Source organism: Photobacterium angustum (genome assembly GCF_002954615.1).
Lineage (GTDB): Bacteria > Pseudomonadota > Gammaproteobacteria > Enterobacterales > Vibrionaceae > Photobacterium > Photobacterium angustum_A.
Window position 1 is genome coordinate 2,076,172 of record NZ_MSCJ01000001.1, and the last position, 57,671, is coordinate 2,133,842.

Below are 57,671 nucleotides of genomic sequence, written 5' to 3' on the forward strand. Positions count from 1 at the left end.
CAAACCCAGATAGAATAATCACAGGCATTGCTGCGTAACCGAGTATATGCCAAATCACTGACTCTAATGTACTCATCTTATCTCCTTAGGTTTATTGCCAACCTTCAATATTTTTCATATCAGGCAGTTTATGTGCAATACCCTTGTGGCAATCAACACACGTTTTATCCCCTGATGCTAACGCCGTCGAATGTTGCTTAACGCTACGTTGCCCCTGCTCGGAAAAGTCCATATATTCAAATTCATGACAGTTACGACACTCTTGAGAATTATTATTCTTCATCCGCATCCACTCACGTTCAGCAAGATGGGCACGGCGAGCTTGGAATTTTTCTGTTGTATCAATCGTTCCCATTAAGTGAGCCACAATTTCTTTTGATGCCTGCACTTTACGTACAATCTTATCTGTCCAATTATGGGGGACGTGACAATCAGAACAAATAGCACGAACACCAGAGCGATTTGAAAAGTGAATAGTTTCACGGATCTCCTCAACAATCGGCGCGTGGCATCCAGCACAAAACTCTTCAGTATTGGTTTTTTCCATACCAGTGTTAAATGCTCCCCAGAAAAGTAACCCACCAATAAAGCCCATGAAGAGAACTAAACCGACTGCCACTTTGCTGGGTGTTTTTAAGCGTATCCAAAACGTTTTTAATAGCTTCATATATCGTCCTTAGCCTTTAACTACCCTATCGCAATGCATTTACACGTTTAAAATCACTCTCAACCAATGGCTTTGCATCAGCTTGAGGGACGTGACATTGCTGGCAGAAGTAGCGGCTTGGTGATACATCAGAAAGCACTTGCCCTTCTTGCGGTGAAATATAATGCGTCACACTAATTTTAGTTGCGCCCATTTCTTTGGCATTTTTCCAACTGTGACATGCTAAACATTTGTTTGCATTGAGTGATACTTCATAATTTCTGATTGTATGAGGAATTAATGGCGGCTGATAAACATAGTCGCTATCAATCACACCTTGATCTTTAGGATAGTGCTTCATTGGATCAGCTGGACGCGTTGTTTCTAATTCTGCCATACCACGTAAAGATTCAACGCCGCCGATGCCGCCTGGGTTATTAAACTCAGCCACAACATTCGCCGTTTCCTTTTGAGGCTCTTCGCTTTGAACTGTACCTGCAATGAAGGCACTAATTGCAAGCATTGCGATAAGTATTCTTTTCATAAATTTCTCCGCCAACGGGCTAATGCTAAATAGTGACGAGCTGACTTTTCAGCTCATCATTAGCAGGCTTATACCTTGCTGATTTTAACTGGACATTTTTTGAAATCTGTTTGCTTTGACAGTGGATCAGTTGCATCAAGAATCAACTTATTCACTAAAATTCGTGCATCAAAAAATGGCACAAAAACCAAACCTTGTGGCGGGCGGTTACGACCTCGCGTTTCTACTCGACAGCGTACTTCACCTCGGCGATTCGAGATTGCAACTTCATCACCACGACGTAAACCGCGTGTTTTAGCATCTTCTGGGTGGATATAGCACAGCGCATCTGGCACCGCTTTATATAACTCAGGAACACGACGAGTCATGGTGCCTGTATGCCAATGTTCTAATACTCGACCTGTACATAGCCACATATCAAATTCAGCATCAGGAGATTCAGGTGGTGCTTCATAAGGTGCAGAAATAATCCATGCTTTACCATCTGGTTTACCATAAAAATCCCAACCCGAGCCTTTTTTCGCGTAAGGATCTGAACCTTCTTTAAAGCGCCATTGCGTTTCTTTACCATCAACAACCGGCCAGCGTAGACCGCGAACTTGGTGGTATGTATCGTAAGGGGCTAAATCATGGCCATGGCCACGACCGAATGCCGCATATTCTTCAAACAAGCCTTTTTGAACATAGAAGCCTTGCGCTTTTGCATCATCATTAAGCTCTTGCGCTTCACTTAATGGAAATTTATCTACCTGTCCATTGCGGAATAAAATGTCATACATGGTTTTCCCACGATATTCTGGCATTTTATTAACCAACTCTTCTCCCCACACTTCTTCAATAGTAAAGCGCTTAGAGAATTCCATGATTTGCCATAAGTCAGACTTAGCATCGCCCGATGCTTGTACCTGTTGGTACCACGCCTGTGTACGGCGCTCTGCATTACCATATGCCCCTTCTTTTTCTACCCACATTGCTGTAGGTAAAATAAGATCGGATGCTTGTGCGGTAACGGTTGGATAAGGATCAGAGCAGACAATGAAGTTTTCTGGATTACGGTAACCCGGTAATCGCTCTTCATTAATATTAGGGCCGGCTTGCATGTTGTTATTACACATCACCCAGTAGGCATTTATTTTGCCATCTTTGAGCATGCGATCTTGCACTACAGCATGATAACCAGGCTTTGGTGGAATCGTTCCTTCAGGTAACTTCCAGATTTTTTCAGCAATGGCTCGGTGCTTAGGATTCGCAACCACCATATCAGCAGGTAAACGGTGAGAGAATGTCCCCACTTCACGTGCTGTACCACAAGCTGAAGGTTGACCCGTTAATGAAAATGGACTATTTCCTGGGGTTGAAATTTTACCGGTTAATAAGTGCAGGTTATAGACCAAGCTGTTCATCCATACACCACGGGTATGCTGATTCATCCCCATCGTCCATAGTGACATCACCTTAGTTTTAGGATCAGCATAAAACTTCGCCAGCTCAATTAACTTTTCAGGTTTAACGCCTGACATTTCAGATGCTTTTTCAAGCGTATACTCAGCAACAGAAGCTTTGTATTCCTCAAAATTCATTGGGAAAATATCACCTGAATTCGGGTGAGCAGCTTGCTGTTGTAGTGGATTATCGTCACGTAGACCATAACCAATATCGGTTTGTGCACGTTTGAAATGAGTATGTTTATTTACAAAATCCCAATTCACCGCGTCATTTTCAATAATGTAGTTGGCAATAAAGTTAGCGATGGCTAAATCAGTCTGGGGCTTAAAGATCATGCCATTATCAGCGAGTTCAAAAGAGCGATGATAATAAGTAGACAGTACATTGACTTTAACATGTGGATTGCTTAAACGACGGTCAGTAATACGAGTCCATAAAATTGGATGCATTTCTGCCATATTAGAGCCCCAAAGGACAAATGCATCAGCATGTTCAAAATCATCATAACAGCCCATTGGCTCATCAATACCAAAGGTACGCATAAAGCCACCAACTGCTGACGCCATACAATGTCGAGCATTAGGATCAATATTGTTAGAACGAAAGCCTGCTTTCATCATTTTTGATGCCGCATAACCTTCCATCACCGTCCATTGACCTGAACCAAACATACCTATGCCTGATGGACCATGTTTCTTTAAGGATAATTTCCACTTTTCAGCCATGATATCAAAAGCTTGATCCCAAGAGATTGGAGTGAATTCGCCTTCTTTATCATATTTTCCATCTTTCATACGTAGCATCGGCGTTTGTAAACGATCTTTGCCGTACATGATTTTTGATAGGAAGTAACCTTTAATACAGTTAAGTCCTTTATTTACTGGCGCTTTAGGATCGCCTTGAGTGGCAACAACTCGACCGTTTTGGGTACCCACCAAAACAGAACAGCCTGTACCACAAAAACGACACGGCGCTTTATCCCATTTAATTTTTGTTTCATCAGAACTTACAATTAAGTTAGTTGCTGACGCGGGTAAGGTAATACCTGCAACAGCCGCAGCTGAAGCGGCAGCATTTGCTTTAACAAATGCGCGTCTTGTCATTTTCATGAGTTGCCCTCTGGTTGCGTCTCAAAGTGCTCTATTTGGTGATACACCAAAAAAGTAATTAACACATTTTCTAAATTATTGATTTTATCTATGGTATCGGTCACGTAGCCTTGGTTCTGCGTCTCAAGTACTACAATGATTTTCCCTTCTTCACTATCGCCCGGTATTTCGGTATTTGGCATTGCTAAGATCTGTTCTTTTATTTCTTGTAAGTACTCAGGTTTTACATGAACCACGAGACTTGATATATGTACTTCTTGTAAAGACATACAGACCCTCTTTGATGTGTACTACTGTGCATTGTTCTCTACACGATTAATTGTTATTGCTGATACAGGGCACCCAGATAAACAGGCACCACAGCCAGTACAGTCTTTTTCTGTAATAGTTGGCATCGCGATTTTTCCAACCTGTAATTGAAATTTTATCGCTTGGGACTCACACATATCGCCACAGCTTCTGCACTCAATATTTTTATATGCCATACAACTTTCATTAATCGTTGCAATGATGGCCCATGGCTGTTCTGTTTCGGCAAGAAATAGCGATTCGGGACAAGTCTCTGCGCACTGATAACAAAATGTGCATTCACCTTCACCTTGGCTGAAATCCACTTGAGGAAAACCACCATCACCTTTCACTATGATGTTTGTCTCACAACGCTCGATACAACGTTCACAACGAGAGCAAAGATCGGTAAAAGTATCTGCATGACTAAGCCAAGGTAAGCGTGGGATGTTTGATGGTGTTTTGCGTGTGAATAATGAACGTCTTAAACGATCAACCATCATTACCTCTATCGTTGTACTGTTTATGTCACATGACTGATAAAATATTCACCAAATCACTAAAACAGCACCTATTAATAAACTATTCATCTTTTTATACATTAATTCTAAATAATGAAATAATTGCTTAAATACCCCCTTAGGGGTAATTGATAGGGTTATTTGTTCTAGATCAATAAATCTAGCCGATAAAGCTCACATTATTCGTGTGATTGTCTACATCTAAAATTAAGCTATTAATATTTTCAGGGTAAGTAACAGAAAGGATTGCTGTGAATAGGAAAAAAACGACACATTCTGTAACAGCGACGATAGCGCGCTCTTTAGTGTTAATTTTAATCATTTCGATAATAACAACGGCACTTGCATTAATGACATTGGTTTCGAGTCAAAATGATGCTGAAGCTATTAATATTGCAGGTTCTTTACGCATGCAAAGCTATCGATTAGCTTTTGATGTTGAAACTGAATCACCTCTTTTATCTACACATATTGAACAATTTGAACACTCACTCTATTCCGCGCCAATGAAAGAGCTCTCTTATTGGTTTACCTCTACAGAGATCCAACAGCACTACAACCACATCGTTCTGCGCTGGGAAGAGCTTCACCCTATACTTAAGGCCGACAACAACACTATTTTTATTCAGCATGTTGCTCCTTTTATGAACCGTATTGACACTTTTGTGGCTGAGCTACAGTATTCATCAGAATTAAAAATACAACGCCTCGCTGTTATTGGCGCGGTAGGTCTTAGCTTAATTTTCTTGATTGTGCTCTATACCATTCGTTATACACGCCAACAAATTGTTGCTCCTTTAAATGATCTTGTTGATGCTTGTAAGCAAGTAAAACGTAAAAATTTTCGATTAAATTTATTAAACAATAGCAATAATGAGCTGGGTATTCTTGCTCATACGTTCAGTCGAATGTCATCAGATCTTGAACAGCTTTATCAAGGATTAGAACGCAGTGTAAATGAAAAAACCCACCGCTTGCGTCATGCAAACGAATCACTCCAAGTGCTTTATAATTGTTCACAACAACTTTCTGTTAGTCATTTAACCCGAGAACAATTTACAAACATGCTTGAAACCATGATTGCTATTGATGGTTTAATTGGTGCAAAACTGATCATTGCAGAACCAAATAGCAGCACATCAGAGATTCAAGTGGGTCAACAAGCAGGTCAACATTGGCAATATAACGAATTGTATATCGATGGTGAGTTAATGGGACAACTTTGGTGGCAGTACACTTTACCTTGTCCTGATAAGGCGTTAATTAATAATATATCTCAAATCCTTGCTCGCGCTATCTATTACAACCGTGCCCAAAAACAAGCGGAATATTTATTACTAATGGAAGAGCGCGCGACCATTGCCCGTGAGTTACATGATTCATTGGCACAATCGCTCTCCTATTTGAAAATTCAATTAGCCTTATTGAAAAGAGAACTCAATCAAAGCGATCAAAACGAAAATATCCATCAAACAGTCCATGATATTGAAGAAGGGTTAAGTAACGCTTATACCCAACTGCGCGAATTACTTAGTACATTTCGATTGACAATTAAAGATGCCAATTTTGGTGAAGCCTTAAATCAAATGTTAGAACCATTAGAAGAGCAAACCGACGCACTCTTAATTATAGATAATCAAATATCATCAATGGCGTTAGATGCCCATAACCAAGTTCACTTGTTACAAATTATTCGAGAGGCAGTATTAAATGCGATTAAACATGCAGACGCCGATGAAATTACCGTAAACTGTCAACAAACCGATCAGCATATTCATGTCACGATCATCGATGATGGTAAAGGATTCGACCTTAACAAGAGTAAACGTGATCATTACGGTTTAAGTATTATGCAAGAGCGCGCATCACGGCTACAGGGTCAATTAAAAATACAATCGGGAATCAATCAAGGTAGCGTTATCGGCCTACTATTCCCATTACAGAAAGGATAAAACTATGACATGCTGGAAAGTCATGATTGTTGATGATCACCCTCTAATGCGTCGAGGAATAGGCCAACTATTAAGTATTGAATCAGACTTCCAATTAGTGGGTGAAGCCAGTAATGGTAATGATGCTATCGCACTCGCCCATGAAAAATCACCAGATTTGATCTTACTCGATTTAAATATGAAGGGGTTGTCCGGTCTTGATACGCTAATAGCGATGCGTGATGAAGGGATACTTGCCTGTATTGTTATATTAACCGTCTCTGATAGTCGAAGCGATATTAAAACAGTACTCAATGCTGGCGCTGACGGTTATTTACTCAAAGATACTGAACCTGACGAGTTAATTGAACAGCTAAAATCTGCATTATGTGGCGGGAAAGCCTACAGTGATATCGTAAAAGAATGTCTTGAATCACCCAATACCCCGACTAATATTTTGTCACAATTAACAGACCGAGAGACGCAAATCTTACAAGAAGTGGCAAAAGGTCAACGTAATCGACAAATAGCCGAGCAGCTCTTTATCTCAGAGGCAACGGTTAAAGTACATATGAAAAGTTTACTCAAAAAGCTACAAGTAAAATCCCGTACGGCTGCCACTATTTTATACCTTGAAGCCCAAGGCCAATAAAATCCTATTAAAAACGCATAACACGTGACGTATTATGCGTTTTAATTTTTAGGATAACGCCGCTAATAAGTAGGGTTCTTTTTCTTTGATCCATTCCAAATCAAATGGCCCCCAATCACTCAGCGTATAGTAACCATCATTATGACGGCGACCATCTTGAATGAAAGCAAGCTCAATACCGATGCTAGGTAGCGCTTTTAATACATCTTGAATAGTGCGACGCGGCCAACCTGTTTGCTCAACCAAACGCGGGACATTAGGTCTCTCTGTATGTTCTACTAACAATGCTAAATAAAGTCGACGGGCAAAAACCGGATTCAGTTCCATTGAGGCCTCCATAAAATATTCCACATATTATTAAGCAGTGGAAAATATTTATGTTGAGATTGATCAAGCCAGCTTTATCTTTACTTCTATTAAATATAAAAAATAAAAAAGTATTATTGTTTTTGTTAACAATACCGTTTTCAATCCCTTACAATCACCTCACAAACAACAACACTTGCGGTCATTGCGTAATCTCGTTATAAAAGACTATCCATTAAAATAGAATCAAGTCAGATCTTTTATGAGTACTACAGCCTACGGCATCAAAAACTGCGACACTATCAAGAAAATGAAAAAGTGGTTAGAAGCAGAAAATATCGAATACACTTTCCATGATTACCGTGTTGATGGCTTAGATCGCGCTCAACTCGAAACGTTTGAAACAGCACTAGGCTGGGAAGCCATGCTTAATAAACGTGGAACGACTTACCGTCAACTGACTGATGAGCAAAAAAATAGCTTAAACCGCGACAATGCCTTAGCCCTAATGTTAGAGCAACCAGCAATGATCAAGCGCCCGCTATTAGTACACAATGATGCGTACTACTTAGGTTTTAAACCTGCTCAATACCAAGAAATTTTCCATCAACAATAACAAGGATACAAGGATGTCTGATAGCCCAGTTATTGCGCTTGCTAAAGATTTAATGAGTCGCCCATCAGTTACACCTGAAGATGCAGGCTGCCAAGATGTAATGATCGCTCGTCTTGAGCAATTAGGTTTTACTATCGAAACCATGGTATTTGAAGATACCACCAACCTTTGGGCTCGCCGTGGTACTCAAGCACCACTGTTTGTTTTTGCCGGTCACACCGATGTGGTGCCTTCAGGCCCTGTTGAACAATGGCATACACCGCCGTTTGAACCAACGATTATCGATGGCTACCTTCACGGCCGTGGCGCTGCTGATATGAAAGGCTCTCTAGCATGTATGATTGTTGCCATTGAGCGCTTCATCGCAGAAAACCCAGATCACAAAGGCTCAATTGCCCTGCTCATCACTTCAGATGAAGAAGGGCCATTTATCAACGGTACAACCCGTGTAGTTGATACTCTTGAAGCCCGTAACGAAAAAATCGATATGTGTATTGTCGGTGAGCCTTCAAGTACTCATCACGTTGGAGACGTTGTAAAAAACGGACGTCGTGGCTCAATTACCGGTGATTTAACCGTAAAAGGTATTCAAGGACACGTTGCCTATCCACACCTTGCCAATAATCCCATTCACAAAGCATTACCAGCCCTCGCTGAACTTGCTGCCACCACATGGGATAACGGCAATGCGTATTTTCCACCAACCAGTTTCCAGATCCCGAATGTTGCAGCAGGCACGGGCGCATCAAATGTGATCCCTGGAGAGTTTGAAGTGCAATTTAACTTCCGCTTTAGTACCGAATTAACGGATGTAGAAATAAAGCGTCGTGTGCATTCAGTATTAGATGCTCATGGTTTAGATTACGACTTGAAATGGACATTAAGCGGTCATCCATTCCTTACCGATAAAGGTACGCTAGTCGAAGCGGTTGTTGCCGCGATTGAAGAAGTAAACCACCAGCAACCTGAACTCCTCACTACCGGAGGTACATCGGATGGTCGATTTATCGCTCGTACCGGTGCGCAAGTGGTTGAGTTAGGCCCTGTAAATGCCACTATTCACAAAGTGAATGAGTGTGTAAAAGTCGCAGATCTTGAAAAGCTAACCGACATGTACCAAAAAGTATTAGAAAAAGCACTGTAATAACAAACGCATTCAATACTCAAAGCAGCTAACGTATTTCACCTAAGAAGTGAAATATCTGGCTGCTTTTTTATTGCCATTAATGACTAATATATAAGCTAAGTGGTCGATAAAAGTGTTATTCTAAAAATACTCTTTATCACTAAATTAGTGAGGCTAATATGGAATGGCTTTTTAACCCTTGGGTGATCTCTTTTATTATTGTTGCCGTCATCGCTAGCAACATTGCAGCGCTAAAATATACCGCTTATATGAAGATTGGGATGCAGAAAAAGAACAAACTGTTTGACGACAAACACCCTCTCAGTAAACAAGAAGATCCTGTATCTCAAGATAAAGAAGACAACAAAGAATAAAAAAGCAAAAATTATAGACATAAAAAAGCTGCCAATTAGTGACTACTAGCAGGCAGCTTTTTATATTTTATTTAACGATTAAGCGCGGCTTAAGTAATCAGCAACACCCACCCACTTATAACTCGTTAGCTCTTCTAACCCCATTGGGCCGCGAGCATGCAGTTTCTGAGTCGATACAGCCACTTCAGCACCTAAACCAAATTGTGCACCGTCAGTAAAACGCGTAGACGCATTCACATAAACAGCCGCAGAGCCTGCCGCATTAACAAAACGTTCTGCCGACTGCAGGTTATTGGTTAAGATTGAATCTGAATGGCTCGCATTGTGCTTACGCATATGGAAAATGGCTTCATCCACATCGTTTACCACTTTAATACCTAAAGTGTAACTTAACCATTCAGTATCAAAGTCACCTTCTACTATCTTACGCAGTGAAGCCGCTTTACCTTCAAGTAGATTATAGGCTGCTTCATCAGCAACCAACTCGACCTTGGCTTTATTCATACGCTCAACTAAACGCGATAAGAAGGCTTCTGCTACTTTTTCATTTACCAATAAGGTATCTAACGCATTACAGGCTGATGGACGCTGTACTTTGGCGTTTTCAACCACATCTAAAGAACGAGTAAGATCGGCACTTTCATCAACATAAATATGGCTAATACCAAAACCGCCGATGATCACAGGGATCGTGCTGTTTTCTTTACACATTTTATGTAAACCTGCACCACCACGAGGAATGATCATATCCACGTATTGATCAAGCTTAAGCAGTTGTGAAACGAGTTCACGATCGGGTTGCTCTATGTACTGTACAGAAGCGGCTGGAAGCCCTGCTTTTTCCAGTGCCACTTGAATCACTTTTACCAGTGCCATATTGGAATGGAATGTCTCACGACCACCACGAAGAATGCTGGCGTTACCTGTTTTTAGGCATAGTGCAGCAATATCAATCGTAACATTCGGACGCGCTTCATAAATCACACCAACAACACCTAATGGAACACGACGACGACTTAAACGCATGCCATTTTCAAGTACGCGGCTATCAAGCTCTGCACCAACAGGATCATTAAGATTAATCACATTACGCACATCATTTGCGATACCCGCTAAACGTGATTCATTTAGTAATAGGCGATCAACTAATGCATCAGACATACCTGATTCAAGTGCAGCATCAATATCTAGCTTGTTCGCCGCTAAGATAATGTCTTTATTACTTTCTAATTCATCAGCAATAATCGCTAAGGCATTATTTTTAACCGCTGTTGCCGTTGTTGCTAACTCGAAAGCTGCTTGTTGTGCCGCTTGTCCCATTAATTCAAGATTCACAATAATTCCTCTATTAATCCTTGTCGTGATGCCAATGCTTATCTGTATTTATACATACATGTCGTTTTTAAATAACTACCATATCATCACGATGGATAGCCACGTGACCATGTTCGTAACCCAACACAAGGTGGATTTCTTGGCTATGCTTTCCTGCAATTTTTGCCATATCTACACTCGAGTAGCGGCAAATACCACGTGCTAATAGGTTATTTTGTTTATCAAAGATACGCACAACTTCACCGCGTTCAAAATCACCTTTTACCATGGTGATCCCTTTCGCAAGTAAACTACTCCCACGTTGTTGCACAGCAATGACAGCGCCATCATCAATAACAATGTCACCGGCTGGAGGAGGCCCAGCTAAAATCCAACGCTTACGGCTTTCTAATGGTGATTCCAGTGGTAAGAAACGCGTACCTACAGATTTACCTTCCGCTAAATCAATAATGACATCAGGGCGACGACCAGCAGCAATGATCACTTCGATACCAGCTCGACGAGCCACATCTGCGGCCTGTAGTTTTGTTGCCATACCGCCAGTACCTAGACCACCAACAGTCCCCCCCGCTAATTTACGTAATGTTTCATCAATAGTATGTACTTCGCGGATGAGCTCTGCGTCAGGGTTATTACGTGGATCGGCAGTGAATAAACCAGGCTGATCGGTCATCAGTAATAATTTATCTGCGCCACCTAAAATACCGACAAGTGCGGATAAATTATCGTTATCACCCACTTTAATTTCTGTTGTCGCTACCGCATCATTTTCATTTACAACAGGAACAATACCGTTATCTAGTAAGGCGACTAACATATCACGCGCATTTAAATAACGTTCACGATCGTTTAAGTCCGCGCGCGTTAATAGCATTTGACCGATATTGATCCCATAGATACCAAATAAGGTTTCCCACTCTTGAATTAAGCGACCTTGACCAACCGCTGCCAGCAATTGCTTACTCGCCATTGTTTTGGGCAGTTCGGGGTAACCTAAATGCTCACGTCCTGCTGCAATTGCACCAGATGTGACAATAATAATTTTATGTCCTTGACGACGAAGCATCGCACATTGACGGACAAGCTCAACCATATGGGCGCGATCTAACTTCAGCGTACCGCCAGTAAGAACACTGGTGCCCAACTTAACAACAATTGTTTGTGATGCAGCAGATGCTGCAAGGTCTTGCTCTCGAGCATTAGTATTTTTGGTATCTGCCATGGGGATCAAACAAAATATAAAGAAATAATATGTACTTTGTTTTATCAATACTGCTAATAAAGCACAAGAGAAAAACAGTGGCTAAATAGATATAAGTACGCAAATATTTAGTTAACCAACTGAAACGCTTACAAATCACACAAAATTATCATTAAGCCGCTAAATTCGGTTGTCTCAGACAGCAATATGTAAAAAAAAGATACAAAAAAACCCATCACTTCATTGGATGGGTTTTATAAATTTTGAGCAAATTATTTATGCTAGCTCAGTAAGCGGTGTTTGCGTGAGTTCTGAAGATGAAGATAACGTTAATTGGCATTCATCAACAATAAATGGCGTCAACTTACCGTGAAAATCTGATAATGTTTTCATTACCGCATCTTTATGCTTCGCGGGTAACTTTCCACTGTTCCACTCACCATTTAAATCAAAACGGCCAAAGTCATAGCAATATTCATAACCATTATCGGTTGCCGTTAAAATTAACCACCAGCCCCAAAATTCACGTTGTTCTGGCTCTTTATCAGCATTAACACAACTGGCTAAACAATCAAAAAAGAACTGACCTTCTTTTGATTTTTTCTCACGTAAGTAAGGGCCAAGCGCAGTTAATTTTGTCATTAAACGCCCATGAGGCGGAAAAAGAGTTGTCGAAGTCATTGCAAATCCATCCATAGTCAACTGCAGTGATGAGTATGCTAATACTCAAAATAATATACTTCTAATAACGTTTTTTAATCATGTTGTTTATGTGCAACAAGATAGCTATCAGTATTTATATATTATGGTTGAATATGGATAAAATGCCAATGAAGATACGACATTTTATTAACAATATCATAGTGGTATAAAATAAAATGCGATATCCTCACGGTATTCCGTCAAGGTTTTGTCTCTATTTAACTGCCAGAGCCAAATAATTGTCTACTTTACTACCCTAACTGCTCATTTAACCATTCAACGACAGTCGTTAATGAACGGTGGTAGCCATCATGAATCGGTTTTTCTGGTAATGTTATCGCTTTGCCACCATAACTGGATAATGCTATTAACTGATTATCACTTTCAGGGCATACAGGATCATTTTTTAAACTTATCCCCAGCATTGGCATATCAATACGACGGCGACCTAAAATTCCTTGGTGCTTTAACGACCATGCAGGAAGATGAGAAATGATACTAGTTTCTGATTGACCATTTTTTCCCATTCGGGATGCTAAAACATCAAGATACATCCGGGGTATCTGCTCAATAAGCTTAGGTTGAGTCAACACGCTATGAATCGCGCCGCCCAAACTAATACAAGTTTTTAAACGTGTTGGCTCCATAAAGCCTAAACGAATGGCTGCATTACCGCCCATTCGTAATCCTAGCATCGCAACTTTATGGTGATCGACCCAAGGTACATCACGGATCTGCTGTAATAGCGCTTGATGAAGTCGACTGGTATCTTCAGTTAAATTCCAACGATCACAATGACCTACAGATGGCATATCCAGTGTCACCATCGCATAACCTGCTGGGCCTAAATAATCTTCATATAAGCGCCACAAATCGCATTGCAATGTATCTAATCCACCGCTAACGATGACTGTGGGTAATAGTTTATCGGTACGAGGCAAATGAATAAAAGCTTCAAAGGTTTTACCTTCATACTTGACATTAATCGTTCGCATATCATGCGGGCGTAACTCTATCGCTTCACGATAACTTTGATTGGCTTGCAATTCTGCTTGATCAGCTAATTGATCGCCTTTGATATACGGATACGCGGCAATACTGTAATGAGTGCTGGCTTTTAATAACAACTCAGAAGCTTTAAGTTTCTCACCTTCATTTAATAAAAGACGTGCTTGCTTCTGATAGTTTGCACCCAACTGCGACCATTCGTATGTCCAGTTACCTGGCTTATAGCCAATCACTGTATCAAGTAAATGTTCACTTGTACGTGGAGCTTTCGCACTCGCAATACGAGCAAGTACCGCTTCAAGCTCTATCGGATCGACACCCTGCCAAATCCATTGTGGACGGCGTAAAACACGGTACCAACCCGTTTCACTTTCGCCATCAAGTGCATTATTCACTTTTCCACTTCGCACATGGGCAATTTTAACTAAATTCGAGGTTTCTTTTGACGTCGGTCTCGGGGCAAATAGCTTTTCTGATAAATTCTCAGGGGATGGCTCTGACACAGCACTCTCCAACGTAGGCGTGATAATTGTTAAGATGATATACCCAAAACGGGTTGTAGATGTCGATTTAACGCAAAAAAAAGACGCCTTTATGGCGTCTTTAAAAACAATCTTAGTTTACAGTAGCGAGTAGCACTACTCTAGACTGTAAGAGATTAAGCTACTTATTTTTTAGCGATTGGATCGACAAAAGTAACCGCCATATCCCATGGTTGTTCAATCCACGTATCTTGTGGAATATCAACAACATAATCATCAACTAAATGTTGACCAGCAGGCTTTGCGCATACTGTTACAAATTTACCACGTGGGTACAGTTCACGAATTTTTTCAGCTGTACCGCCCGTATCGACTAAATCATCAACAATAATAAAGCCTTCACCATCACCTTCTGCTTTCTTGATCACACGCATATCACGCTGGTGATCATGATCGTAGCTTGAGATACATACGGTATCTACATGACGAATACCCAGTTCACGCGCCAAAATAGCAGCAGGAACAAGACCGCCACGGCTAACAGCAATAATACCTGTCCACTGCTCAGCTGGTAGCAACTTTTCAGCTAGCTGACGGGTGTAAGTTTGCATGTTATCCCAAGTGATGATGAATTTATTACTCATAGATAAAGAACCTCTGGATCAACGATGTTAAATCGCCATAAATAGATAAAGCTTTATGAAATCTAAAACTTAAAGGAAAATTATTTTTGCTAGGAACAATGCTGAAATAACCCAAACACTGATATTTACATCACGTCCCTTACCACTCATAGCTTTAACCGCAGCATAAGTGATGAAACCAAGGCCGATACCTTCAGCGATAGAATAAGTTAAAGGCATCAACAAACAAACTACAACAACAGGTGCAGCTTCTGTTAGATCGCGCCAGTCAATTGCCACCAACCCCGACATCATTAAAATCGCGACGTAGAATAATGCGCCTGCCGTTGCGTAGGCAGGTACCATGCCAGCTAATGGAGCAAAAAATAGAGCGAGTAAGAATAATACACCAACCGTTACCGCAGTAAGACCGGTACGACCTCCGACTGCGACACCGGACACACTCTCGACAAAAGAAGTGGTATTCGATGTACCCAATAAGGCACCAACAGAGGTTGCTGTACTATCGGCAAGTAACGCGCGATTTAAGCGTGGCAACTTGCCATCCTCACCGATTAAGTTTGCTTTTGTAGCAACACCGACAAGCGTACCTGCGGTATCAAATAAATCGACAAATAAGAAAGCAAACACAATTGAAATCAGGCCAACTTCCATTGCACCCGAAAAATCTAATTGCATGAAAGTTGGTGCAATGCTTGGTGGCATTGACATAATGCCGCCATAAGTCACTTCACCAAATGCAATACTCACCCCTGTAACAATTAAGATTGCAATTAATACTGCGGCTTTAAAGCCACGGTGAACAAGCGCTATTGTTAGAAAGAAACCGAGTGCCGCCATTACAACAGGGAAACTGGTTAAATCGCCTACTTGTACTAACGTCGCAGGATTATCCACTACAATGCCTGAGCTCTGTAATGCAATGAAAGCAAGGAATAAACCAATACCTGCAGAAATCCCGGTTCGTAGCGCCAACGGTATGGAGTTAATGATCCATTCCCGTACTTTTAATAAACTTAATACAATAAAGCACAAGCCTGATAAGAAAACAGCGGCTAACGCGACTTGCCATGTATACCCCATGCCTAGCACAACGGTATAAGTAAAGAAGGCATTCAACCCCATGCCTGGTGCTTGTGCGACAGGATAGTTAGCAAAAAATCCCATCACAAAACAGCCGATCATTGCTGCTAAACAGGTCGCAACAAATACTGCACCTTTATCCATTCCCGTATTGGCTAGCATAGTAGGGTTTACAAAAATGATGTAAGCCATGGTCAGGAATGTCGTTAAGCCAGCAAGCAACTCCGTTCGCACATTCGTGCCGTGTTCCTTTAGTTTAAATAACTTCTCAAGCATGTTTCTCAGTTCCTTGGAGATTGACACGTTAGTATTAAGCAAAAGAAAACGTTTGCGTCTTCAATTCGAGCGCGATTATAAACATCAGATCTATCAATTTCCAGAAAATATCGAGTAAATGCACAAAACTAAGACTAATAAATTTAATTTTGTTTTTTTGACTTTTAAGAACAGATAATTAGCAATATAAAATCAATACATTAGCAAAAATATGCCAAATTAATATATTTCATCTATTTTATATTTATGAGATCTACAGCAATAAAACGTTTCTAAGGATCACATCACGATGTGTGCTAACTCGTTATGACGATTTAAAGGTAAAAAAAACGCCGCTTCAAAACGAAGCGGCGGCGAATGTTGCAAATAATCGATCACGATTATTTAGTATTCTCAAGTTAGGGGGTGAACAAGCTGTTCAGTTAACTAGTCAGCAACTAGATAACAAAATTCTTAGTAACCAAAGTAGTTAGGGTAAGTAAAGTTACCTGTATATACAGAGCGGTTATTCCAAAAGTGTGTAATTGAATCAAAAATTTTCATTTTAAATCACCTTATAAATAAGTAATCCAAATTAACCACATAAAAACTATGTGCTTAATCCTTGGAGGGTAAAGACCATCGTGGTCGCACTTATCTCGGTTCCATGGAGGCGATATCTCGGGTTCATCCTGAACGTGTACAGTGTTTTCTCATACCTTTATGAGACTGTCTAAATCATAACCATTACGTAATTTACTTTCAAGCATTTTTTTTAAGCTCGTCACACTTTTCACAAAAAAACATTGTTAAACAACTTTACGCGTAATTTATTTTCAATTTTGATCGGTTAAATGTGCATTTATGATCAAAAAAATAAATATAAGAAATAATAAACTCAATATATAAAAGTAAAGCACCGTTAAATACTAATTCATTATCGTATTCGTGGTTTAAGATTTTACTTTTTTCTCTACCTCCACCGTAGTCTGAATGATATGCTAAAAAAAATGCGATAGAGTAAATCGCTACTTATATATGTCATTTGGCGGCTAATAGCCTGACAAGTGCCACTGGACCAATATTCTATAAAGGTAGGCTTCCGTGTCTGAAATCAGTCAACTATCTCCTAAAGCTGTATGGCAATTTTTCGATCAAATTTGTTCGATCCCTCACCCTTCTAAATATGAAGAACAATTAGCACAATTCATTGTTGAATTTGCAAAAAAAGAAGGCTTAGACGTTTGCCGTGATGAAATCGGTAACGTGATCATTAAAAAGCCAGCAACAGCAGGCATGGAAAACCGTAAAGGTGTGGTACTTCAAGCGCACATCGACATGGTTCCACAAAAAAATGAAGAAACAGTACACGACTTCACAACCGATCCTATTCAACCTTTCATTGACGGCGAGTGGGTAACAGCAAAAGGCACAACATTAGGTGCTGATAACGGTATGGGTATGGCAAGTTGTCTTGCGGTACTGGCAGCTAAAGATATCGAACATGGCCCATTAGAAGTACTACTTACTATTGATGAAGAAGCAGGCATGACAGGCGCTTTTGGTCTTAAAGAAGGTTGGTTAGAAGGTGACATCCTACTAAACACTGACTCTGAGCAAGAAGGCGAAGTCTACATGGGTTGTGCTGGCGGTGTAGACGGCGCAATCACACTGGATATAAAGCGTGAAGCAACACCTGCTGATCACCAAGCAATTAAACTAGTCCTAAAGGGCTTAAAAGGCGGTCACTCTGGTTGTGACATTCATACTGGCCGTGGTAATGCAAACAAATTACTGGCTCGCTTTTTAGTCGGTCACGCAGACGAGCTAGGCTTACGTATTAACAACTTCACAGGTGGTAGCCTACGTAATGCAATTCCACGTGAAGCATCTGCGATTGTTACCCTACCAGCTAAACATGTTGATCAACTAAATTCATTATTTACTCATTACCAAGCGTTACTAAGTGCTGAGCTTGGTCATGTTGAAACTGATATCAATTTATTTACAGAGACGACTGAACTGCCAGCAGATGTGATGGTAATGTCAGATCAAACACGTCTAATCAATGTACTAAACGTCTGCCCTAACGGTGTTATCCGTATGAGTGATGACATTGAGGGCGTTGTTGAAACCTCTCTAAATATGGGTGTTATCACGACTGAAAACGATAAAGTGATCGTACTTTGCTTAGTACGCTCTTTAACTGACTCTGGTCGTAGCTATGTAGAAAGCATGCTTCAATCATTAGCAACCTTAGCAGGCGCACAATGTGAGTTTTCTGGTACATATCCGGGTTGGAAACCAGACGCCGATTCTGAAATCATGCACGTATTCCGTGACATGTACCAAGAGATGTATGGTAATAAACCCAACATCATGGTGATCCACGCAGGTCTTGAGTGCGGCTTATTTAAAGAACCGTACCCTGAAATGGACATGTTATCATTTGGTCCTACCATCAAGTTCCCACACTCACCTGATGAGAAAGTGAAAATTGATACTGTTCAAATGTTCTGGGATCAAATGATTGCAGTACTTAAAAATATTCCTGTTAAAAAATAAACTAACGGAATAACAAAAACGGGCTTAACGTGATCTCATGTTAAGCCCGTTTTTATATGTACTGTAATAAATGCGTTAACAGAGTAGATTCAGTTTTCATCTAATCAAAAACCAAAAGAAAGCTGTTGCGCTTTTAAACCAACCTCTAACCCAACACTTAAGCCTATTAGGCGTATCTCACGAGAATTTTGTCGGGTCATCGCTTCTTTTAATAAATCGATAAATTGCGCTTTATCTAATTTAGGGTAAATATGCTCAACCGTAGTTTGTTGAAAATCTGCAAATTTTAACTTTATACCTTGCTTGGCAATATCTAACTCAGGCCGTACTTTACGTAATCGTTGCTCAAGCTCAGGATATAACTGATCAACCACTTGCCAACATTGCTCAAAACTTGAAATATTTTGACTAAAAGTACGCTCTACCCCAACCGACTTTCGTTGTCGTTCAACAATCACTTCACGCTCATCAATACCATGTGCTCGAGACCATAATGATTGCCCAAATTTACCAAATTGCTGTAGCAATAAATGGCGATCATAATTTTGTACATCACGACCTACATACAGGCCTTTCTCATGAAGTTTTTGGATAGTTACCTTTCCTACCCCAGGTATTTTTTCTAATTTTAGTTCAGCAACAAAGCTATCTACATCTTCAGGTGTTACCACATATTGGCCATTAGGCTTATTCAGATCTGAAGCAACTTTGGCAATAAACTTCACCGGAGCCACACCTGCAGAAGCGGTGAGTTGTAACTCATCTTCAATTGCACGACGAATATCTTGAGCAATTAAAGTCGCAGAGCCATGAAGCATTTCGCAATCAGACACATCTAAATACGCTTCATCTAATGATAACGGTTCAATTTTATCGGTATAGCGTTCAAAGATAGCGCGTATTTGTTGGGATACTTCACGATAAACCTGCATTCTGCCTGGCACTAAGGTTAAGTGTGGGCATAATTTTAAAGCATGAGCCGTTGGCATTGCAGAATGAATACCATATTTACGGGCTAAGTAATTACAAGTACTGACGACGCCTCGCGTAGAGCGCCCACTGATCGCTATAGGGATATCGCGCAAAGCTGGATCGTCTCTCATCTCGACGGCAGCATAAAAGCAATCCATATCGACGTGGATAATTTTCCTTTGGCCTGCTATTTGTTTCGTTATATTCGCCACCAAAGCCACTCGTAGTTACTGTTTATACATACAGCCATTATAACGATGAATTACAATAGTTGGAAAATTAAAAATATTTATCTAAGAAGGAATACAAATTAAGTTTGATATTTCACCAACAAGATCACAAAAATAAAACCTAATAAAATATTTGATAATCAACCCATTACATCTAATGTTATATATATCAATATACACCTAATATATTATGCGTATTGCTAAAAGGAGTTAACTTTGCAACATCAAGTACTTGTTGTCGAAGATAGCCGCGCATTTCGTCACTATCTTGATGACCAATTGAAACAAGCTGGCTTCAAGGCTATTTTTGCCGAAAACCTATCACAAGCTAAAAAATTATTAGCCGACCCAGAACGTTATCTTTGTGCTGTACTCGATTATTGCCTTCCGGATGGTCAAGATGGTGAAATCATCGATCTCGTATTAGACCACAAGGTCAAATCGATCGTTTTAACTGCCCAATTTAATGAAACTATCCGCGAAAAAGTTCTTGCCAAAGGTGTTTTAGATTATTTACTTAAAGATAGTGCAGCTTCCGTTGCCTACCTTGTACCACTGTTACTTCGTCTAGAAGCTAACTTAGAGCATAAAGCACTCGTCGTTGATGATTCTGACATGGTACGAAATCATGTCAGTCATTTATTAGAAAAACAGAACCTCACTGTATATGAAGCCTCTGACGGTAATGAAGCGCTACAAATCATTGACGATAATCCAGATATAAGCTTAGTTATTACCGATAACGATATGCCAGAAAAAGACGGCATTACCATGACCCGTGAAATCAGACGAGAATACAGCAGAAATGAAATGGCGGTGTTGGGTTTATCTGGTAGTGACGACAGCACGATGACGGCGCAGTTTCTAAAAGCAGGTGCCAACGATTTTCTCTATAAACCCTTTAATCAAGAAGAGTTTAACTGCCGAATTCATCATATTCTAAATATGAAAGATACCTCAGATAAGTTGTATCGTATGGCAAACCAAGATGCATTAACAGGGCTTTGGAATCGTCGTTACTTCTTCACTCATAACTGCTGTCAAACTGAAAATGAATCGTTAAATATAGCGATGATTGATATCGATTTTTTCAAAAAAGTAAATGATACATATGGTCATGATGGTGGCGATGCCGTGCTCATTAGTATCAGTAAAATCATTGATGCTCATTTTCCAGAATCGATTGTTGCTCGCTTTGGCGGAGAAGAGTTCTGCATTCAGCATTGCGGTCATTTCCCCAGCTTCTTATCAACCTTGGATCTGATTCGAAAGCGCATTGAATCAATTACTATCCCCTACCTAGATCAACAAATCAGCATTACCATTAGTATTGGTGCAACAACCGGTTTAGAGTCATTAGAGAATTTAATAAAACAAGCAGATGATAATCTCTACGCCGCGAAACAAAATGGTCGGAATAAATTAGTTAGCGATTAAAAATAAAAAAGCCTGAGTTAACTCAGGCTTTTCTTTCATCATTCTTGCTCAAAGACAGTTAGATAATTTGATTCTTTTTCCACTCAGCTGCACGAGCAGCACGGGCTTCACGCTTTTTACGCGCATCACACGGCTCAGGGCAATCACATTCTTTTGCAATACCAATACCGTCTAATCCTCCACAACTGCCACTCACGGTTTTACGCTGGAAGATATAGCCAACTGCCATTGCGACAATCACTAATAAGAAAACAGAAAATGTGACTAAGTAAATAACCATGACTACCTCATTTATTTTTTAACAACGTATTGCTCAAACGTATCTGACTTATATTCAACGAAGCCATCTTTGGTCTTTACAATCAACATTACAGGTAACTTCTCTTTATTAGCTAATGCAATAGACTCTTCTTCCCCCATAACAGAAAAAGTCGTCGCGTATGCATCTGCCGTCATGCAAGATGGTGCAATAACTGTAACCGACACAACATGGTTAGCAATTGGCTTACCGGTTTGAGGATTGATCAAGTGAGAATAACGCACTCCATCTTCTTCAAAGTAATTACGATAATCACCCGATGTCGCTATTGCCATATCGCCAGCTTGAATTATATCTTGTACCGCACGCTCACTTGCAACAGGTTTTTCAATCGCAATACGCCATGGCACATCAGAACGGTTCTTTCCTTGTAAGCGAACTTCACCGCCGACATCAACCATGAAATCTTTAACATGCAGATCATCTTTTAAATAATCAGCAACGACATCAACACCATACCCTTTTGCGATAGATGAAAGGTCAACATACAGGTTAGGCAGATCTTTCACTAATTTATTACCCGATAATACCGCTAAATGTTGATAACCAATTTCAGCTTTTCGAGTCGCAATCTCTTTATCTGTAGGGGTAGATTCTGGGCGAGCTTCAGGACCAAAACTCCACAAGTTTACCAATGGACCCACCGTCACATCATAAGCCCCATTACTTAGCTTAGAAATACGTAATGCTTCAGAAATTACTTTTGCAGTTGCCGCAGAAACCTCAAAAGGTTGAGAAGATTGTTGCTGGTTAAATTGGCTTAATTCAGAATCAGGACGATAAGTCGACATTTGATCATTAACAAGCTCTAAACGCTTATCAATTTCTTTTTGGATAACTTCTGGGCTTGGTAATCCCTCTTGCTTAATGAGTTTTACTGAATAGTAAGTCCCCATTGTTTGCCCATTAATATCAATCTGTTGACGACTATCACCACAGCCAGTCAACAACATTAACGTTGATAACACCAACGTACTACACAGCAGGAAACGCTTCACTTCATACTCCATCGTTCATGTTGTTTTTTAGTCTGATCACTTAATCACTATTGATAAATAACCACAATAAAAAATAGGTTTATAAAAGATTAATAAGAAAAAAGGCTGACCATTAACTGGCCAGCCAATTTAATTGTGATAGAAGGGCTATTGATTAGCCACCGAAATCATCAAGTAGGATGTTTTCATCTTCTACACCAAGATCTTTAAGCATGCTGATAACAGCCGCGTTCATCATTGGTGGACCACACATGTAGTATTCACAGTCTTCAGGTGCTTCGTGATCACGTAAGTAGTTTTCGTAAAGCACGTTATGAATGAAGCCAGTGTAACCATCCCAGTTATCTTCTGGTTGTGGATCAGACAATGCACAGTGCCATACGAAGTTATCGTTTTCAGCAGCAAGCATATCGAAATCTTCAACGTAGAACATTTCGCGCTTAGAACGTGCACCGTACCAGTAAGACATCTTACGCTTAGAGTGTAGACGCTTAAGTTGGTCAAAGATGTGAGAACGCATTGGAGCCATACCAGCACCACCGCCCACAAATACCATCTCATTGTCAGTATCTTTTGCGAAGAACTCACCAAATGGACCTGAAATCGTACACTTGTCACCTTCTTTAAGTGACCAAATGAATGATGACATTTGACCTGGAGCAACATCTGGATTATTAGGCGGCGGCGTAGCAATACGCACGTTTAGCATAATAATACCGAACTCTTCAGGGTAGTTCGCCATTGAGTAAGCACGGATGATATCTTCATCAACCTTAGACTCGTAACGGAATAGGTTAAACTTATCCCAGTCTTCACGGTACTCTTCTGGAACATCAAAGTCAGAGTACTTAATGTGGTGAGCAGGTGCTTCAATCTGGATGTAACCACCAGCACGGAAAGGTACTGATTCGCCATCTGGAATTTGTAGCTTAAGCTCTTTGATGAAGGTCGCTTTGTTATCGTTAGAGATAACAGAACATTCCCACTTCTTCACACCAAAAATTTCTTCAGGTAATTCGATGTCCATATCAGACTTCACGTTTACCTGACACGCAAGACGCTCGCCTTCACGTGCTTCACCTTTGGTGATGTGATCTAATTCTGTTGGCAGAATATCGCCGCCGCCAGATTTAACTTTTACACGACACTGACCACAAGAGCCACCGCCACCACATGCTGATGATACGAAGATACCGTTACCCGCTAGAGCACTTAGTAGCTTGCCACCTGCACCTGTGGTGATCGCTTTCTCTGGATCGCCGTTTACTGAAATAGTGATGTCACCTGTTGGTACTAGCTTAGATTTAGCAAATAGAATTACTAAAACTAGAGCCAGGATAATCAAGGTGAACATGACTACGCCAAGAAGAATAATATCCATTGATATTCCTTACTTATCCTGATTACAGCTGTACGCCAGAGAAAGACATGAAGCCTAACGCCATCAAACCTACGGTGATAAAGGTAATACCTAGACCACGAAGACCTGCCGGTACATCTGAATATTTCATCTTTTCACGAATACCTGCAAGTGCAACAATTGCTAGCATCCAACCCGTACCCGAGCCGAAGCCGTATACGATAGATTCTACAAAGTTGTAATCACGCTGTACCATGAACGATACACCACCGAAGATTGCACAGTTAACTGTGATCAACGGAAGGAAAATACCTAGTGCGTTATATAGCGGCGGGAAGAAGCGATCTAGAATCATTTCTAGGATCTGTACTAACGCTGCGATAACACCGATGAAAGTAATAAAGTTCAGGAAGCTAAGGTCAACACCTTGAACTAATGCACCATCTTTCAATAAGTAAGTGTAAACAAGGTTGTTTACAGGTACTGCAATCGTAAGTACTACGATTACTGCAACACCCAGACCAAACGAGGTCTTAACTTTCTTAGATACCGCAAGGAATGTACACATACCTAAGAAGAAGGATAATGCCATGTTCTCGATAAAAATCGAACGAACTAATAGGCTAAGATAATGTTCCATGTTCCCCTTACTCCTTCGCTTCTACTTGTTCTGGACGGAAAGTACGAATCACCCAGATCATGAAACCAATTAGGAAGAAAGCAGACGGAGCTAACAGCATTAGACCGTTAGGCTGGTACCAACCACCGTCAGACGTTAGTGGTAATACTTGCATACCGAATAGCTTGCCAGAACCTAGTAGTTCACGGAAGAAAGCAACTGTAATCAGAACAAAACCATAACCTAAACCGTTACCAATACCATCTAAGAAAGATGGAAGTGGTGCTGATTTCATTGCGTATGCTTCTGCACGACCCATTACGATACAGTTAGTAATGATAAGACCAACGAATACAGATAGCTGCTTAGAGATATCGTATAGGTACGCTTTTAGTACCTGATCTACCACGATTACTAGTGATGCGATAATTGCCATCTGAGCAATGATACGCACGCTGTTAGGGATTTGATTACGTACAAGTGAAACAAATAAGTTAGAGAATGCAGTTACTACTGTTACTGCGATTGTCATAACAAATGCTGTTTCTAACTTAGTTGTTACCGCTAGCGCCGAACATACACCAAGGATCTGAAGGGCGATTGGGTTATTACTAATAAAAGGTCCAAATAGGATCTTTTTCATTTCTTTAGCATCAGCCATTATTCAGATCTCCTGCACGTAGCTTAGCAAGGTAAGGACCGAAGCCTTGAGCACCAAACCAGAAGTCGAAGGTGTGCTGTACACCATTACTTGTTAATGTTGCACCAGAAAGACCGTCAACACCATGTTCGCTACCCGCTGGCGCGCCACCTTTAACAATCTTAATTGCAGGCTTGAAGTTCATGTCGTACAACTTCTTACCAACAAATTGGTCACGCCAAGTTGGGTTTTCAACTTCACCACCCAGTCCCGGAGTTTCAGCTTGATCGTAGTAAGTGATACCGTCAACAGTGTTACCGTCCATACCAACAGCAACAAAAGCGTACATCATTGACCATAGACCGTTACCGTGGATAGGTAAGATTACTTTGGTTGTTTGACCTGCAGCATCTTTTACAAGATATACAGTCGCAACGTTAGCACGACGAATGATCTTCGCTAAATCTTCGCTCGCTGGAAGCTTAGTAGATTCAGTTGGATCTTTCGCAGCCGCACGCTGGTCGTATTGTGCCGCAGTTTGACCATCAACTTCAGAAACATAAGTACCGGTTTTAATGTTAACAAGCTTAGGCTCGATGAACTTACCGTATGTTTCTTTAACGTTTGTTGTTGGTGTTAGCAAACCTGCAACAGAAAGAATATTACGTTGTACGTCAAGTACCGCATTTTCTTCTTGCTTAGGGCGTAATGAAACAGCTGCTACTGATACGATGATTGAACACACTAGGCTCAATACAACAACAAAAAGCAGCGTTCTTTTCATGCTATCTTTATTACTTGCCATGGCGAGCCAGTCTCCGTTTGATATTGCCTTGAACAACTAGGTTGTCAAATAGAGGTGCAAATAAGTTAGCGAATAGGATCGCTAGCATCATGCCTTCTGGGTACGCTGGGTTAACAACACGAACCATCACAGCCATTGCACCGATCAATGCGCCATACCACCATTTTGCTTTGTTGGTAAACGCTGCAGAAACAGGATCAGTTGCCATGAACATCATACCGAATGCAAAACCACCTAGTACTAGGTGCCACTGCCAAGGCATGCTGAACATTGGGTTCGTATCAGAACCAATGATATTAAATAGCGTTGCTGCTGCAATCATACCGATCATCGTACCGGCAATAATACGCCATGAAGCAATACCCATAACAACGATGAATGCACCACCGATAAGGATAGCTAGTGTTGATACTTCACCAATAGAACCTGGGATATGACCGATGAACGCGTCCATCCAAGTAATTGTTTGACCAGTGATAGTGTTAACAACACCTGCTTCACCACCTTGAGCCCACTGACTTAGCGGAGTCGCACCAGAGAAACCATCCGCCGCAGTCCAAACTAGATCACCAGAGATCTGAGCTGGGTATGCGAAGAATAGGAACGCACGACCTGCAAGTGCAGGGTTAAGGAAGTTACGACCAGTGCCACCAAAAATTTCTTTTGCGACTACAACACCAAAGGTAATACCTAGTGCTGCCTGCCAAAGCGGTAATGTAGGTGGAACGATCAAGGCGAAAAGAATAGAAGTTACAAAGAAACCTTCGTTAACTTCATGCTTACGCACCATACAGAACAACACTTCCCAGAAACCACCCACAGCAAATACTACTGCGTAGATAGGTAGGAAATAGGTTGCACCAAGCAGCATCTTACTGCCCCAACCTGCATCAACGGATAATGTTCCGCCTAGCATTTGAGTAAACCAGTAATGCCAATCTGCAGCAATAATTGCTGTTAGCTTGTCTGCTGTGTATAGGTGATTAAGGCCAGCAATAGCTTGATCACCGACGTTGTACATACCCCAGAACATTGCTGGGAAGACCGCAAGCCAAACCATGATCATCAGGCGCTTAAGGTCGATGCTGTCACGAACGTGTGCAGAAGTACGCGTTACTTGACCTGGTGTGTACATGATAGTTGCAAACGCTTCATATAGCGCAAACCAACGTTCATGCTTACCACCTGGTTCAAAGTGATGTTCAATATCTTCGAGGAAATTCTTGAGACCCATGAATTACCCTTCCTTCTCAATTTTGTCCAAGCACTCACGTAGCAAAGGACCAAACTCATACTTACCAGGGCAAACAAATGTACATAGTGCTAGATCTTCTTCATCTAGTTCTAATGCACCAAGTTGTTGCGCGCTGTCTGAATCACCAGCACATAGATCACGAAGCAGTAATGTCGGCTCGATATCTAGTGGCATTACTTTTTCGTAATTACCGATAGGTACCATTGAACGCTCAGAACCATTCGTTGTTGTTGTCATGTTGAACAACTGACCAGGGAAGAACTGGCTTAAGAATGTGCGAGTTACAGAAAATTTGTTTTTACCAGGTACAATCCAGCCCATGAATTCTTTTTCATAGCCTTCACGTAACGCTGACACTTGTAGGTGATAGCGACCTAGGTATGCATGTGGACCTTCTGCTTTCAAGCCGTTAAGCACTGAACCAGAAAGAACACGTAGTTGACCTGGCATCATTTCTGAATCAGTCAGTTGCTCAAGAGAAGCACCAATGCGAGTACGCACTAGACGCGGCTTATTAACAACAGGGCCTGCAAGAGAAACAACGCGATCTGTGTATAGCTCACCTGTTAGGAATAACTTACCGAACGCAATAACGTCTTGGTAATTAATACCCCAAGCAATGTGATTTGCATCTGCACCATAAAGCATGTGAATGTGCGTACCAACAAGACCCGCAGGGTGCGGACCGTTAAATACGTGCTCTTCAACATTTGCTTCAGATGAACGCGGAAGACTAGCACCAGACTTACAAACGAAAACTTTACCGCTAGTTAGACGAGAAAGAACCGTCAAACCTGCAATGAAAGCATCACTTTGTTCATTGATGATAACTTCTGGATTCGCAGCCAATGGATTGGTATCCATAGCCGTCACAAAAATAGCTTGAGACTCAGAACCAACAGCTGGAACTTTGCTAAATGGACGCGTACGAAGCGCAGTCCACATACCTGACTCAACCAATTGATCGACAACAACTGCACGATCTAGTTGAGCAAGTTGAGCTGACTCATACTTGTTAAATGTGATTTGCTCATCGCCTTCGACATCAATTACTACAGATTGAAGAACGCGTTTAGCACCACGGTTAATTTCCGCTACCTTGCCACTAGCTGGAGCAGTGAACTTAACGCCAGGATTCTTTTTATCTTCAAAAAGAATCTGACCTTTTTTCACTACATCCCCTACGCGAGCATGCATTGTAGGACGCATACCAACATATTCTTCGCCAAGCAAGGCGACTTTAGAGATGGCATTACCATCATGTATCGCCTGGGTAGGAGTCCCTGAAATTGGGATATCCAAACCCTTTTTTATTGTAATCATACGCACTTGCACTACATTAAAGGGAAAAAAGAATTTTCTATTGCGCAATTAAGACACGACTTTTCATAGTTCGAAATCGGTCTACAAGTGAATTTCACTCGCAAAGAACCAATACCGCAACATCTAGTTAACCACATCACCACAATCATTATCGGCGAGTAGTTTTTCAAGGCGGCGATTCTACCATTAACCGCGTTGTTTTTTCTATGCCAATACACGCGATTCCGACTGAAAACCAAGCAAAAATTGGAGTGCAATAGTTCAACAACTCAATAAGTTTGACAAAGCGCACATTTATTAAAAATAACACCATTCGACCTTGCATTTTTTTTAAGGTCAGATTTTAACAAAAATGTCATTATCACTTTTATTGAGATAATCAAATTAATACATAAGGTTAACAAATGAGTGTTATTTAAATCATCAGCCATAAATACGATTAAACACTGACCGTACCGCTAATTTTTAACAAATTTATATGCTGTTTATGGATTTGCACTCAGTTTTATATTACCGACAAATAATAAAAAAGGCCGTTATAACAACGACCTTTTATTTAATTTATTTCAGTAATTATCCAATTTGTGAGCCACCACGACAAGATGGTGATGCAGGTGCTGCCATTAACTCAGACCACTCTGATTCAGTATAAGTGTGAATCGCTAAAGCATGAATATCATTTGCCAATTCATCGGCCAATACGCTATTAATAGCGCGGTGTCTTGCGATTAAACGCTGATCATCAAATTGAGCACTCACAACGACAACTTTAAAGTGACTCTCAGAGCCTGGGGGAACATTATGCATATAACTTTCATTAAGCACTTCTAAATGCTTTGGTGCAAACGCATCATGAAGTTTATGTTCGATACGTTGTTGAATCATATTTACCTCCGCTCGCAATATCGCGACTTATTGCCATACCTTCTCGACTTTATTGTTATTTTAATGTCGTATTTCCTTTGCACTCGCGTGGTGTTCTGCGAAAATAGCCGACTATTTTGTAAACATACCTGAAAGTTATCCGCAATGAAACCAGAGCTAACCTTACACCAACGCACTCTATCGCTAACTCGTTTTCCAGTAAGGAAAAATGAAACTCTGCAAGCATGGGATGCTGGCGATGAGTACCTGATCAATTATTGCCAAGATCTGGAACTCGACCCTGAACGTCCAATTCTTATCATGAACGATAGCTTTGGCGCATTAAGTTGCTGGTTTTCAAATCAAGCACCTGTAACAAGTGTGACGGATTCTTTTGTCTCTAAACAGGCATTTATTGCTAACTTAGAAAACAACCAATTACCAACGATTAATATTGTTGATTGTCTTTCAAAATTGCCTAACAACCCTCAGTTAGTTTTGTTAAAGCAGCCTAAAAACAATCGGTTATTAAGCTGGCAATTACAACAATTATGTCACTTACTTCCTGCTGATTGCACCATTATTGCGGCAGGTAAAGTAAAAGAGATTCATTCTTCTACCTTAAAGCTATTTGAAAAGTTTTTAGGTGAGACCAAAACATCACTAGCCGTTAAAAAAGCACGATTAATATTTTGTAAAACCAATCCTAACTTAGCAAAGCCCCTACCCCGCCCTACACAATGGGATGTGCCTGAGCATAAGTTAACAATCACTAACCACGCCAACGTATTTTCTAGTGATAGCTTAGATATTGGTGGTCGTTTACTGTTAGATTTCATTCCACAAGACCAGAAGTATATAGATATTATTGATCTTGGTTGTGGTAATGGGGTGATAGGTATTAAAGCTGCACAATTAAACCCACAAGCTAACGTTGTTTGTGTCGATGAAAGTTTCATGGCGACTGCATCATGCCGTGAAAATGCAGATTTAAACTTAGAAAATCCTAAACAATTACAAGTAGTAACAGCTAACTGCTTAGATAACTTCCCACTTGATAGCGCTGACTTAGTCTTATGTAATCCTCCTTTCCATCAGCAAAATACCGTTACTGATCATATTGCTTGGCAAATGTTCTGCGATGCACAACGAGTATTGCGTCAAGGTGGCGATCTGATCGTGATCGGGAATAGGCAATTGGGTTACCATGAAAAGCTAAAACGTGTCTTTGGTAATGTAAAACTTATCGGCCAAAGTAATAAATTTGTGGTTTTGCAATCGTCAAAATAATCTAACGTGTTTATGACGTTAATTTATTGCTTGTGATATTTAATACAACATTGATTTTTCGTTTATATTTAAACAACGAATACAAGGAAATGGAGAGCATGAAAAAATATATTGTGATTGCCGCAGCATTATTACTAAGCGCATGTGCAAGCCGTCCTGCGCAACCACCACTCGCTTTAACATTAACGCCAGTTTTAGCACAGCAAGCAACATCACAGCTTGCAGTACAACTATCAAGCAAAGATGATCGTAATCATAACTATATCGCCATCATTGATAGTGGTGCGACCAATGTTGAAGAGTTTCAACCTGAAGGTAATATTGCATCAACCTTTCAAGCAGCATTAACAAAACAATTTGCCAGTGAAGGGATTACTGTAAACACTGCTTCAACGTCAAATATTGCTATAAATATTCAGCAAGCCTTAGTCAACGTGACCCAAGGCCTAGTTAAACATGATATTAATAGCCAACTTCAAATTGAACTCGTTGTAACGACACCAAAAGGTACTTTTAGTAAAAAATATTCTGCTCGTACTACCAAGCAGGCACCTTTTAAAGTGACGCGCGAAGAAATCGCACAAAGCTTAGAGAAAATGATGAATTCAGTGCTTAAAGAGATCGCCAAAGACGGCGAATTGCATCAATACTTAACGGAGAATGTTTAATGTCACGTTTTTTACTTGCGCTATGCTTACTTATCGCTTTACCTGTCAGTGCTGCAACACAGGTATTAGTGACAACAAATTTAGGGGATTTTACTATTCAGCTAAATGAAGAAAAAGCCCCGATTAGTAGTAAAAACTTCTTACGCTATGTTGAAGAAGGCAACTACAACGGAACGATTTTCCATCGTGTTATCCCAGGCTTTATGGCTCAAGGCGGTGGTTTTGATAAAGACATGGTAAAACGTCCAACTCATGCTCAGATTAAAAACGAAGCAAGTAATGGATTGAAAAACGATACCGCGACTGTTGCAATGGCACGTACGCAAAATCCAAATTCTGCGACTAACCAATTCTTTATTAACTATAAAGACAATGCATTTTTAAATGCCGCAGGTAATAACCCAGGTTATGCGGTATTTGGTAAAGTGGTTAAAGGTTTTTCTGTTGTACAAGATATGGCAAAAATTCCAACAGGTTCAAATCGTGCAACGGGCATGCAAGATGTACCTCAGCAGCCTATAATCATTGAATCAATGAAAGTTATTAAATAAATTGATTACGTCACCTGTGCGCAATCAAGTACAGGTGACGTATATGATCACACCTATCTATCAACCGTCTGTTTCTCATCGTCAAAACAAACGAATTCAGCAGTTTATTTTTGATCAAGCCCCTTCTTTTGCGGTGTCTACTATTGCAACTATTGAGGGTGATGTTCCTTTTTATCATCTAAAAAATGATGCCCATGAATGTCTTGCTCAGTGGTGGGACATGAATATCGCTGATAAAGACCCAATCGATGATTATGAAGCCGCTTTTTGGCTATTACTTCAATATGTTGTACAACTCGAAGATTACCAATTGCTAGGCAACATTTATATTCAACAAAAAATCACCAATCACGCTTATTACTTGCTCAATCTTGCCCCTTGTCCTGAACTAACACAGATCCAGCGTCCTTAAATAATTACCCTCAAATATCAACCAACTTTTACGGTTTATGAATTAACAGCACAAGTTGTTGTCGAATTGATAATGAAGCAATGCACACTGAGCTTATTGCTGCTAAGATCTGATTTATAAAGAAAAATAACAGTTTTATACTTTGCTAAGTATCAAGTGTCGATACTTGTGTTACGAGGAAAATATGGACAAAGCCATACAACAAAATAATACCACCGGTTGGCGTGTGTATTTAAACCCCAAAGCACTGATCATGTTCGCGCTAGGGTTCTCCTCCGGCTTACCTATTTTATTAGTCTTTGGCACCCTTTCATTCTGGTTACGAGAAGCAGATGTTAGCCGAACCAGTATCGGTTTTTTCAGTTGGGTAGCCCTTGCTTATGGCTTCAAATGGGCATGGTCACCACTTGTTGACCGTTTTCCTTTACCCATTTTTTCTCGATTATTTGGTCGACGTCGTGGCTGGATGTTATTTTCGCAGCTGATCATTATTTTATCGCTATGTGGCATGGCGACCAGCAACCCACAAACAGATCTTCTTCAATTTGCCTTATTTGCGATTGTTGTCGCCTTTGCTTCTGCGACACAAGATATCGTCATTGATGCATTTCGTATTGAGCTTGCTACCGTGCGTTTACAAGCCGCATTATCTGCAACCTATATGGCAGGCTATCGATTAGCGATGATCATGGCAGGTGCTGGCGCACTGGCTTTTGCTGCGTGGTTTGGCTCTGATAGTGGTTATGATCCTGCAGGCTGGAAAGCCGCTTACTTTATCATGGCTGGTATGATGTCAATTGGCGTGATCACCACCCTATTTGTTAAAGAGCCAAAGATCGACAGCTCATCAATTCAAAAGATCGAACATGACTACCAACAAAAATTACAGCAAAAAGGGATAGGTAAAAAACAAGCAAGACTCGCTGCGTGGTTTTATACCGCTGTCGTCATGCCTTTCCAAGACTTCTTTCAGCGCTATGGTAAAAACGCACTACTGATCTTATTACTCATTAGTTGTTATCGCATTTCTGATGTGGTGATGGGCGTAATGTCTAATGCGTTTTATGTTGACATGGGCTTTACTAAAAATGAAGTCGCGTCTATATCAAAAGTCTTTGGGGTGATCATGACCTTAGTGGGCGCTGGTTTAGGCGGTATTCTTGTCAGTAAATTTGGCACCTTACGTATTCTTGCCTTAGGCGCTTTATTATCCGCAATTACCAATCTGTTGTTTATGGTATTTACCTATATTGGTAATAACCTCGAGATGTTAACTTTAGTCATTTCAGCTGATAATTTAGGTGCAGGTATTGCAACCGCTGCTTTCATCACCTTTATGTCTAGCCTAACCAATGTGGCTTTCTCTGCAACCCAGTACGCATTATTTAGCTCTATTATGCTACTTTTCCCGAAATTTATTGCGGGATTCTCTGGCGTTTATGTCGACCATTTCGGCTATAACATCTTTTTCCTCACCACCGCATTGATAGGTATTCCAGTATTATTTTTAATCAAACTCGTTGCTAAGAATGATGCTTTAACCCTTCCAGCAACAACTGATACGTTGGAAGAGAAATAATCTCGCCTATAATAAGTAAGGTTTCTGTTGAAAACAGAAGCCTTAACTTACCTCTTCCATGTAAATTACAAATTTTTGCCACCCAAAAAATCGCCTCAGAGTATTAAAGTCAAAAAAAGTTCATTTAAATCGCAAAATAAATTCAGATTCATCACGTTTTTAATGTAAATGTAATCGATTTCACCCGATCTAGATCACAAAAGGCAAAGGTTTGCGCAAACGTTACATTCCCAAACGCGACGTAAAGCACTAGAATCAGCGCCAGAAAAACGGGGCGGCCAAAATCCCGATCTATAGACCATCATAGCGAGATAAAAACATGCGCAAATCACTAGTAGCATTAAGCGTTTTAGCAGCAACAGCTTTACCTTCATTAGCAAATGCAGCCGACTACTCTGATGACATCCACAAAAACGATTACAAGTGGATGCAATTTAATCTGATGTACGCGTACAAAGAACTACCTCGCTCAAATGATGCGCATACTGGTCATGACTATCTTGAGATGGAATTTGGTGGTCGCTCGGGAATTTTTGATTTGTATGGCTATGTTGATGTATTCAACTTAACTAACTCTGATAGCCAAGATAAATCAGGTTCTGATGACAAAATGTTCATGAAATTTGCTCCGCGTATCTCTCTAGATGCTCTAACAGGCAAAGATCTTTCATTTGGTCCAGTTCAAGAAGTTTATGTTGCTACTCTGATGAACTGGAGCGGTAATACAGGCCCAAACAGTGTGAATAACTACTTCGTTGGTCTTGGCTCAGATATTAATGTTCCATGGTTTGGTAAAGTAGGCTTCAACGTATACTCTCTATACGACATGAATAAGAAAGACTGGAACGGTTACCAAGTGTCGACTAACTGGTTTAAACCTTTCTACACATTTGCAAACGGTAGCTTCCTGTCTTACCAAGGTTACATTGATTACCAATTTGGTATGAAAGATAAGTATGCATCAGCAAGTAATGGTGGTGCTATGTTTAACGGCCTTTACTGGCACTCAGAGCGTTTTGCTGTTGGTTACGGCCTTAAAGCTTACCATAACGTATATGGCATCAAAGATTCAGATGCATTTAAATCATCTGGTGTTGCTCAATACTTCAGTCTTTCATACAAGTTCTAATCTTACTTGTAAAAGATATAAAAGGCGCTTTCATAGCGCCTTTTTTGATCCTGTGATTTACCAACAATGTTACTATCTATCAAAAGATAGCGAATAATGGATTTAAACGTGAAAATCACAGTATTAGGCGCAGGAGCCATAGGTTCTCTTTGGGCTGTTGCATTAAAACAGCAACAACATGATGTCCAAGTTTGGACTCGCTCTCCTGACTCAGAATATTCGGTTAATTACCAAGATCTGAATGGTAATACCCACCCTCTTCTCTTTACTGCTAATAGCGTTGAGCATCTATCACAAAGTGACTTACTGCTTGTTACTGTTAAATCCTTTCAGGTGGAAGTCGCATTAGCGCCAATCATTAAACAGATCCCTGATTCTTGCCTTATCGTGATCATGCACAACGGCATAGGTAGTCATGAAGCAGTTAAAACCCTCTTTCCTAATCACTGTGTTTTTTATGCTACGACATCACAGGCGGCCTTAAAAGCTGACGAAAAATTACAACACACAGGCAATGGGCAAACATTTATTGGATCATTATCATCTACTCAGTCTGGCTATAACGTTCTTAGCGAAGTGTTTAATCAAGCGTTATCACCGTGCTATTGGCAAGAGGACATCATGGAGCCATTATGGAAGAAACTCGCCATTAATTGTGCAATTAATCCATTAACAGCCATTCATCAATGTACTAATGGTGAGCTTGCTAATGAAGACTATCAAGCCCAATTAATCCAAATTTGTAATGAAGTTACGCTCGTTATGCGAGCAGAAGGCTACAAAGTAAAGAATGGTGAGCTTTATCAACAAGTACTAACGGTAATAAATGCAACCGCTGATAATTATTCCTCGATGAATAGAGATGTTTTTTATCAGCGCCAAACAGAAATCGACTATATTACTGGCTATCTTATTCACCGAGCGAAAAAATTCGATATTGCTGTGCCTGTGAATACCCAGTTATGGCAAACCATTACATCTATGGAGTCCTCATATCATGCTTGAACCAATAACGACTGCTCCTCGCGTTGCTGTTTGCCTTGCTCCTGGCAGCGAAGAAATGGAAGCTATTAACACGATTGCGATTTTAAAGCGGGCTGGATTTGAAGTAACGATTACAAGTACCGCAGAAGATGGCGCACTAATTTTAGAAGGATCTCGCGGGATCAAACTCGTAGCAGATGTGCCTTTAATCAATGTTGCCGATGAACCATTTGATTGCGTGGTATTACCCGGCGGTTTACAAGGCGCGGAACATTTTCGTGATAGTCCACTGGTCGTTGAATTTGTAAAGCAGCATCATTACGACGGCAAACTGATCGCCGCGATCTGTGCAACACCTGCGGTAATGTTTATTTCACATCAATTGTTTCCACATTCAATCATGACGTGCCATCCTGCTTTTCAAAATCAGATCCCCACACACCAATTACGCGTTAAGCGTGTAGTGTATGATAAGAATACACGTCTATTAACCAGTCAAGGTCCCGGAACTGCACAAGAGTTTGCGCTAGAAATAGTGACACAACTAGAAAATAAAGCCAAAGCGGCTGAAGTTGCAGAGCCTATGGTTGTATGGCCGAATATGCATTATGACGTACTACCACGTACTTAATCTGTTAAGGTTTAGTAATGTAAACTCGCCAGATAACAAAAAGCCTCGCAATTGCGAGGCTTCTTTTATTTAGACAAAGCGATAGCGATTATAAAGGACGGTAAACTTTTACGTTCTCGAAACCATTCTCTTTTAAGTACAGCGCTTGTAGGCGGCTCATCACACCACGATCACAGTACAGAAGGTATGTCTTATCCTGCGGTAAGTCACCAAACTGCGTTGCTAGCTTATAGAAAGGTAAGTGCTTAACTTCGATACCTTCAAGCTCTAATGGACTTTCATCTTCTTCATCTGGGCTACGAATATCAAGTACAATTGCGTCACCTGCTACCTGCTCAACTAATTCAACTTCAGGGGCTTGTTCTTGGCTTTGTTTTTCGATGTCACGAATATCCATCACACGCGCCTCATCAACAACACGATCAAGAATAGAGAAATCAAATTTATCTTCTTCAATTTCAAGCTTTGCTTTGACCGCTTTCACTGTTGGGCTCTTAGAAATCACGCCACAGAACTCAGGCATAGTTTTCGCAAAGTCTTCAGTACCGATTTCACGTGCAACATTGATGATGTCTTCTTTATCCCAGTTAATCAGTGGGCGAAGAATTAGGCTATCTGTTACGCCGTCAATATGACGAAGGTTAGTTAATGTTTGGCTTGAAACCTGACCTAGCGCTTCACCCGTTACCAATGCTTCGATACCGAATTTATCAGCAACTTTACCCGCAGCACGCATAAACATACGCTTAAGGATAACGCCCATCTGACCATCGTCGACTTTCTCTAAAATCTCACCAACAACAGGTTCAAAATCAATCGCGATAAATTTAACTTTTGCTGAAGAACCAAACTTGTTCCAAATATAATGCGCAACCTGCTTAACACCGATCTCGTGTGCAGGACCACCTAAATTAAAGAAACAGTAATGGACTTTACTACCGCGTTTGATATGCAAGTAGCTTGAAACACCAGAATCAAAACCACCAGAAATTAAACTTAATACATCTTCTTGTGTACCTAGCGGGAAACCACCTAAACCTTTATGGCGGAATAATACAAGGTTCAATAGATTATGTTCAATTTCAATATTAACTGTCACTTCAGGCTTTTTCAGTCTTACTTTTGCAGACTCGATAGCTTGATTAAGACCACCACCGACATAGCGCTCAGCTTCAATTGAAGTAAAATCGTGCTTACCAACACGCTTAGCACGGACACAGAACGTTTTACCTTCCAGCTCTGGGCCAACAAGTGCTAAAGTTTGTTCATAAACATCATGAAGATCAGTAAATTCCGTTTGCTGTACTTCAAGGGTATGGTGAATACCAGGCGTCTGCGTCAGAGTCGCTAAAATCATATCGCGCTTTGACTCATCAGGTTCATTAATTTCCAATGAAAAACGGCGGTTATAAACGCTAACAGACTCTGACTGGCGCTTTAAGATGATGCGTAAATTAGACTCAAGAATTTTGATAAAACGCTTACGCACTGAATCACTTTTAACAAAAATCTCTGGATGTGGCTTAACAATAAATTTCATAACACGCTTCGCTTCACTGGGCTTACAGTACAGAATCAATTCATTAACGGATGATTTTTAACAGATCATGTCGTGAAAATTGACAGAGAGTACCAAACGGAATTAAAGGCGCGAATTATACAGCAAGCTACCGACCACTGAAACAAAGATATGAAAACTCACGATGTTATCTTCGATTAGACTTACCGCATGTTATTGGCTTTCAATTATATTTACCTTAGTCATGATCATCTCAGCCAGCAACTCTCATCGACGAAATTCAGCGTAAATATCTTAACTTATTGATAAGTAGCAACTCTATTTGTCCCAATAAAAATGGCAGCGTTATCGCTGCCATTATGGGAATAACCTTAAGTGCTACAATCTATTGAGCATTAAAGTTACTGCTGATCTCATCACTGAAATGTGGCTTACCTTGCATTATAGAGATTTCCACTCGGCGATTTTTCGCTTTCCCTTCTTGAGTTTTGTTATCAGCGATTGGCTGAGTATCTGCCAATCCAACCACACGCATTTTTGTATGATCAAACCCTTCTACTTTTTCCATTTCTTGCGCCACAGATACCGCTCGCTGCGCTGATAAATCCCAGTTAGAACGATATAACTCTGAATCTAATTTATCACTCGCGGTATGTCCCGTAACTCGAATAATACCCGGCACATCTTTAACTAGCATCGCAACTTGGCGCACTAACGGTTTAAATTTAGGTTGTAAAAACGCAGAGCCTTCTGGGAACGAACCTTTTTCACGAATTCGAATAACTAATTGTTGCCCAAGATTTTCAATTTCTATAATTTTGTCACTGATCTCACGCTCTAATGCTTTAGTCAGTACTTCTTTGAGTTTCTCTTGCATTTGATCGGCTTCAGATTCGTCATTTTCATTATTTTGTGTCGCCGTTTTTTTACTTTGCCCACCCGTTAGTTTACCCGCATCACGTTGTGTGCCACCGGCTCGATCAGACTCGCCTTCATGAAAATCTAATGAACGCTGCGTCATATCAATCGTTTGTTGCATAATCACTTCTATTGGCGTTGGCTCAGGCCGGCCTGGCCTAAACTCTTGCGCAATAACACTCGTACCTTTAGGGATATCATTAACTTCAAGCATATTTTGCACCCCGAAAGCGTATTTCATTGAACCTGCAATTTGCTTAAATTTCAGTACATCCATTTCAGAAAAAGAAAGTAGTAACACAAAGAAACACATTAATAGTGTGGCAAGATCAGCAAAGGTCGCCATCCATGGAGGCGCACCTTTTTTACATTTACAAGATTGCTCTTCCATAAAACGGTCTCTTACTCGTCAAGGATCACACTACGTTTCTTCTCATGAAGGTAGTTTTTCAAATAACCATCAATCACTCGTGGATTCTGCCCATCCTGAATTGCCAGTACGCCATCTAAGATTAAACGCTTATTTAAACGCTCTTGCTCTTTACGCAAGGTTAATTTATCCGCTATAGGTATCGCTACCATGTTTGCCAACATCGAGCCATATAGCGTCGTTAATAAGGCAACGGCCATTGCAGGACCTATGGCTTTAGGATCATCCATGTTAGAAAGCATGGCAACCAAGCCAATAAGCGTACCTATCATCCCCATTGCAGGCGCAACATCGCCAAAGGAGGAGAAGATCCCTACCCCTTGTTCATGCCGTTCATTGGTTAATGAAATGTCTTTTTGTAAAGTGCCACGTACCACATCCGCATCATGACCATCCACCAGCATATCAATGCCTTTACGCATAAAAGGATTAGTAATTTCCATCTCTTCTAATGCTAAAAATCCACCTTTACGCGCTGCATCAGCCATTTCTACAATTTTCGCAATCAACTCTTCTGGATTATCTGTTTTAAACATAAAGGCTTTAATGGCGATTTTTGCAGCACCAAAAAATTGTCCAATGTTGTATTTCATTAACACAACAAAAGTACTGCCGCCTAATACAATCAAAATAGATGATGTATCGTAAAACATAACCAAATCGCCGCCGAGCAGCATAGCCATAACAATGAATGCGAATGCACCAAGCAATCCTATAAGCGTCGCCAAATCCAAAGCATGATCCTCTTTTGCTAGGTAAAAATAATGGCTTGCGTTGATTGAACATCAATTAACACATCTGAATCTATCACTGAGATAATACGCTCTAAAGACAGCCAAAACTTTAAAGCCACCGCCATATTCACTATTTAGCTAAAACACTTCTTAGCATTAAATGATGAATGTCATCAGCAAAGTAACTCTTTATCGACCAATTCATATTTTCATTTAGCTTTTTATTAACCAATTAATTAAGACTATTTATGAAAATTACTGTCAGCAACACAGATTACTGTGACATAATTTGACCCCAGTAATTCTCTACGTTATTTTTCGTGCACTTAGATAAGAGTGAAAATGATATGGCAGCAAAAAAACCAGAAAATATGGCATTCGAAGCCGCCCTTGATGAGCTAGATGCCATTGTCAATGAACTAGAATCTGGCGATATCCCACTGGAAGATGCGCTAAAAAAATTCGAACGAGGTATTTCTCTTGCTCGCAGCAGTCAACAAAAACTGACACAAGCAGAGCAACGTGTAGAAATTTTGCTTCAGGCAGATGATGAAGCTCCACTGACTGATTTTGAACCAAGCCATGACCAATAGTTCTTCTTTATCGCTATCCCTTAAGTGCTATCAACAACGTAGTAATGACGTATTAGCAAACTGGTTATCAACTCAACCATTTGCAGATAAAGCCCTACTAAAAGCCATGCAGTACGGAACACTGCTGGGTGGTAAACGTGCGCGCCCTTTTCTAACCTATGTAACAGGTGAGATGTTAGGGGTGACTCAAGACGATCTTGACACTCCTGCTGCTGCGGTTGAGTGTATTCATGCTTACTCATTAATCCATGATGATTTACCTGCGATGGATGATGACGCATTACGTCGTGGTCAACCCACCTGTCATATTGCGTTTGATGAAGCAATTGCCATTCTTGCGGGTGACGCGCTACAAACACTGGCTTTTGATATTTTAGCGAATGGACAATTGAGCCAAGATGGCAACACCCAACGTATTATTATGGTAAGTGAGCTTGCAAAAGCCTCAGGAGCTGCCGGAATGTGTCTAGGGCAAGCCTTAGATCTTGATGCTGAAGGTAAACATGTTGGATTAGAACAACTAGAATTAATCCACCGACACAAAACTGGGGCTTTAATTCGCTGTGCCGTCCGCTTAGGAGCATTAGCTGCTGGTGATAAAGGCGTAGCAATTTTGCCGCAACTTGATAAGTATGCAGAAGCTATTGGCCTTGCGTTCCAAGTGCAAGATGACATTTTAGATGTGATCAGTGATACCGAAACCTTAGGTAAGCCACAAGGTTCTGATCTTGCCTTGGATAAAAGTACTTATCCTGCATTGCTTGGCTTAGATGGTGCACAAGAAAAAGCACAACTGCTTTATCAAGAAGCACTACAAGCATTAGCGGCTATACCCTACAATACATCCCAATTAGAAGTTTTTGCCCGATATATTATCGAACGCAATAACTAAATCTGTATAAGCGCCGACACTGTTATGACTTTGGATATCTCAAAATACCCTCATCTGGCCCTCGCAAACACGCCCGATGAATTACGATTATTGCCAGCTGAAAGCCTTCCACAAGTATGCGATGAACTTCGTACCTATTTGTTGAAATCTGTGAGTCAGACCAGCGGCCACTTTGCCTCCGGACTCGGTACTGTCGAGCTTACCGTTGCGCTTCACTACGTCTACAATACGCCTTTTGATAAAGTTATTTGGGATGTTGGTCACCAAGCCTACCCACATAAAATTTTAACGGGACGTCGTGATGATATGGCAACTATTCGCCAAAAAGGCGGTTTGCATCCATTCCCATGGCGCGGTGAAAGTGAGTACGACACACTTTCTGTTGGTCACTCATCAACTTCAATAAGTGCAGGTCTAGGTCTCGCGATTGCAGCAGAAAAAGAAGGCCTAAATCGCAAAGTTGTTAGTATTATTGGCGATGGCGCTATCACCGCAGGCATGGCGTTTGAAGCGATGAACCATGCTGGTGATGTTCACAGCGATATGCTAGTTATCTTAAATGACAATGAAATGTCGATTTCTGAAAATGTCGGCGCGTTAAATAATCATTTAGCCCATTTACTATCGGGTAATTTCTATACCTCTATTCGTGAAGGTGGTAAGAAAGTTCTATCCAATGCGCCTCCTATCAAAGAAATGGTAAAACGCGCAGAAGAGCATATCAAAGGCATGGTTGTGCCAAGCACTATGTTTGAAGAGTTAGGCTTTAATTACATTGGCCCTGTTGATGGCCACGATGTGCATGAGCTTGTTAAGACACTGAAAAACATGCGCAACCTAAAAGGCCCACAATTTCTTCATATTATGACGAAAAAAGGTAAAGGTTATGCGCCAGCTGAAGCGGATCCAATTAATTACCATGCCGTTCCTAAATTTGATTTAAGCCAGAAACCATTACCAAAAGCGAAGGACGCAAGTCCGACGTTTTCTAAGATTTTCGGTGATTGGCTATGTGATATGGCAGCTATTGATGACAAATTGATGGCTATCACACCGGCTATGCGTGAAGGTTCTGGTATGGTGCGCTTTTCTAAAGAGTTCCCAGATCAATACTTCGATGTTGCCATTGCTGAGCAACATGCTGTGACGCTAGCAACGGGCATGGCAATTGGTGGTTATCATCCTATTGTCGCTATCTACTCAACTTTCCTTCAACGTGGTTATGATCAATTAATTCATGATGTTGCTATCATGGATTTACCTGTGATGTTTGCCATTGATCGTGCAGGCTTAGTCGGTGCTGATGGTCAAACCCACCAAGGGGCATTTGATATTAGCTTTATGCGCTGTATTCCTAATATGGTGATTATGGCACCGAGTGACGAAAATGAATGCCGTCAAATGCTCTATACAGGTCACCAATATCAAGGACCAAGTGCGGTCCGTTACCCTCGCGGTTGTGGTATGGAAGTCGATGTCGATTCTACAATGACAGAACTTGAAATCGGTAAAGGTATCATTCGCCGTCAAGGTGAAAAAGTCGCGATTTTAAACTTTGGCAGCATGCTCGGTTATGCATTAGAAGCGGCAGAAAACTTAAATGCAACAGTGGCTGACATGCGCTTTGTGAAACCGCTAGATGAAGCTTTAGTACTTGAATTAGCTAGAACTCATGATGTTCTTGTTACTGTTGAAGAAAATGCGATTGCTGGCGGTGCGGGTAGTGGTGTTATTGAATTTTTAATGAAAGAAAAAACACTGAAACCAGTCCTGAATATTGGTTTGCCTGATCGATTCATTGAACAAGGTACACAAGCCGAACTGCATGAAATGTTAGAAATTGATGGTGCGGGTATCGAAAAGCAAATTCGCACTTATTTAGCTAAGTAATTTCACCGTTCAAATAAGCACTATGAAAAAGGTTTTCACTGTTATTAGGCAGGAAAACCTTTTTCTTTATTAGCCTTACGTTTATTGTTCATCTCAGCCCTTTCTCAACCTTCTTTAAAATCACACCCTCATAGCCATTGACTTCAACATACTGTGTCGGCTCTCCGAGTGAACCATCATAATTTACTTTTTGATACAGGCCAGATAATGGTACACGTATTGAGTCAACTTGATAAAATTCAGCGTGATTACGATATTTAGAACCGCGATATAGCACTACCCCTTGAGTATATTGCCGCGCGATAACCCCATCTTTGGGAACATCGTCAAACCACCCAGTTCGATATAACCAAAACCAATTCGCAGGCTCTAATGAAATATCCCCGAGTTTTGCATCATCCGTTGCTGCTTTCCCTGTTTTAGATAACCATTTAACCGCTTCAAAGCCGTTAGGTATGGCCGTTGGTTTACCAATATCAACTGACAATAACTTTTGGGGCTGATACGCCCAATTCTTAGGCTCTCCAGTGCGATACCAAATGGTTTTATTTAACTGTTTTGGATCGGCATGGGTATTACTACTGCCGTAGACAAAGGTTTGATTCCAGCTGTGGTAGTAGGTTTTATTGGGAATATTAAACAGATAATACAGGGCTAATCCGGTATAGATATCATCTTCCCATGCTTGCTTACTTAACGGCATTTGTTGGCTTTTGCCACCTCGAGTTGTGGTCATTATTAAGCTCTTATCGCCGAGTGCTGCTAACGCATAACTATCCCAATAGGACTGTAATCGCTCCAAGCCAATCGCTGGGCTTAAATAATGCTCTCGTAACCAAACATCAACCACCCCCCTTAATTGCTTTGGCCAATCAGGGTATTCCCACAAATTAAGCTCAGAGATATTAGCAGATAGCCACTGACTGCCCGTTGTCGATTTAACTAAATCAAGAAAATCAGACATTTTCGCTGCATAATATCCCGCCGCTTTTGAGGTGCCAGCTCGAATAGGCGCTTCTAATATTTGCCCGCCAAATTGAACATTAAATTGGTTAGTACTGAACAGTTTTGCCATATCATCATTGTAAGCGCCGGTTAAACCTTGACGTTTCCAATCATATTTATACCAATTAGCATGATTTTGATTAAAAGAGTCATCATTAAAATTAGTCCGATACCAGCAACTGCCCGCCCACATTTTTCCAGTAGGGATCACTCTTGCTTGATGTTTAAACCTCGCACTTGCTGATTGATTAGCTCTTGCTAAAAACTCATCATCATCAACATAACCATCATTATTAGGATCGTTTTTATGATCCCAACCAGGGAACAACATCGTCGCAGCCGGTTGTTTATCAGAAGTCTTCACAATTGATAACCAAGGCTCAATATTGACGCCTTTCACCTCTGTCTTACTCTTCCAGTTTAAAGCCACTACCCAACTGCGATACCCTGCCTTTAATGCCTTATTTCCAGTATTCAGCTCACGTCCTTGGAACTTGGCATTTGTCGGTAACCAGCGCTGATTAATATGACCAAACCATTTCCCTTCTCGTTGGATCCAATGCACATCTGCTTTTTCGAAACCACCAATATCACCATCATCATTCACTCTCGTGACCCATAATTCAGGATGCTTATTGCTATCAATAACGATGTTTTCAAACGGGTAAGCAGCATGAAAAATAATTTGTTCTTTATCATTGACGGTTAAAGGAAAGCGCGCAGTCGAGAAGTTATTATTTCGAATAAGTAGACTTAGCATCGGTTCGCCATTTAACAGGTAATCTAACCCTTGGCTTTGAACAGGTACGGTAAGTTGAGTATCATTTTTATAATGCATATAGCCCTTTTCAGGATCATGCCCATTTAAGTAAGCATGACGATGAAGCCAGCCTTGCTGTTCATCGGGTCGACAATCAAGTTTATGCACATAGATATAGCCCATTGCGATGGTCTTTTGATTTAACTCAACATCTTGTAAGCTACCAAACACAACATCAGCATGATCCGCTTCCCAGCGCCTAACCTCTTTAATCGTATTTAATTCCGATATTGCGGTTGGCTGTTGCCAGTTTCCCGTTAACACCCAAGCCGTTTCCGTTGATGGATAAACTTGTCCATCAGCCATCGAAGCCACGATTAATAAACCAATACTGATTATTTTCAGATAGGTGCTCATAGAGCGATCCCTTCTCTCTATCTACATAATTTGAGACTAGTTAAACCGTCAGATTTATGATGAAAAATAAATGATTTTATTAGGAATGCGACACATGAATACGTGTCTTCTAAGAAGATGTTTGTATTAAGTAAATATATGACATTAAAAAACGGTAGTTGGAGTTCCAACTACCGTTATAACGCTACAACACAATAGAGCCTCTACGCTAATTGTGAGTTAGTTATTTGGTCGTAAAGATGGGAAAAGGATCACATCACGAATAGTATGAGAATCAGTAAATAGCATTACTAACCTATCAATACCAATACCTTGGCCTGCTGTTGGCGGTAAGCCAAACTCTAATGCGCGGATATAATCTTCATCATATTGCATTGCTTCGTCATCACCCGCATCTTTCGCTGCCATCTGCGCTTTAAAACGGCTGTCTTGATCTTGAGCATCATTAAGCTCTGAGAAACCATTCGCCACTTCTCTGCCACCAACAAAGAACTCAAAGCGATCGGTAATAAATGGGTCTTCATCACTTCGACGCGCTAAAGGTGAAATATCGGCGGGATAACCGGTTATGAATGTAGGTTGCAATAACTTAGGCTCTGCTGTCTCACCAAAGATTTCTTCAAGCAATTGACCACATGTCCAGAATGACTCAACTTCAACGCCTACTTCTGTGGCAATATCAACCATCAACTCTTTATTTTTAATTTGTTCGTAGCTTAAATCTTGAATACGACGATTGTCAGGGTTGTAATGCTGGATTGCTTCTAACATCGTCATCCGAGTATAAGGACCAGAAAACTCGATGACATGCTCGCCATATGGCAAGGCTGTTGTGCCACATAGCTCTTTCGCAACAGAACTTAACAGATCTTCAGTAAAATCGATTAAATCGTTGTAATCAGCATATGCCATATAGAATTCCATCATTGTGAATTCCGGATTATGGCGTGGTGAAATACCTTCATTTCGGAAGTTTCGGTTAATTTCAAATACTCGCTCAAAACCACCGACAACAAGACGTTTTAGATATAACTCAGGCGCAATACGAAGATACATATCAATATCTAACGCATTATGATGAGTGATAAAAGGACGCGCAGACGCACCACCAGCTATCGGGTGCATCATCGGTGTTTCTACTTCCATGAATTGATGTTTAAGCATGAATTGACGAATCGCGGCAACGACTTTAGAACGCATAATCATTGTATTGCGAGATTCTTCATTAATGATCAAATCAACATAACGCTGGCGATAACGTTGCTCTTGATCTGTTAGACCATGAAATTTTTCAGGTAACGGACGTAACGCCTTTGTTTGTAATTCATATTCATCCATATTGACGTAAAGTTCACCACGATCAGAGCGATGTACTTGTCCTTTAACACCTATAATGTCGCCAATATCTAAACCATGATATTTTGCTTTTAACTCTTCTTGTACTTGTTTATTTGCATATACTTGAATACGACCAGAGACATCTTGCAGCACCATAAAAGGACCGCGCTTAGCCATAATTCTCCCCGCTACAGATGTCGTATAAGTATTACATATCAAATCGTCTTTTGATTTATTTTCAAAATCTTTAATTAATTCTTTAGCTAACTTCAAACGACGAAAGGTATTAGGGTGACCATTCGCTTTACTCTCTTTTCTTATATGTTCAAGCTTCGCTCTACGTTCAGTGATTAATCTATTTTCATCTACTTCATTATTATCTAACATAACATTTCCTTATCACTTAATTACATATAAGAAACACTCAACAATAAAATGCAACTTTACTTTTATGTTTGTCTTTACCATTTAATCTAAAATAAATATTCCAAAAATAAAAAACGTGATCTGCGACAAAAAATAAAGAAAGTGAATGTTTATTTAATTACATTGAAAATGAAAAATGAAATTACATTTAATAACTTCGATTATTCATTCACTAATTGGCTTAAAGTAAATAATATATGAATAATTTTATCTGAAATCTAAATCAAAGAAATTTAATTATGGCTTGGAGAAATTTCAAAATAAATGATTGTTTATTAATAACAACAGAAAATAGCCTGAAAAAATCAGGTAAAACATATATTCTTGAACCAAGAATTACGAAACTTTTATCTTTTTTGGCTCAAAATCAAGGGATTGTATTTACGCGAGATGAGTTAATTGATGAGGTTTGGGATGGTGCTGTTGTTAGCGATCAAGTTGTCACTCAATCCATTTTTGAATTAAGAAAAATTTTAAAAAAGTTAGATGAAGATCATTGGATTATTACTATACCTAAACGAGGTTATAAGCTCGACGCTGATGTACAACAAATCTACATTGACCCTAATACTGGCTTCAAATTAGAAGAGTTTCATTCATCTAACGAACATACTAATGACAATAGTAATCTCGGAACCGCATTCCCAGCGGGGCCGATGACACGTGCATTTAGCAAACCAGATAACGATATTCCACCTGCCTCAGTCAGCAATAAAATAAGCAACTTAATGCTTAACCATTGGCTTTTTGATGTGGGAATATTATCTATGTTAGTGCTTACCCTTGTCTTCGCCAGTTGGGCGAACAATGATAATGCACCAATCAAAGACTTAAAAAACCCACGGCAAATAAATATAGAAATAACCTCTTCATCTAATCAGCTATATTCCATAGCAAAAATGATAGAAAGTACGCTATTTAGTTACACTGACTATACCAGTAGCTTACATCCAAATTCAGAAGCAGGAAAAACCCTGTCGTTATATATTAGCGATAACAATCAATTACATATAGACCTTTATAACAATATATCTCATCGTTCTGATTTTAAAAAAAACCTGCTTTTACAAAGTGATAAACTCTATACATCCCTCAATCAATTACTGAATGAACTTATTCAAACCTTGACCCATGATCATCAAGTAGCCGTTACTAATGCTCCTATAATTACTGACTCAACCCTGCTTTATAAATACCTCTCATTACCAGACCTCATTGATGATGAAGGGCAAGTAAACAAAAGCTACCTTACTGATATAAATAAAATTATCTTAAATTCACCAAAAAACAGTTATTTGCTTGCAAAACGATACATTGGCTACGCCATTATTCTTACACTTGATAACAAAGAAACATCAATGCCAAATTTGATGAATTATGCACGTGATTTAGTAAAGAATATTTCTCTCCAAAACTCCTTATCATCACTACCGAGTCAAACACTCAATGCACTTGCTTTGAATCAGCTCTATCAAGGTAATATAGATTTATCACAACACTACTTATCGCTATCAAGGCAACAATCAAAACAGAGCTCTGCCCTTTATTATATTCTCCAGGGCAAAATTTTTGATATTAAAAATCAACATAAACAAGCAAATGAAAATTATAGTATTGCTAAATATTTAGCACCATCCTATGAAACGGAAGTCCTTTGTAAAAACTTAGTGTTCCATTCTATTTAACCTTATATTCAATTTAAATAAACATTAAAGGTTGCTGGTTCATATCAGCAACTTTTTGTCTTTCTATCTAATTATGATTAAAAACATAATTAATCAAAATATAAGAATAAAAAGGTAAACGATGTTTTCAATGTATCAATCATTATTATTGTTGATACTAAAAAAGAGTATTGGTTTTTAAGTCTAGTGATACGGAATTTTTAAGTTATATCGATAACAATAGAGGTTTATTAAATGTAATAAGCAACATTATAAATAAATTATTTTTTCACACTTAAATAAAACATCAAAATTTCAGTAACTTGTGGTTATTCAAATATAAAAAAAGATAAATATATCATGTTTCAATTCTTGACTAGAAAATGATTAAAAAATTAAAAAAAACTCCTGTAATTTAAAAATCAATTCCTCTTACTCAGATTAAGAAGAAGTGTTTTTGTTTATATCTTGAAATAAAACATATTTGAGTATTCTCAAATATCACGACATTTTGGAGATTGTTACATGTCGTCTGATACATCTAAAAAAATAGGTTTAATAGCCTGTACTGGTGTTGTAGCTGGTAACATGATGGGAAGTGGTATTGCACTACTTCCTTCAACACTGGCAAAAGTAGGTTCCATTTCTATCTTTAGTTGGATTATCTGCTTAATTGGTGCTCTGTCATTAGCATTTGTTTATGCACGCCTAGCAACCAGTAACCCTCAAGAAGGTGGCCCAATTGCCTATGCCGGTGAGGTGTCTCCTGCTTTTGGTTTCCAAACAGGTGTTCTTTACTACCACGCAAACTGGATTGGTAATCTCGCTATTGCGATTACAGGGGTATCTTACCTTTCTGTTTTCTTCCCCATTTTAAACAATACGATCCCAGCAGCGATTGCTACGATTGCATCGGTTTGGATTTTCACTGTAATTAACTTACTTGGTGGTTCTTGGGTAAGCCGCTTATGTACATTAGGCCTTGTTCTAATCCTCATTCCAATTGTTGGTACAGCTGTCATTGGCTGGGGTCATTTCGACTCTGCGATGTACATGCAAAACTGGAATACATCTCATGGCTCTAATTCACACGCAATTGTAAGTGCAGTACTGATCACTCTTTGGTCATTCGTAGGTGTTGAATCAGCAGCAGTATCATCGGGTATGGTAAAAAATCCGAAGAAAACAGTCCCACTTGCAACACTGTTAGGTACTGTAATTGCGGGTGTTATTTACATCCTTTCAACTCAAGTTATCGCTGGTATGTTCCCAGCTTCTGAAGTCGCTGCATCAGGTGCACCATTTGCACTTGCAACAACAGCAATCTTCGGTAAGTGGAGTGCTCCATTTGTTGCAGCCTTTACTGCTTTAGCATGCTTTACATCATTAGGTTCATGGATGATGTTAGTTGGTGAGGCGGGTAAACGTGCAGCTAATGATGGTAACTTCCCTGCTGTATTTGGCGAAACAGATAAAAATGGTGTGGCAAAGAAAGGTCTTGTTTTAGCTTCAGTTATGATGACTATCTTAATGATCGCTATTACGGTATTCAGCTCAAGTGACAGCCACGCTTCTAACTTATTCGATATCTTAACATCAGATGCTGTATTGCTAACGATGCTGCCTTACTTCTACTCTGCGGTGAACTTAATCCGCTACGAAGGTATGACAACCCGTAATGTATTTGTGATGTTGTTCTCTGGTGTAGCTTGTATCTTCTGCTTCATCGCACTGATTGGTGCCGACCCATCAGCATTAGCAGCAACCTTCGTGGTCTCTCTAGCCATCTTTATTTTCTACGCTCGCAAGCTTGGCTTCCGTCAGCACTTACAACTAGAGCAACAGCAAAAAGCGTAATCTCGCTCTGTTACTCACTTTTTAAATTAATTTAAGGCGCATCAATACATCACCCATATGGGCATGATGCGCCCTCTCTCACTTCGGAGAAGTTCAAAAATGAATACGATTGCAATATTAAATAACCTGGGCGTTTTCTTTAAAAAATACCCAGTACAAGAACTAGAACAATCACTAGCGGCTTTAGGTTACAAGACAGTCTACCCTGTTGATGAAAAAGATTTACTGAAGTTACTGGAAATGAACCCACGTATCAGTGGCGTTATCTTCGATTGGGATACTTATTCTCTAGATCTGTGCCAGCAAATTAATAAAGTGAATGAGAAGTTACCGCTATTCGCTTTTGCCAATGAGCACTCTACTCTCGATATTAGCCTTGCCGATCTTCGTTTAAATATTTATTTCTTCGAATACAGCCTAGGTAGTTCAAAAGATATTGCCCACAAGATTGATCAAGCGAACCAAGACTACAAAGACAGTATTCTTCCACCGCTAACAAAAGCATTATTTAACTATGTTGATGAGGCAAAATATACGTTCTGTACTCCAGGTCATATGTCAGGTACTGCATTTAACAAGAGTCCTGTGGGAAGTATTTTCTATGATTTCTATGGTGCAAATACATTCAAAGCAGACATTTCGATTTCGATGCCTGAACTTGGTTCACTATTAGATCACTCAGGTCCTCATAAAGAAGCAGAAGAGTACATTGCGCGTACATTCAATGCAGATCGTTCATACATTGTTACTAACGGTACGTCTACCGCGAACAAAATTGTAGGTATGTTCTCAGCACCAGCAGGCAGCACAGTACTTGTTGACCGTAACTGTCATAAATCATTAACTCATATGATGATGATGACCGATGTGGTTCCAATTTACTTCCGCCCAACACGTAACGCTTACGGTATTTTAGGTGGTATTCCTAAGAGTGAATTTAGCCGTGAAGTGATTGCTGAAAAAGTAGCAAATACGCCAGGAGCAACAAAACCAGGTTATGCGGTAGTGACTAACTCGACTTACGATGGTTTGTTCTACAATACTCAATTTATCAAAGAATCACTGGATACTAAGTTTATCCACTTTGATAGTGCTTGGGTGCCTTACACTAACTTTAACCCTATTTACGAAGGTAAGTGCGGTATGAGTGGTGAAGCTATCCCGGGGAAAGTGTTCTATGAAACTCAGTCAACACACAAACTACTGGCTGCATTCTCACAAGCTTCAATGATCCATGTTAAAGGTCAACTTGAAGAAGAATCTTTCAACGAAGCATTCATGATGCACACCTCAACATCACCACAATACGGTATTGTGGCGTCGGCTGAGATTTCTGCTGCAATGATGCATGGCAACGCTGGTCGTCGTTTAATTCAAGATTCAATCGATCGTGCAATTCGTTTCCGTAAAGAGATTAAAAAGCTACGTTCTGAATGTGATGGTTGGTTCTTTGATGTATGGCAACCAGAGAACATTGAAACAACAGAATGTTGGAACCTAAAACCCAATGAAAAATGGCATGGTTTCAAGAACATCGATGAAGATCATATGTTCCTTGATCCAATCAAAATCACGTTGTTGACACCAGGAATGAACGAAGAAGGCGAACTATCTGAAACAGGTATTCCGGCTTCTATTGTGGCTAAGTTCCTTGACCAACACGGTATCGTTGTTGAAAAAACAGGTCCATACAGCCTATTATTCTTGTTCTCAATTGGTATTGATAAACCAAAAGCAATGCAGCTTCTTCGTGCATTAACTGAGTTTAAACGTGGCTACGATCGTAACATGACTATCAAGTCATTCTTACCATCTCTATACCAAGAAGATCCTCAATTCTACGCCAATATGCGTGTTCAAGATCTTGCGCAAGGTATTCACGATCTCACCGTGAAATTCCAATTGCCAGAACTGATGTACAAAGCATTTGATGTATTACCAGAAATGAAGATGACACCACATGATGCATGGCAACAAGAGTTACGTGGTGAAGTTCGAGAAATTCCACTATCGGAAATGGTAAATGAAATCAGTGCCAATATGATCCTACCTTATCCTCCAGGTGTACCTGTTGTACTTCCGGGTGAAATGGTAACGGAACAATCTCGTCCAGTGCTAGATTTCCTTGAAATGTTATGTGAAATTGGTAATCACTTCCCAGGCTTTGAAACAGATATCCACGGTGTTTACAATGTTGATGGTATTTACAAAGTGAAAGTGATCAAACAATAAGATCATCCCTTAAAAGCAGTAAAGGCATGTTCATTTAGAGCATGCCTTTTTATTTTTTATCGATTATCACTTTTTTAGAACAATAATAGAGAGCAAAAGAATTAAACGATATCCACTTACAAAATAAAACAGCCCCAAAGGGCTGCTCTTAGAAAATCTTAATACGCAAAAAGTCAGTTATTAAAAACCAAGCCAGTAACCAACGCCCCATAGCGCAATCATTGCCATGAAACCGGCAAGAATATCGTCAACCATAATGCCAAAGCCACCTTCAACATGTTTATCTAGCCAGCTAATTGGCCATGGTTTTACCATGTCGAAGAAACGGAATAAAATAAAGCCCGTTAATACCCACTGCCACGTGGCTTCCGGTGCGATGGCCATTGTGATCCAAAAACCAACAAATTCATCCCACACAATACTGCCATGATCATGTACCTGCATATCGTTCGAGGTAATGGTACAAATTTTTATACCTATCAACGCAGCAATAAATACGACAACTAAATACCAGCTAAAAGGTAACTGTGCTAATAGTAAATAGAGTGGAACAGCAGCTAATGTTCCCATCGTACCTGGCACATACTTCGCTAAACCACTACCAAACCCTGTTGCTAATAAATGCCAAGGGTTACTCATTTTCAATAAATCTTTAGGATTTGTAGACACGCTAATACCTTACTTATTTGAACTCACAAAATGATCCCATCCTGACACTTGCCAATCAATAGGGTTACCTTGTTGTAATAAAACAATGCCATTAGATTGAGTTAACTGACCAATACGAGAAACTTGAATACCTTTTGCCATCATTAAGGATTCAATTTCAATACATTGATGCTTCGGTACAGTAAAACACAATTGATATTCTTCACCGCTGCTTAATGCCAATTGCTGTGCTTGCTCTTGTGTCGAACAAAAGGCGATTAACTCAGAAGACAAAGGAAGCTGATCGATATAAATTTCAGCTCCAACACCTGAGCGTTTAACTATATGACCTAAATCTGCAATTAAACCATCGGAAATATCTAACGCTGCCGATGCTATGCCGCGCAATGCAATCCCAGCTTCTACCTGTGGCGTCATCATAAAATGACGTTCTTTTAATGCATGAGACAGAGCGAGATCATGACATGGTGTATCTGTTAATAATAACGCTAAACCTGCTGCGCTATCACCTAATTGACCGGTAACATATATTGCATCACCCACCGTTGCCCCACCTCGTGTCAATGCTTCCCCATTAGGAACAAATCCTTGGACTGTTAGAGTAATACTGAGAGGACCTTTGGTTGTATCTCCACCAATAAGTTGAACATTATATTGCTCTGCCAATTGGAAGAAGCCCTCACAAAACTGACTCAGCCAATGCTCATCAAACGTTGGTAATGTTAACGCTAATGAAACCCAAGCAGGCGTTGCGCCCATTGCAGCTAAATCACTTAAATTTGAGGCTAATGCTTTATGTGCGACTAACTTAGGATCAGCATCTTCCAGAAAATGCGTGCCTGCAACTAACGAATCGGTACTGATCGCTAATTGACACCCTTCCGGAACACGAACTAATGCGCAATCATCACCAATAGCAAGATCAACATCTTCTCGCTTAACATTCTGGTGTTCAAAGTACCGCCCAATTAAATCAAATTCACCTTGTGCCATAACCGTTCAACTCATCCATTAACAGCCACCATTATAATGCGCTTACCTTTACGATTGCTTCATATCAATACAATAGATAAAAAAAAAGCCAGCTAGGCTGACTTCTTTTATCTACTTTCGTTACTTCGAAAATTACTTTTCTTTACGAAGTGTTGGTGCAGCTTTATCAAGTACACCATTAACGAACTTGTGGCTATCTTCCGCACCGAATAGCTTAGCTAATTCGATTGCTTCGTTAATAACAACTTTAAATGGTACGTCTTCACGCTTAACCATTTCGTACATTGCAAGACGAAGTAGCGCAAGTTCCATCTGATCAAGATCCTGTAGCGGACGAGATAAGTATGGACGCATCTTGCTATCAAGTTCTTGGTGGCTTAGTACTACGCCTGTGAACAGATCACGGAAGTAGCTAACATCAGTATGTGGTGCAGCAAGAACTGGCGCATCAGCTTGATGTTCTTCTTCTTCAAACTTATCGCCAGAAAGAAAATGTTGCTCAATATCAGCAACATTACCTTTCGTAAGTTGCCAAGAGTAAATAGCTTGTACAGCAAACTGACGTGCATTACGACGTGCGGCTGGTTTCACAGTAACCCCCATTATTAGGATTCGATTTGGGACAGGACATTAACCATTTCGAGCGCGCTTAGTGCAGCCTCTGCCCCTTTATTACCAGCCTTGGTACCGGCACGCTCAATGGCTTGTTCAATAGAATCTACAGTCAAAACACCAAAAGCAACTGGAGTATTATACTCAAGTGCAACTTGTGCTAGACCTTTATTACACTCACCGGCAACATAATCGAAGTGCGGTGTACCGCCACGAATAACTGAGCCTAGAGCAACGATTGCATCATAACGGTCGCTTTTAGCAACCTGTTGAGCAACAAGTGGTAGCTCGTAAGCACCAGGACAACGAACAACAGTAATGTTGTCTTCGCTAACCTGTCCTTGACGTTTCAGCGCATCTAATGCACCTGAAAGTAAGCTTTCGTTAATAAAGCTGTTGAAGCGTGCAATTACGATAGCAACTTTTGCGTTTGGTGCCGCGATGGCGCCTTCAATTACCTTCATGGGCCTTCCTGTGACTATGTCTTTCCGGTTTGAGAAACCGCGGGAGTCTATCACACTTTGCAATATCTCTGCTATGGACAACCGTCGGTTTCAACAGATTTGTTAATATTTGTTGCTTATCTGTCCTTGATACGACCAATAAACAGCATTGAAAACGGTAGTTAAAAATAATAATTGTCTTTAGCTACCGCTGATATCAGTTATTTTATCACTAGCGTCTAACATTTGGTGAATTTAATCACAAATATACTCAACAACTTCTAAACCAAAGCCTGATAGTGAATGATAACGTTGCGTACTTGATGACAATAAACGCATTTTACTTACGCCTAAATCAGAAAGAATTTGTGAGCCGACACCAACTTGGCGAGACGGATCTTTCTGTGTCACTTTTACTTTAGGTTGACCTGCTTCTTCCGCAGCAATATTTTTCACTTTATGAATAATGGCATCGGTTGATTCTTGTTTACTTAGAATAACCAATACACCATTTTCTTCGCTAATGCGCTTCATTGCTGCAGGCAGCGTCCATTGAGTCGCACCTGATTGCAGAATATCTTTAAACGTATCTTGCAAGTGAACACGTACAAGCGTTTCTTCACCCGCTTTGATATCGCCTTTACGCAGTGCATAGTGCACTTCGTTATCAATCTTGTCACGGTAAGTGATCATGTCGAACTCACCGAACTCTGTTGGTAATCGACACTCAGCAACACGCTCAATTGTGGTTTCATGATTATTACGGTATTCAATCAGATCAGCAATTGTACCTAATTTAAGGCCATGTTTTTCCGCAAACACTTCAAGCTGCGGGCGACGTGCCATAGTGCCATCTTCATTTAAGATCTCAACAATCACACTTGATGGTTCAAGACCTGCTAAACGCGCAACATCACAACCTGCTTCAGTGTGACCTGCGCGGGTTAATACGCCACCTTCTTGTGCCATTAATGGAAATATATGGCCCGGCATAACAATATCAGCTGCAGTCGCATTTGCTGCAACGGCTGCTTGTACTGTGCGAGAACGATCAGCGGCTGAAATACCCGTAGTTACCCCCTCTGCCGCTTCAATAGAAACAGTGAAAGGTGTGCCAAACTGTTCAGTATTTTCTTGAACCATTAAAGGCAAGTTCAATTTTTGACAACGGGCTTTGCTCAGTGTCAGACAAATTAGACCACGACCATAGGTCGCCATAAAATTAATAGCTTCAGGTGTAATTTTTTCAGATGCAATAATCAGATCGCCTTCATTTTCACGATCTTCATCATCCATCAGAATAACCATTTTGCCCTGACGAATATCATCAATAATTTCTTTTGCGCTGCTTAAAGCCATAACACTACCCTTAATTCTTA

Annotated in this window: 54 protein-coding genes (1 of these 54 running past the window's edge); 21 read left to right on the forward strand and 33 right to left on the reverse strand. The window is 40.2% G+C overall.

Annotation, left to right across the window (positions count from 1 at the left end):
- The 6 genes from BTO08_RS09065 to napF all read right to left on the reverse strand — a co-directional run.
- On the reverse strand, positions 1-76 hold the 5' portion of the coding sequence (locus tag BTO08_RS09065; RefSeq protein ID WP_105060742.1) for a TIGR02808 family protein. It extends 65 nt beyond the left edge of the window; only the first 76 of its 141 coding nucleotides appear in the window; it begins with the start codon at positions 74-76; its stop codon lies off the left edge, out of view.
- A 15-nt stretch (positions 77-91) separates the two neighbouring features.
- Positions 92-667: a NapC/NirT family cytochrome c gene (locus BTO08_RS09070; RefSeq protein ID WP_105060743.1), complete on the reverse strand. Its 576-nt coding sequence runs from the start codon at positions 665-667 to the stop codon at positions 92-94.
- 25 nt (positions 668-692) lie between these two features.
- Positions 693-1,190 (reverse strand): nitrate reductase cytochrome c-type subunit, encoded by a 498-nt coding sequence (locus BTO08_RS09075; RefSeq protein WP_105060744.1) that lies wholly within the window; start codon positions 1,188-1,190, stop codon positions 693-695.
- Positions 1,191-1,258: 68 nt separating this feature from the next.
- Complete coding sequence (gene napA, locus BTO08_RS09080) at positions 1,259-3,745, reverse strand: periplasmic nitrate reductase subunit alpha (RefSeq protein WP_105060745.1); 2,487 nt, start codon at positions 3,743-3,745, stop codon at positions 1,259-1,261.
- Positions 3,742-4,014: a chaperone NapD gene (locus BTO08_RS09085; protein ID WP_105060746.1), complete on the reverse strand. Its 273-nt coding sequence runs from the start codon at positions 4,012-4,014 to the stop codon at positions 3,742-3,744. The genes napA and BTO08_RS09085 overlap by 4 nt, the downstream gene beginning before the upstream one ends.
- 21 nt (positions 4,015-4,035) lie before the next feature.
- Positions 4,036-4,533, reverse strand: a complete 498-nt coding sequence (gene napF / locus BTO08_RS09090) for a ferredoxin-type protein NapF (protein WP_198038457.1) — start codon at positions 4,531-4,533, stop codon at positions 4,036-4,038.
- A 272-nt stretch (positions 4,534-4,805) separates the two neighbouring features.
- Here napF and narQ point away from each other — a divergent pair, with 272 nt between their 5' ends.
- Both narQ and BTO08_RS09100 read left to right on the forward strand, forming a co-directional pair.
- Positions 4,806-6,506 (forward strand): nitrate/nitrite two-component system sensor histidine kinase NarQ, encoded by a 1,701-nt coding sequence (gene narQ, locus BTO08_RS09095; RefSeq protein WP_105060748.1) that lies wholly within the window; start codon positions 4,806-4,808, stop codon positions 6,504-6,506.
- Positions 6,507-6,510: 4 nt separating this feature from the next.
- Positions 6,511-7,137: a response regulator gene (locus BTO08_RS09100; RefSeq protein ID WP_005370168.1), complete on the forward strand. Its 627-nt coding sequence runs from the start codon at positions 6,511-6,513 to the stop codon at positions 7,135-7,137.
- A 48-nt stretch (positions 7,138-7,185) separates the two neighbouring features.
- Here BTO08_RS09100 and BTO08_RS09105 read toward each other — a convergent pair whose 3' ends face one another.
- Positions 7,186-7,464 carry a winged helix-turn-helix domain-containing protein gene (locus BTO08_RS09105; protein ID WP_105060749.1) on the reverse strand — a complete coding sequence of 93 codons (279 nt, stop codon included), beginning with the start codon at positions 7,462-7,464 and terminating at the stop codon, positions 7,186-7,188.
- A gap of 241 nt (positions 7,465-7,705) precedes the next feature.
- Between BTO08_RS09105 and BTO08_RS09110 the strand changes: the two genes are divergently transcribed.
- The 3 genes from BTO08_RS09110 to BTO08_RS09120 all read left to right on the forward strand — a co-directional run bounded on the left by BTO08_RS09110 (position 7,706) and on the right by BTO08_RS09120 (position 9,559).
- Positions 7,706-8,059 carry an ArsC family reductase gene (locus tag BTO08_RS09110; RefSeq protein ID WP_005370164.1) on the forward strand — a complete coding sequence of 118 codons (354 nt, stop codon included), beginning with the start codon at positions 7,706-7,708 and terminating at the stop codon, positions 8,057-8,059.
- Between the two features lie 13 nt (positions 8,060-8,072).
- Positions 8,073-9,203: a succinyl-diaminopimelate desuccinylase gene (gene dapE, locus BTO08_RS09115; RefSeq protein WP_105060750.1), complete on the forward strand. Its 1,131-nt coding sequence runs from the start codon at positions 8,073-8,075 to the stop codon at positions 9,201-9,203.
- A gap of 161 nt (positions 9,204-9,364) precedes the next feature.
- Positions 9,365-9,559, forward strand: coding sequence for a DUF2897 family protein (locus BTO08_RS09120; protein ID WP_105060751.1), 195 nt, complete (start codon positions 9,365-9,367; stop codon positions 9,557-9,559).
- A gap of 78 nt (positions 9,560-9,637) precedes the next feature.
- Here the strand turns inward: BTO08_RS09120 and BTO08_RS09125 are convergent, their stop codons facing one another.
- The 6 genes from BTO08_RS09125 to BTO08_RS09150 all read right to left on the reverse strand — a co-directional run bounded on the left by BTO08_RS09125 (position 9,638) and on the right by BTO08_RS09150 (position 16,290).
- A complete protein-coding gene (locus BTO08_RS09125) occupies positions 9,638-10,879 on the reverse strand; it encodes a glutamate-5-semialdehyde dehydrogenase (protein ID WP_105060752.1) in 1,242 nt (413 codons plus the stop codon).
- Between the two features lie 82 nt (positions 10,880-10,961).
- Positions 10,962-12,116, reverse strand: coding sequence for a glutamate 5-kinase (gene proB / locus BTO08_RS09130; protein WP_105060753.1), 1,155 nt, complete (start codon positions 12,114-12,116; stop codon positions 10,962-10,964).
- A gap of 255 nt (positions 12,117-12,371) precedes the next feature.
- Complete coding sequence (crl, locus tag BTO08_RS09135) at positions 12,372-12,776, reverse strand: sigma factor-binding protein Crl (protein WP_005370150.1); 405 nt, start codon at positions 12,774-12,776, stop codon at positions 12,372-12,374.
- Between the two features lie 272 nt (positions 12,777-13,048).
- On the reverse strand, positions 13,049-14,308 hold the full coding sequence (gene frsA / locus BTO08_RS09140) for an esterase FrsA (protein ID WP_105060754.1): 1,260 nt from the start codon (positions 14,306-14,308) through the stop codon (positions 13,049-13,051).
- 164 nt (positions 14,309-14,472) lie between these two features.
- Positions 14,473-14,931, reverse strand: a complete 459-nt coding sequence (gpt, locus tag BTO08_RS09145; protein ID WP_005370148.1) for a xanthine phosphoribosyltransferase — start codon at positions 14,929-14,931, stop codon at positions 14,473-14,475.
- A 69-nt stretch (positions 14,932-15,000) separates the two neighbouring features.
- Complete coding sequence (locus tag BTO08_RS09150) at positions 15,001-16,290, reverse strand: NCS2 family permease (RefSeq protein WP_045148009.1); 1,290 nt, start codon at positions 16,288-16,290, stop codon at positions 15,001-15,003.
- A gap of 1,083 nt (positions 16,291-17,373) precedes the next feature.
- Here BTO08_RS09150 and BTO08_RS09160 point away from each other — a divergent pair.
- Positions 17,374-18,834, forward strand: coding sequence for an aminoacyl-histidine dipeptidase (locus tag BTO08_RS09160; RefSeq protein ID WP_105060756.1), 1,461 nt, complete (start codon positions 17,374-17,376; stop codon positions 18,832-18,834).
- 104 nt (positions 18,835-18,938) lie between these two features.
- Here the strand turns inward: BTO08_RS09160 and dinB are convergent, their stop codons facing one another.
- On the reverse strand, positions 18,939-20,018 hold the full coding sequence (gene dinB, locus BTO08_RS09165) for a DNA polymerase IV (protein ID WP_277949262.1): 1,080 nt from the start codon (positions 20,016-20,018) through the stop codon (positions 18,939-18,941).
- Positions 20,019-20,252: 234 nt separating this feature from the next.
- Between dinB and BTO08_RS09170 the strand changes: the two genes are divergently transcribed.
- Positions 20,253-21,473: a response regulator gene (locus BTO08_RS09170; RefSeq protein WP_105060758.1), complete on the forward strand. Its 1,221-nt coding sequence runs from the start codon at positions 20,253-20,255 to the stop codon at positions 21,471-21,473.
- 58 nt (positions 21,474-21,531) lie between these two features.
- Here the strand turns inward: BTO08_RS09170 and nqrM are convergent, their stop codons facing one another.
- From nqrM to bolA, 9 genes are all read right to left on the reverse strand, one after another.
- Positions 21,532-21,753 carry a (Na+)-NQR maturation NqrM gene (nqrM, locus tag BTO08_RS09175; protein ID WP_105060759.1) on the reverse strand — a complete coding sequence of 74 codons (222 nt, stop codon included), beginning with the start codon at positions 21,751-21,753 and terminating at the stop codon, positions 21,532-21,534.
- An 11-nt stretch (positions 21,754-21,764) separates the two neighbouring features.
- The gene (locus BTO08_RS09180; protein ID WP_198038429.1) at positions 21,765-22,790 is read right to left on the reverse strand and encodes an FAD:protein FMN transferase; all 1,026 of its coding nucleotides are present in this window, start codon (positions 22,788-22,790) and stop codon (positions 21,765-21,767) included.
- 154 nt (positions 22,791-22,944) lie between these two features.
- Positions 22,945-24,171, reverse strand: a complete 1,227-nt coding sequence (gene nqrF / locus BTO08_RS09185; RefSeq protein WP_105060761.1) for an NADH:ubiquinone reductase (Na(+)-transporting) subunit F — start codon at positions 24,169-24,171, stop codon at positions 22,945-22,947.
- A 22-nt stretch (positions 24,172-24,193) separates the two neighbouring features.
- Positions 24,194-24,790 (reverse strand): NADH:ubiquinone reductase (Na(+)-transporting) subunit E, encoded by a 597-nt coding sequence (nqrE, locus tag BTO08_RS09190; protein ID WP_005370126.1) that lies wholly within the window; start codon positions 24,788-24,790, stop codon positions 24,194-24,196.
- Between the two features lie 7 nt (positions 24,791-24,797).
- The gene (locus BTO08_RS09195; protein WP_105060762.1) at positions 24,798-25,430 is read right to left on the reverse strand and encodes an NADH:ubiquinone reductase (Na(+)-transporting) subunit D; all 633 of its coding nucleotides are present in this window, start codon (positions 25,428-25,430) and stop codon (positions 24,798-24,800) included.
- Complete coding sequence (locus BTO08_RS09200; protein ID WP_105060763.1) at positions 25,423-26,214, reverse strand: Na(+)-translocating NADH-quinone reductase subunit C; 792 nt, start codon at positions 26,212-26,214, stop codon at positions 25,423-25,425. Before BTO08_RS09200 ends, BTO08_RS09195 begins: the two co-directional genes overlap by 8 nt.
- A complete protein-coding gene (locus BTO08_RS22325; protein WP_045082802.1) occupies positions 26,204-27,448 on the reverse strand; it encodes an NADH:ubiquinone reductase (Na(+)-transporting) subunit B in 1,245 nt (414 codons plus the stop codon). The genes BTO08_RS09200 and BTO08_RS22325 overlap by 11 nt, the downstream gene beginning before the upstream one ends.
- 3 nt (positions 27,449-27,451) lie before the next feature.
- Complete coding sequence (locus BTO08_RS22330; RefSeq protein ID WP_045082851.1) at positions 27,452-28,792, reverse strand: Na(+)-translocating NADH-quinone reductase subunit A; 1,341 nt, start codon at positions 28,790-28,792, stop codon at positions 27,452-27,454.
- A 573-nt stretch (positions 28,793-29,365) separates the two neighbouring features.
- Positions 29,366-29,677 (reverse strand): transcriptional regulator BolA, encoded by a 312-nt coding sequence (gene bolA, locus BTO08_RS09210; protein ID WP_105060764.1) that lies wholly within the window; start codon positions 29,675-29,677, stop codon positions 29,366-29,368.
- Between the two features lie 144 nt (positions 29,678-29,821).
- Between bolA and BTO08_RS09215 the strand changes: the two genes are divergently transcribed.
- The 8 genes from BTO08_RS09215 (at position 29,822) to BTO08_RS09250 (ending at position 36,900) form a co-directional block, all read left to right on the forward strand.
- Entirely contained in the window at positions 29,822-30,946 is a 1,125-nt protein-coding gene (locus BTO08_RS09215; RefSeq protein ID WP_105060765.1) for a methyltransferase, read from the forward strand.
- A gap of 98 nt (positions 30,947-31,044) precedes the next feature.
- The gene (locus BTO08_RS09220; RefSeq protein ID WP_105060766.1) at positions 31,045-31,614 is read left to right on the forward strand and encodes a YajG family lipoprotein; all 570 of its coding nucleotides are present in this window, start codon (positions 31,045-31,047) and stop codon (positions 31,612-31,614) included.
- On the forward strand, positions 31,614-32,165 hold the full coding sequence (locus BTO08_RS09225) for a peptidylprolyl isomerase (protein WP_105060767.1): 552 nt from the start codon (positions 31,614-31,616) through the stop codon (positions 32,163-32,165). Before BTO08_RS09220 ends, BTO08_RS09225 begins: the two co-directional genes overlap by 1 nt.
- A 43-nt stretch (positions 32,166-32,208) precedes the next feature.
- Positions 32,209-32,577: a hypothetical protein gene (locus BTO08_RS09230; RefSeq protein WP_005370114.1), complete on the forward strand. Its 369-nt coding sequence runs from the start codon at positions 32,209-32,211 to the stop codon at positions 32,575-32,577.
- A gap of 184 nt (positions 32,578-32,761) precedes the next feature.
- Positions 32,762-34,156, forward strand: coding sequence for an AmpG family muropeptide MFS transporter (locus BTO08_RS09235; protein WP_105060768.1), 1,395 nt, complete (start codon positions 32,762-32,764; stop codon positions 34,154-34,156).
- 319 nt (positions 34,157-34,475) lie between these two features.
- The gene (locus tag BTO08_RS09240; protein WP_105060769.1) at positions 34,476-35,285 is read left to right on the forward strand and encodes an outer membrane protein OmpK; all 810 of its coding nucleotides are present in this window, start codon (positions 34,476-34,478) and stop codon (positions 35,283-35,285) included.
- Positions 35,286-35,393: 108 nt separating this feature from the next.
- The gene (panE, locus tag BTO08_RS09245) at positions 35,394-36,290 is read left to right on the forward strand and encodes a 2-dehydropantoate 2-reductase (RefSeq protein WP_242446249.1); all 897 of its coding nucleotides are present in this window, start codon (positions 35,394-35,396) and stop codon (positions 36,288-36,290) included.
- Positions 36,283-36,900, forward strand: a complete 618-nt coding sequence (locus BTO08_RS09250; protein WP_105060771.1) for a DJ-1 family glyoxalase III — start codon at positions 36,283-36,285, stop codon at positions 36,898-36,900. The genes panE and BTO08_RS09250 overlap by 8 nt, the downstream gene beginning before the upstream one ends.
- Positions 36,901-36,988: 88 nt before the next feature.
- On the opposite strand, the gene thiI is transcribed toward BTO08_RS09250, so the two are convergent.
- The 3 genes from thiI to pomA all read right to left on the reverse strand — a co-directional run bounded on the left by thiI (position 36,989) and on the right by pomA (position 40,501).
- Positions 36,989-38,440 (reverse strand): tRNA uracil 4-sulfurtransferase ThiI, encoded by a 1,452-nt coding sequence (gene thiI / locus BTO08_RS09255; protein ID WP_105060772.1) that lies wholly within the window; start codon positions 38,438-38,440, stop codon positions 36,989-36,991.
- 364 nt (positions 38,441-38,804) lie between these two features.
- Positions 38,805-39,728, reverse strand: coding sequence for a flagellar motor protein MotB (locus tag BTO08_RS09260; protein ID WP_045127335.1), 924 nt, complete (start codon positions 39,726-39,728; stop codon positions 38,805-38,807).
- Between the two features lie 11 nt (positions 39,729-39,739).
- Positions 39,740-40,501 (reverse strand): flagellar motor protein PomA, encoded by a 762-nt coding sequence (gene pomA, locus BTO08_RS09265; protein WP_005370107.1) that lies wholly within the window; start codon positions 40,499-40,501, stop codon positions 39,740-39,742.
- Positions 40,502-40,848: 347 nt separating this feature from the next.
- On the opposite strand from pomA, the gene xseB reads away from it, so the two are divergent.
- Genes xseB through dxs form a run of 3 tightly spaced genes read left to right on the forward strand, consistent with a single transcriptional unit; the run spans position 40,849 to position 43,876 of the window.
- Positions 40,849-41,094: an exodeoxyribonuclease VII small subunit gene (gene xseB, locus BTO08_RS09270; RefSeq protein WP_005370105.1), complete on the forward strand. Its 246-nt coding sequence runs from the start codon at positions 40,849-40,851 to the stop codon at positions 41,092-41,094.
- Positions 41,084-41,986, forward strand: coding sequence for a (2E,6E)-farnesyl diphosphate synthase (gene ispA / locus BTO08_RS09275; RefSeq protein ID WP_105060773.1), 903 nt, complete (start codon positions 41,084-41,086; stop codon positions 41,984-41,986). Before xseB ends, ispA begins: the two co-directional genes overlap by 11 nt.
- Before the next feature lie 24 nt (positions 41,987-42,010).
- Positions 42,011-43,876 carry a 1-deoxy-D-xylulose-5-phosphate synthase gene (dxs, locus tag BTO08_RS09280; protein WP_105060774.1) on the forward strand — a complete coding sequence of 622 codons (1,866 nt, stop codon included), beginning with the start codon at positions 42,011-42,013 and terminating at the stop codon, positions 43,874-43,876.
- An 88-nt stretch (positions 43,877-43,964) separates the two neighbouring features.
- Here the strand turns inward: dxs and BTO08_RS09285 are convergent, their stop codons facing one another.
- Both BTO08_RS09285 and lysS read right to left on the reverse strand, forming a co-directional pair.
- Positions 43,965-46,058, reverse strand: a complete 2,094-nt coding sequence (locus BTO08_RS09285; RefSeq protein WP_105060775.1) for a hypothetical protein — start codon at positions 46,056-46,058, stop codon at positions 43,965-43,967.
- A 219-nt stretch (positions 46,059-46,277) separates the two neighbouring features.
- Positions 46,278-47,783, reverse strand: a complete 1,506-nt coding sequence (lysS, locus tag BTO08_RS09290; protein ID WP_105060776.1) for a lysine--tRNA ligase — start codon at positions 47,781-47,783, stop codon at positions 46,278-46,280.
- A 278-nt stretch (positions 47,784-48,061) separates the two neighbouring features.
- Here lysS and BTO08_RS09295 point away from each other — a divergent pair, with 278 nt between their 5' ends.
- From BTO08_RS09295 to cadA, 3 genes are all read left to right on the forward strand, one after another.
- Complete coding sequence (locus tag BTO08_RS09295; protein WP_105060777.1) at positions 48,062-49,507, forward strand: winged helix-turn-helix domain-containing protein; 1,446 nt, start codon at positions 48,062-48,064, stop codon at positions 49,505-49,507.
- 504 nt (positions 49,508-50,011) lie between these two features.
- Positions 50,012-51,343, forward strand: coding sequence for a cadaverine/lysine antiporter (gene cadB / locus BTO08_RS09300; protein ID WP_005370088.1), 1,332 nt, complete (start codon positions 50,012-50,014; stop codon positions 51,341-51,343).
- A gap of 99 nt (positions 51,344-51,442) precedes the next feature.
- Positions 51,443-53,575, forward strand: coding sequence for a lysine decarboxylase (cadA, locus tag BTO08_RS09305; RefSeq protein ID WP_105060778.1), 2,133 nt, complete (start codon positions 51,443-51,445; stop codon positions 53,573-53,575).
- A gap of 180 nt (positions 53,576-53,755) precedes the next feature.
- Here cadA and pgpA read toward each other — a convergent pair whose 3' ends face one another.
- The 5 genes from pgpA to ribBA form a co-directional block, all read right to left on the reverse strand.
- Positions 53,756-54,244 carry a phosphatidylglycerophosphatase A gene (pgpA, locus tag BTO08_RS09310; RefSeq protein WP_005370084.1) on the reverse strand — a complete coding sequence of 163 codons (489 nt, stop codon included), beginning with the start codon at positions 54,242-54,244 and terminating at the stop codon, positions 53,756-53,758.
- Between the two features lie 9 nt (positions 54,245-54,253).
- Complete coding sequence (gene thiL / locus BTO08_RS09315; protein ID WP_105060779.1) at positions 54,254-55,237, reverse strand: thiamine-phosphate kinase; 984 nt, start codon at positions 55,235-55,237, stop codon at positions 54,254-54,256.
- Between the two features lie 132 nt (positions 55,238-55,369).
- On the reverse strand, positions 55,370-55,840 hold the full coding sequence (nusB, locus tag BTO08_RS09320) for a transcription antitermination factor NusB (RefSeq protein ID WP_005370080.1): 471 nt from the start codon (positions 55,838-55,840) through the stop codon (positions 55,370-55,372).
- 2 nt (positions 55,841-55,842) lie between these two features.
- Positions 55,843-56,313: a 6,7-dimethyl-8-ribityllumazine synthase gene (gene ribH / locus BTO08_RS09325; protein WP_005370076.1), complete on the reverse strand. Its 471-nt coding sequence runs from the start codon at positions 56,311-56,313 to the stop codon at positions 55,843-55,845.
- Between the two features lie 234 nt (positions 56,314-56,547).
- On the reverse strand, positions 56,548-57,651 hold the full coding sequence (gene ribBA, locus BTO08_RS09330) for a bifunctional 3,4-dihydroxy-2-butanone-4-phosphate synthase/GTP cyclohydrolase II (protein WP_105060780.1): 1,104 nt from the start codon (positions 57,649-57,651) through the stop codon (positions 56,548-56,550).
- Positions 57,652-57,671: the final 20 nt, after the last annotated feature.

What these genes read in the sequence shown, in the direction of transcription:
- BTO08_RS09235 (WP_105060768.1), top strand. Translation starts at nt 32,762, where the DNA reads ATGGACAAAGCCATACAACAAAATAATACCACCGGTTGGCGTGTGTAT.
- BTO08_RS09220 (WP_105060766.1), top strand. Translation starts at nt 31,045, where the DNA reads ATGAAAAAATATATTGTGATTGCCGCAGCATTATTACTAAGCGCATGT.
- BTO08_RS09085 (WP_105060746.1), bottom strand. Translation starts at nt 4,014, where the DNA reads ATGTCTTTACAAGAAGTACATATATCAAGTCTCGTGGTTCATGTAAAA.
- BTO08_RS22325 (WP_045082802.1), bottom strand. Translation starts at nt 27,448, where the DNA reads ATGGGTCTCAAGAATTTCCTCGAAGATATTGAACATCACTTTGAACCA.
- thiI (WP_105060772.1), bottom strand. Translation starts at nt 38,440, where the DNA reads ATGAAATTTATTGTTAAGCCACATCCAGAGATTTTTGTTAAAAGTGAT.
- BTO08_RS09125 (WP_105060752.1), bottom strand. Translation starts at nt 10,879, where the DNA reads ATGGGACAAGCGGCACAACAAGCAGCTTTCGAGTTAGCAACAACGGCA.
- nqrF (WP_105060761.1), bottom strand. Translation starts at nt 24,171, where the DNA reads ATGGATATTATTCTTCTTGGCGTAGTCATGTTCACCTTGATTATCCTG.
- nqrE (WP_005370126.1), bottom strand. Translation starts at nt 24,790, where the DNA reads ATGGAACATTATCTTAGCCTATTAGTTCGTTCGATTTTTATCGAGAAC.
- BTO08_RS09240 (WP_105060769.1), top strand. Translation starts at nt 34,476, where the DNA reads ATGCGCAAATCACTAGTAGCATTAAGCGTTTTAGCAGCAACAGCTTTA.
- BTO08_RS09070 (WP_105060743.1), bottom strand. Translation starts at nt 667, where the DNA reads ATGAAGCTATTAAAAACGTTTTGGATACGCTTAAAAACACCCAGCAAA.
- BTO08_RS09225 (WP_105060767.1), top strand. Translation starts at nt 31,614, where the DNA reads ATGTCACGTTTTTTACTTGCGCTATGCTTACTTATCGCTTTACCTGTC.
- BTO08_RS09100 (WP_005370168.1), top strand. Translation starts at nt 6,511, where the DNA reads ATGACATGCTGGAAAGTCATGATTGTTGATGATCACCCTCTAATGCGT.
- BTO08_RS09110 (WP_005370164.1), top strand. Translation starts at nt 7,706, where the DNA reads ATGAGTACTACAGCCTACGGCATCAAAAACTGCGACACTATCAAGAAA.
- BTO08_RS09195 (WP_105060762.1), bottom strand. Translation starts at nt 25,430, where the DNA reads ATGGCTGATGCTAAAGAAATGAAAAAGATCCTATTTGGACCTTTTATT.
- ispA (WP_105060773.1), top strand. Translation starts at nt 41,084, where the DNA reads ATGACCAATAGTTCTTCTTTATCGCTATCCCTTAAGTGCTATCAACAA.
- napF (WP_198038457.1), bottom strand. Translation starts at nt 4,533, where the DNA reads ATGGTTGATCGTTTAAGACGTTCATTATTCACACGCAAAACACCATCA.
- BTO08_RS09215 (WP_105060765.1), top strand. Translation starts at nt 29,822, where the DNA reads ATGAAACCAGAGCTAACCTTACACCAACGCACTCTATCGCTAACTCGT.
- BTO08_RS09230 (WP_005370114.1), top strand. Translation starts at nt 32,209, where the DNA reads ATGATCACACCTATCTATCAACCGTCTGTTTCTCATCGTCAAAACAAA.
- BTO08_RS09105 (WP_105060749.1), bottom strand. Translation starts at nt 7,464, where the DNA reads ATGGAACTGAATCCGGTTTTTGCCCGTCGACTTTATTTAGCATTGTTA.
- nqrM (WP_105060759.1), bottom strand. Translation starts at nt 21,753, where the DNA reads ATGGTTATTTACTTAGTCACATTTTCTGTTTTCTTATTAGTGATTGTC.
- BTO08_RS09285 (WP_105060775.1), bottom strand. Translation starts at nt 46,058, where the DNA reads ATGAGCACCTATCTGAAAATAATCAGTATTGGTTTATTAATCGTGGCT.
- dapE (WP_105060750.1), top strand. Translation starts at nt 8,073, where the DNA reads ATGTCTGATAGCCCAGTTATTGCGCTTGCTAAAGATTTAATGAGTCGC.
- ribBA (WP_105060780.1), bottom strand. Translation starts at nt 57,651, where the DNA reads ATGGCTTTAAGCAGCGCAAAAGAAATTATTGATGATATTCGTCAGGGC.
- BTO08_RS09200 (WP_105060763.1), bottom strand. Translation starts at nt 26,214, where the DNA reads ATGGCAAGTAATAAAGATAGCATGAAAAGAACGCTGCTTTTTGTTGTT.
- dxs (WP_105060774.1), top strand. Translation starts at nt 42,011, where the DNA reads ATGACTTTGGATATCTCAAAATACCCTCATCTGGCCCTCGCAAACACG.
- BTO08_RS09075 (WP_105060744.1), bottom strand. Translation starts at nt 1,190, where the DNA reads ATGAAAAGAATACTTATCGCAATGCTTGCAATTAGTGCCTTCATTGCA.
- BTO08_RS09260 (WP_045127335.1), bottom strand. Translation starts at nt 39,728, where the DNA reads ATGGAAGAGCAATCTTGTAAATGTAAAAAAGGTGCGCCTCCATGGATG.
- ribH (WP_005370076.1), bottom strand. Translation starts at nt 56,313, where the DNA reads ATGAAGGTAATTGAAGGCGCCATCGCGGCACCAAACGCAAAAGTTGCT.
- cadB (WP_005370088.1), top strand. Translation starts at nt 50,012, where the DNA reads ATGTCGTCTGATACATCTAAAAAAATAGGTTTAATAGCCTGTACTGGT.
- gpt (WP_005370148.1), bottom strand. Translation starts at nt 14,931, where the DNA reads ATGAGTAATAAATTCATCATCACTTGGGATAACATGCAAACTTACACC.
- xseB (WP_005370105.1), top strand. Translation starts at nt 40,849, where the DNA reads ATGGCAGCAAAAAAACCAGAAAATATGGCATTCGAAGCCGCCCTTGAT.
- bolA (WP_105060764.1), bottom strand. Translation starts at nt 29,677, where the DNA reads ATGATTCAACAACGTATCGAACATAAACTTCATGATGCGTTTGCACCA.
- nusB (WP_005370080.1), bottom strand. Translation starts at nt 55,840, where the DNA reads ATGGGGGTTACTGTGAAACCAGCCGCACGTCGTAATGCACGTCAGTTT.
- BTO08_RS09250 (WP_105060771.1), top strand. Translation starts at nt 36,283, where the DNA reads ATGCTTGAACCAATAACGACTGCTCCTCGCGTTGCTGTTTGCCTTGCT.
- thiL (WP_105060779.1), bottom strand. Translation starts at nt 55,237, where the DNA reads ATGGCACAAGGTGAATTTGATTTAATTGGGCGGTACTTTGAACACCAG.
- proB (WP_105060753.1), bottom strand. Translation starts at nt 12,116, where the DNA reads ATGGCAGATACCAAAAATACTAATGCTCGAGAGCAAGACCTTGCAGCA.
- BTO08_RS09295 (WP_105060777.1), top strand. Translation starts at nt 48,062, where the DNA reads ATGGCTTGGAGAAATTTCAAAATAAATGATTGTTTATTAATAACAACA.
- BTO08_RS22330 (WP_045082851.1), bottom strand. Translation starts at nt 28,792, where the DNA reads ATGATTACAATAAAAAAGGGTTTGGATATCCCAATTTCAGGGACTCCT.
- lysS (WP_105060776.1), bottom strand. Translation starts at nt 47,783, where the DNA reads ATGTTAGATAATAATGAAGTAGATGAAAATAGATTAATCACTGAACGT.
- BTO08_RS09120 (WP_105060751.1), top strand. Translation starts at nt 9,365, where the DNA reads ATGGAATGGCTTTTTAACCCTTGGGTGATCTCTTTTATTATTGTTGCC.
- crl (WP_005370150.1), bottom strand. Translation starts at nt 12,776, where the DNA reads ATGACTTCGACAACTCTTTTTCCGCCTCATGGGCGTTTAATGACAAAA.
- cadA (WP_105060778.1), top strand. Translation starts at nt 51,443, where the DNA reads ATGAATACGATTGCAATATTAAATAACCTGGGCGTTTTCTTTAAAAAA.
- BTO08_RS09150 (WP_045148009.1), bottom strand. Translation starts at nt 16,290, where the DNA reads ATGCTTGAGAAGTTATTTAAACTAAAGGAACACGGCACGAATGTGCGA.
- napA (WP_105060745.1), bottom strand. Translation starts at nt 3,745, where the DNA reads ATGAAAATGACAAGACGCGCATTTGTTAAAGCAAATGCTGCCGCTTCA.